The sequence below is a fragment of the Actinomadura sp. 9N407 genome (genome assembly GCF_044326315.1).
Classification (GTDB): domain Bacteria; phylum Actinomycetota; class Actinomycetes; order Streptosporangiales; family Streptosporangiaceae; genus Spirillospora.
Genome location: NZ_JBIRAW010000006.1, coordinates 113,207 through 169,014 on the forward strand (window position 1 = coordinate 113,207; position 55,808 = coordinate 169,014).

Annotated in this window: 51 protein-coding genes (2 of these 51 running past the window's edge); 29 read left to right on the forward strand and 22 right to left on the reverse strand. The window is 70.8% G+C overall.

All coding sequences use genetic code 11. From position 1 onward, the window contains the following. Window positions 1-673, forward strand: partial view of a DNA polymerase III subunit delta' gene (locus tag ACH34Q_RS11735; protein WP_395982862.1) — the 3' portion only. 515 nt of this gene lie to the left of the window's left edge; the window shows 673 of its 1,188 coding nt (coding positions 516-1,188); its start codon lies beyond the left edge, outside the window; it ends in the stop codon at window positions 671-673. A 10-nt stretch (window positions 674-683) separates the two neighbouring features. Next, window positions 684-1,247, forward strand: a complete 564-nt coding sequence (locus ACH34Q_RS11740; RefSeq protein WP_395982863.1) for a hypothetical protein — start codon at window positions 684-686, stop codon at window positions 1,245-1,247. 69 nt (window positions 1,248-1,316) lie between these two features. Here ACH34Q_RS11740 and ACH34Q_RS11745 read toward each other — a convergent pair whose 3' ends face one another. Then, window positions 1,317-1,973, reverse strand: coding sequence for a hypothetical protein (locus ACH34Q_RS11745; protein WP_395982864.1), 657 nt, complete (start codon window positions 1,971-1,973; stop codon window positions 1,317-1,319). Window positions 1,974-2,176: 203 nt separating this feature from the next. On the opposite strand from ACH34Q_RS11745, the gene ACH34Q_RS11750 reads away from it, so the two are divergent. Beyond that, complete coding sequence (locus ACH34Q_RS11750; RefSeq protein WP_395982865.1) at window positions 2,177-2,995, forward strand: DUF429 domain-containing protein; 819 nt, start codon at window positions 2,177-2,179, stop codon at window positions 2,993-2,995. Window positions 2,996-3,546: 551 nt separating this feature from the next. Here ACH34Q_RS11750 and ACH34Q_RS11755 read toward each other — a convergent pair. Next, window positions 3,547-3,783, reverse strand: a complete 237-nt coding sequence (locus tag ACH34Q_RS11755) for a hypothetical protein (RefSeq protein WP_395982866.1) — start codon at window positions 3,781-3,783, stop codon at window positions 3,547-3,549. Between the two features lie 26 nt (window positions 3,784-3,809). Here ACH34Q_RS11755 and ACH34Q_RS11760 point away from each other — a divergent pair, with 26 nt between their 5' ends. The 6 genes from ACH34Q_RS11760 (at window position 3,810) to ACH34Q_RS11785 (ending at window position 13,281) form a co-directional block, all read left to right on the forward strand. After that, entirely contained in the window at window positions 3,810-4,007 is a 198-nt protein-coding gene (locus ACH34Q_RS11760; protein ID WP_395982867.1) for a ferredoxin, read from the forward strand. Continuing rightward, window positions 4,004-5,374 (forward strand): cytochrome P450, encoded by a 1,371-nt coding sequence (locus ACH34Q_RS11765; protein WP_395982868.1) that lies wholly within the window; start codon window positions 4,004-4,006, stop codon window positions 5,372-5,374. Before ACH34Q_RS11760 ends, ACH34Q_RS11765 begins: the two co-directional genes overlap by 4 nt. Before the next feature lie 134 nt (window positions 5,375-5,508). Next, window positions 5,509-6,276, forward strand: a complete 768-nt coding sequence (locus tag ACH34Q_RS11770; protein WP_395982869.1) for a hypothetical protein — start codon at window positions 5,509-5,511, stop codon at window positions 6,274-6,276. Between the two features lie 380 nt (window positions 6,277-6,656). Continuing rightward, a complete protein-coding gene (locus ACH34Q_RS11775) occupies window positions 6,657-7,784 on the forward strand; it encodes a hypothetical protein (protein WP_395982870.1) in 1,128 nt (375 codons plus the stop codon). Between the two features lie 20 nt (window positions 7,785-7,804). Continuing rightward, window positions 7,805-11,038, forward strand: a complete 3,234-nt coding sequence (locus ACH34Q_RS11780; RefSeq protein WP_395982871.1) for a DUF4132 domain-containing protein — start codon at window positions 7,805-7,807, stop codon at window positions 11,036-11,038. A 38-nt stretch (window positions 11,039-11,076) separates the two neighbouring features. Further along, the gene (locus tag ACH34Q_RS11785; RefSeq protein ID WP_395982872.1) at window positions 11,077-13,281 is read left to right on the forward strand and encodes a DUF4132 domain-containing protein; all 2,205 of its coding nucleotides are present in this window, start codon (window positions 11,077-11,079) and stop codon (window positions 13,279-13,281) included. A 147-nt stretch (window positions 13,282-13,428) separates the two neighbouring features. On the opposite strand, the gene ACH34Q_RS11790 is transcribed toward ACH34Q_RS11785, so the two are convergent. Together ACH34Q_RS11790 and ACH34Q_RS11795 are read right to left on the reverse strand one after the other, a co-directional pair. Further along, on the reverse strand, window positions 13,429-14,226 hold the full coding sequence (locus tag ACH34Q_RS11790) for an ATP-grasp domain-containing protein (RefSeq protein WP_395982873.1): 798 nt from the start codon (window positions 14,224-14,226) through the stop codon (window positions 13,429-13,431). Between the two features lie 51 nt (window positions 14,227-14,277). Next, the gene (locus ACH34Q_RS11795; RefSeq protein WP_395982874.1) at window positions 14,278-14,871 is read right to left on the reverse strand and encodes a TetR/AcrR family transcriptional regulator; all 594 of its coding nucleotides are present in this window, start codon (window positions 14,869-14,871) and stop codon (window positions 14,278-14,280) included. 78 nt (window positions 14,872-14,949) lie between these two features. Here ACH34Q_RS11795 and ACH34Q_RS11800 point away from each other — a divergent pair, with 78 nt between their 5' ends. Continuing rightward, window positions 14,950-15,795, forward strand: coding sequence for an alpha/beta fold hydrolase (locus tag ACH34Q_RS11800; protein WP_395982875.1), 846 nt, complete (start codon window positions 14,950-14,952; stop codon window positions 15,793-15,795). Between the two features lie 39 nt (window positions 15,796-15,834). Here the strand turns inward: ACH34Q_RS11800 and ACH34Q_RS11805 are convergent, their stop codons facing one another. The 3 genes from ACH34Q_RS11805 to ACH34Q_RS11815 form a co-directional block, all read right to left on the reverse strand. Then, entirely contained in the window at window positions 15,835-16,572 is a 738-nt protein-coding gene (locus tag ACH34Q_RS11805; RefSeq protein WP_395982876.1) for a glucose 1-dehydrogenase, read from the reverse strand. Window positions 16,573-16,626: 54 nt separating this feature from the next. After that, window positions 16,627-17,712, reverse strand: coding sequence for a hypothetical protein (locus ACH34Q_RS11810; RefSeq protein ID WP_395982877.1), 1,086 nt, complete (start codon window positions 17,710-17,712; stop codon window positions 16,627-16,629). 102 nt (window positions 17,713-17,814) lie between these two features. Continuing rightward, complete coding sequence (locus tag ACH34Q_RS11815; protein ID WP_395982878.1) at window positions 17,815-19,131, reverse strand: alpha/beta hydrolase family esterase; 1,317 nt, start codon at window positions 19,129-19,131, stop codon at window positions 17,815-17,817. 202 nt (window positions 19,132-19,333) lie between these two features. Here ACH34Q_RS11815 and ACH34Q_RS11820 point away from each other — a divergent pair, with 202 nt between their 5' ends. After that, entirely contained in the window at window positions 19,334-19,930 is a 597-nt protein-coding gene (locus ACH34Q_RS11820) for a class I SAM-dependent methyltransferase (protein WP_395982879.1), read from the forward strand. A 29-nt stretch (window positions 19,931-19,959) separates the two neighbouring features. On the opposite strand, the gene ACH34Q_RS11825 is transcribed toward ACH34Q_RS11820, so the two are convergent. Continuing rightward, a complete protein-coding gene (locus ACH34Q_RS11825) occupies window positions 19,960-20,400 on the reverse strand; it encodes an SMI1/KNR4 family protein (RefSeq protein WP_395982880.1) in 441 nt (146 codons plus the stop codon). Window positions 20,401-20,494: 94 nt separating this feature from the next. Here ACH34Q_RS11825 and ACH34Q_RS11830 point away from each other — a divergent pair, with 94 nt between their 5' ends. Then, complete coding sequence (locus ACH34Q_RS11830; protein ID WP_395982881.1) at window positions 20,495-21,082, forward strand: hypothetical protein; 588 nt, start codon at window positions 20,495-20,497, stop codon at window positions 21,080-21,082. A 42-nt stretch (window positions 21,083-21,124) separates the two neighbouring features. Here ACH34Q_RS11830 and ACH34Q_RS11835 read toward each other — a convergent pair whose 3' ends face one another. The 4 genes from ACH34Q_RS11835 to ACH34Q_RS11850 all read right to left on the reverse strand — a co-directional run bounded on the left by ACH34Q_RS11835 (window position 21,125) and on the right by ACH34Q_RS11850 (window position 25,318). After that, window positions 21,125-22,372, reverse strand: coding sequence for an alpha/beta hydrolase-fold protein (locus tag ACH34Q_RS11835; RefSeq protein WP_395982882.1), 1,248 nt, complete (start codon window positions 22,370-22,372; stop codon window positions 21,125-21,127). Further along, on the reverse strand, window positions 22,369-23,412 hold the full coding sequence (locus ACH34Q_RS11840) for a methyltransferase (protein ID WP_395982883.1): 1,044 nt from the start codon (window positions 23,410-23,412) through the stop codon (window positions 22,369-22,371). Before ACH34Q_RS11840 ends, ACH34Q_RS11835 begins: the two co-directional genes overlap by 4 nt. Window positions 23,413-23,663: 251 nt before the next feature. Further along, a complete protein-coding gene (locus tag ACH34Q_RS11845) occupies window positions 23,664-24,299 on the reverse strand; it encodes a TetR/AcrR family transcriptional regulator (RefSeq protein ID WP_395982884.1) in 636 nt (211 codons plus the stop codon). An 83-nt stretch (window positions 24,300-24,382) separates the two neighbouring features. Beyond that, complete coding sequence (locus tag ACH34Q_RS11850; RefSeq protein ID WP_395982885.1) at window positions 24,383-25,318, reverse strand: macro domain-containing protein; 936 nt, start codon at window positions 25,316-25,318, stop codon at window positions 24,383-24,385. 145 nt (window positions 25,319-25,463) lie between these two features. Between ACH34Q_RS11850 and ACH34Q_RS11855 the strand changes: the two genes are divergently transcribed. After that, window positions 25,464-26,474, forward strand: coding sequence for a nucleoside hydrolase (locus tag ACH34Q_RS11855; RefSeq protein WP_395982886.1), 1,011 nt, complete (start codon window positions 25,464-25,466; stop codon window positions 26,472-26,474). Window positions 26,475-26,619: 145 nt separating this feature from the next. Beyond that, window positions 26,620-28,179: an amino acid permease gene (locus tag ACH34Q_RS11860; protein ID WP_395982887.1), complete on the forward strand. Its 1,560-nt coding sequence runs from the start codon at window positions 26,620-26,622 to the stop codon at window positions 28,177-28,179. Window positions 28,180-28,233: 54 nt separating this feature from the next. Here ACH34Q_RS11860 and ACH34Q_RS11865 read toward each other — a convergent pair whose 3' ends face one another. After that, entirely contained in the window at window positions 28,234-28,920 is a 687-nt protein-coding gene (locus ACH34Q_RS11865; protein ID WP_395982888.1) for a TetR/AcrR family transcriptional regulator, read from the reverse strand. 142 nt (window positions 28,921-29,062) lie between these two features. On the opposite strand from ACH34Q_RS11865, the gene ACH34Q_RS11870 reads away from it, so the two are divergent. The 5 genes from ACH34Q_RS11870 (at window position 29,063) to ACH34Q_RS11890 (ending at window position 36,725) form a co-directional block, all read left to right on the forward strand. After that, window positions 29,063-29,887 carry an urea amidolyase associated protein UAAP1 gene (locus ACH34Q_RS11870; RefSeq protein WP_395982889.1) on the forward strand — a complete coding sequence of 275 codons (825 nt, stop codon included), beginning with the start codon at window positions 29,063-29,065 and terminating at the stop codon, window positions 29,885-29,887. Further along, complete coding sequence (locus tag ACH34Q_RS11875; protein WP_395982890.1) at window positions 29,884-30,510, forward strand: urea amidolyase associated protein UAAP2; 627 nt, start codon at window positions 29,884-29,886, stop codon at window positions 30,508-30,510. Before ACH34Q_RS11870 ends, ACH34Q_RS11875 begins: the two co-directional genes overlap by 4 nt. Then, complete coding sequence (gene uca, locus ACH34Q_RS11880) at window positions 30,507-34,055, forward strand: urea carboxylase (protein ID WP_395982891.1); 3,549 nt, start codon at window positions 30,507-30,509, stop codon at window positions 34,053-34,055. The genes ACH34Q_RS11875 and uca overlap by 4 nt, the downstream gene beginning before the upstream one ends. Before the next feature lie 20 nt (window positions 34,056-34,075). Further along, the gene (locus ACH34Q_RS11885) at window positions 34,076-35,743 is read left to right on the forward strand and encodes an allophanate hydrolase (RefSeq protein ID WP_395982892.1); all 1,668 of its coding nucleotides are present in this window, start codon (window positions 34,076-34,078) and stop codon (window positions 35,741-35,743) included. A 136-nt stretch (window positions 35,744-35,879) separates the two neighbouring features. After that, entirely contained in the window at window positions 35,880-36,725 is an 846-nt protein-coding gene (locus tag ACH34Q_RS11890) for a hypothetical protein (RefSeq protein WP_395982893.1), read from the forward strand. Here ACH34Q_RS11890 and ACH34Q_RS11895 read toward each other — a convergent pair. Then, the gene (locus tag ACH34Q_RS11895) at window positions 36,700-37,575 is read right to left on the reverse strand and encodes a hypothetical protein (protein WP_395982894.1); all 876 of its coding nucleotides are present in this window, start codon (window positions 37,573-37,575) and stop codon (window positions 36,700-36,702) included. The two genes, ACH34Q_RS11890 and ACH34Q_RS11895, sit on opposite strands and share 26 nt — an antisense overlap. Window positions 37,576-37,816: 241 nt before the next feature. Between ACH34Q_RS11895 and ACH34Q_RS11900 the strand changes: the two genes are divergently transcribed. The 5 genes from ACH34Q_RS11900 to ACH34Q_RS11920 all read left to right on the forward strand — a co-directional run bounded on the left by ACH34Q_RS11900 (window position 37,817) and on the right by ACH34Q_RS11920 (window position 42,805). After that, entirely contained in the window at window positions 37,817-40,117 is a 2,301-nt protein-coding gene (locus tag ACH34Q_RS11900; protein ID WP_395982895.1) for a molybdopterin cofactor-binding domain-containing protein, read from the forward strand. Between the two features lie 10 nt (window positions 40,118-40,127). Beyond that, entirely contained in the window at window positions 40,128-40,604 is a 477-nt protein-coding gene (locus tag ACH34Q_RS11905; RefSeq protein ID WP_395982896.1) for a (2Fe-2S)-binding protein, read from the forward strand. Window positions 40,605-40,649: 45 nt separating this feature from the next. Continuing rightward, window positions 40,650-41,033, forward strand: a complete 384-nt coding sequence (locus ACH34Q_RS11910) for a group 1 truncated hemoglobin (protein ID WP_395982897.1) — start codon at window positions 40,650-40,652, stop codon at window positions 41,031-41,033. A 67-nt stretch (window positions 41,034-41,100) separates the two neighbouring features. Continuing rightward, entirely contained in the window at window positions 41,101-42,267 is a 1,167-nt protein-coding gene (locus ACH34Q_RS11915; RefSeq protein ID WP_395982898.1) for an acyl-CoA dehydrogenase family protein, read from the forward strand. Between the two features lies 1 nt (window position 42,268). Beyond that, on the forward strand, window positions 42,269-42,805 hold the full coding sequence (locus ACH34Q_RS11920; RefSeq protein WP_395982899.1) for a TetR/AcrR family transcriptional regulator: 537 nt from the start codon (window positions 42,269-42,271) through the stop codon (window positions 42,803-42,805). Window positions 42,806-42,887: 82 nt separating this feature from the next. Here the strand turns inward: ACH34Q_RS11920 and ACH34Q_RS11925 are convergent, their stop codons facing one another. Then, complete coding sequence (locus ACH34Q_RS11925) at window positions 42,888-44,126, reverse strand: oxygenase MpaB family protein (protein ID WP_395982900.1); 1,239 nt, start codon at window positions 44,124-44,126, stop codon at window positions 42,888-42,890. Between the two features lie 216 nt (window positions 44,127-44,342). Here ACH34Q_RS11925 and ACH34Q_RS11930 point away from each other — a divergent pair, with 216 nt between their 5' ends. After that, window positions 44,343-44,999, forward strand: a complete 657-nt coding sequence (locus ACH34Q_RS11930; protein ID WP_395982901.1) for a TetR/AcrR family transcriptional regulator — start codon at window positions 44,343-44,345, stop codon at window positions 44,997-44,999. A gap of 13 nt (window positions 45,000-45,012) precedes the next feature. Here ACH34Q_RS11930 and ACH34Q_RS11935 read toward each other — a convergent pair whose 3' ends face one another. Further along, window positions 45,013-45,900 carry an NAD(P)-dependent oxidoreductase gene (locus tag ACH34Q_RS11935; RefSeq protein ID WP_395982902.1) on the reverse strand — a complete coding sequence of 296 codons (888 nt, stop codon included), beginning with the start codon at window positions 45,898-45,900 and terminating at the stop codon, window positions 45,013-45,015. Window positions 45,901-45,949: 49 nt separating this feature from the next. Between ACH34Q_RS11935 and ACH34Q_RS11940 the strand changes: the two genes are divergently transcribed. The 4 genes from ACH34Q_RS11940 to ACH34Q_RS11955 all read left to right on the forward strand — a co-directional run bounded on the left by ACH34Q_RS11940 (window position 45,950) and on the right by ACH34Q_RS11955 (window position 50,301). Continuing rightward, window positions 45,950-46,357 (forward strand): MerR family transcriptional regulator, encoded by a 408-nt coding sequence (locus tag ACH34Q_RS11940; RefSeq protein WP_395982903.1) that lies wholly within the window; start codon window positions 45,950-45,952, stop codon window positions 46,355-46,357. Between the two features lie 291 nt (window positions 46,358-46,648). Continuing rightward, window positions 46,649-47,518 carry an arpA protein gene (locus ACH34Q_RS11945; RefSeq protein WP_395982904.1) on the forward strand — a complete coding sequence of 290 codons (870 nt, stop codon included), beginning with the start codon at window positions 46,649-46,651 and terminating at the stop codon, window positions 47,516-47,518. 53 nt (window positions 47,519-47,571) lie between these two features. After that, window positions 47,572-48,393 (forward strand): class I SAM-dependent methyltransferase, encoded by an 822-nt coding sequence (locus ACH34Q_RS11950; RefSeq protein WP_395982905.1) that lies wholly within the window; start codon window positions 47,572-47,574, stop codon window positions 48,391-48,393. Between the two features lie 48 nt (window positions 48,394-48,441). Beyond that, complete coding sequence (locus ACH34Q_RS11955; protein ID WP_395982906.1) at window positions 48,442-50,301, forward strand: choline/carnitine O-acyltransferase; 1,860 nt, start codon at window positions 48,442-48,444, stop codon at window positions 50,299-50,301. A 27-nt stretch (window positions 50,302-50,328) separates the two neighbouring features. Here ACH34Q_RS11955 and ACH34Q_RS11960 read toward each other — a convergent pair whose 3' ends face one another. The 6 genes from ACH34Q_RS11960 to ACH34Q_RS11985 form a co-directional block, all read right to left on the reverse strand. Next, a complete protein-coding gene (locus tag ACH34Q_RS11960) occupies window positions 50,329-50,991 on the reverse strand; it encodes a nitroreductase family protein (protein WP_395982907.1) in 663 nt (220 codons plus the stop codon). Window positions 50,992-51,000: 9 nt separating this feature from the next. After that, window positions 51,001-52,260 (reverse strand): flavin-dependent oxidoreductase, encoded by a 1,260-nt coding sequence (locus tag ACH34Q_RS11965; RefSeq protein WP_395982908.1) that lies wholly within the window; start codon window positions 52,258-52,260, stop codon window positions 51,001-51,003. Between the two features lie 118 nt (window positions 52,261-52,378). Next, the gene (locus ACH34Q_RS11970; protein WP_395982909.1) at window positions 52,379-53,203 is read right to left on the reverse strand and encodes an ABC transporter permease; all 825 of its coding nucleotides are present in this window, start codon (window positions 53,201-53,203) and stop codon (window positions 52,379-52,381) included. Next, entirely contained in the window at window positions 53,203-54,006 is an 804-nt protein-coding gene (locus ACH34Q_RS11975) for an ABC transporter permease (RefSeq protein WP_395982910.1), read from the reverse strand. The genes ACH34Q_RS11970 and ACH34Q_RS11975 overlap by 1 nt, the downstream gene beginning before the upstream one ends. Then, on the reverse strand, window positions 53,996-54,823 hold the full coding sequence (locus tag ACH34Q_RS11980; RefSeq protein WP_395982911.1) for an ABC transporter ATP-binding protein: 828 nt from the start codon (window positions 54,821-54,823) through the stop codon (window positions 53,996-53,998). Before ACH34Q_RS11980 ends, ACH34Q_RS11975 begins: the two co-directional genes overlap by 11 nt. Window positions 54,824-54,842: 19 nt before the next feature. Further along, window positions 54,843-55,808: the 3' portion of an ABC transporter substrate-binding protein gene (locus ACH34Q_RS11985; protein WP_395982912.1), read on the reverse strand. 6 nt of this gene lie beyond the right edge of the window; 966 of the gene's 972 nt are visible here — the last part of the coding sequence; its start codon lies off the right edge, out of view; it ends in the stop codon at window positions 54,843-54,845.

Here is a 55,808-nt window from a genome sequence, read left to right on the forward strand (position 1 = left end):
ATCCCGATGCCGGCCGGCCACCTTGCGCACGCCTCCGGCCGCGGCGATCGCCGACGCGCTCGTCCAAAGAGACGGCACCGACCGTGAGCTCGCCATCAAGGCGGCAAGGGCTTCCCAGGGCGACATCCGCCGGGCACGGCAGATGACCATCGACCAGGAGGCTCGCAACCGGCGTGACGAGGTATTGGCGCTGCCCTGCCTGCTGACGGGAGTCGGTCCGGCCGTGACGGCCGCCGCCACGTTGATGGCCGCCGCCACCGCGGACGCCAGAGCCACTACCGAGGAACTCGATGCCATCGAGACCGCCGACCTCAGACGGGCACTCGGTGAGAACGGCGAGGGGCGGATGCCACCCGGCACGGCGGGTGCCCTCAGGGAGCTGAAAGAACGCCAGAGATCCCGCGCTATCAGGATCAGGCGCGATTCCCTTCATCGAGCGCTGCTGGATATGGCCTCCTACTACCGTGACGTCCTGGTCCTGCAGTTCGGCTCAACGACCGAGTTGGTCAACCCCGACCGGATCGCCGAACTGCTCACGGCGGCCTCATCAGGGACGCCAGAGGAGACCCTGCGACGACTCGACGCCATCATGGAATGCCGCAACCGAATCGACGCCAACGTCACGCCGCTCCTGGCGGTCGAAGCCATGAGCCTCGCACTACGCACACTCTGAACCTGCGGTGATGCGCCATGCCGCCGAGGTATCCGAGGAAGAACTCGCCGCCGCCGTGACCGCGGCGGGCTTCCCTCCGGACCCGCAACTCGACCGCCGCGCCACCGCCCGTCCCGCGACGCTGCGCGTAAGGACGCAGGTGGTCGCCGGCCAGCTCTACCTACTGGACCGCGGGCACACCGTGGCGAGCGTCCTTCCCCTCCCGAACGACGCCGCGAGTGCGGGGATCGTCGACGTGGTCCCCGGCGGCGCCGTCCTGTGGACGCCGCACCGGAGCGGACCATTGGACCTGACCGTCGTCCTCGCTCCGTACGGCCCGGAGCCCGTCCTCGACGACCATGACGACATCGTGGAGATCAGCTACCGCTCACCGACCGGCCAACTGTCGATCACCGAACTGGACGGCACCCGCCACGATCTTCCCTCTCTGCCCGGGCACGGCGACTACCGCCTGCGCTACCACGTACGCGCCGACGGCCCGGCCCACCTCCTGCAGATCTGGCGCGACGCCCGACGCAGACCCACCCTGCTGAAAGTGACCAGCCCATGGGCCGTCCCCCGCACAGGCACCTGATCTCGCCACCGCTCCCGCCTCGCTGGCGAGCTCATCACGGAAGGCGTCTTCGGTCGCCCAACCGAGCGGTCACGGCACCTCGGGGTTCTCGACGACACGCACCGTGACCACGTACTGGGCGTGGCCGGACGCGATCTGGCGATAGGTGACCTCCTTGATCTGGCGGTCGTTGCGGTACAGCCAGACATCTGCGAGTTCACCGAGATGGTCGAGCGTGCCGCGGCGTGACTTGTCCTCAAGTACGTCCGCGATACCCCCGAGATAGTTGGTGGCATCCCATGGATCGCGATCCGCCGGAGCGTGTAGCACGACGTCGAGGGCCACCCACCCGTTCTCGATCGGAACGAAGGCCTGCTCATCGCGGGCACGCCCTGCCGCTTCCAGAAGGCGGCGGACCCTCCCCGCATGAGAATGACCGGCGCCCATCATGGACAGGGCTTCGTTCTTGGCCGGTGGATATTTCGGCACCGTGAAAGAGACCACGTTCAGCCCTTCGCCCACGGTGGACGACTGCTCGCCCATCTCACGCCCCGGACGGAAGGCTCCCAGTGCGCGTCGGCACATGGCATGCCAGGCGTCCCCGCCCGCGTCCCGGGTCAGGATGCTGGCCACGACCTCGTCGTCGCACGTACCACCGTGCCAGGAGCATTTTCCTTCGGCCGCGCGATCACCGCCCGAGTGAAATCGTGAGTCGTAGGGGTGCTCTTCGACCAGTCGCGTCTTCACTCTGGACCACCCGCCGAAATCTCGAGGTCGCTGCTCGACCAACCGATTCGCCTGCCGGCATATCTACCAGTTATGCAAGATCACGGCAGTACGACGACGGCGATGATTCATATTGACGTGCCGTACGTAGCGCGGTGCTGCCTGAGATGGTCGTGACACGATGCTGGCCGGGCTGGTTGGAGGGCGGTACAAAAAGTATGGCGATGGAACGGTTCTTGGGTGTCGACCTGGCGTGGCGAGACAGCGACGGCGACCGGGTGGCGAACGAGAGCGGAGTCGCCGTCCTCGACGACCGAGGCAGGATCATCGACGCAGGCTGGACCCGCGGGCTGGACGCCACCGTCACCTGGATCGAGCGGGCCGCGGCGGACCGGCCGGCGTTGCTGTTCGTCGACGCGCCACTGGTGGTGACCAACGCCCGTGGCCAGCGGATCTGCGAGACACAGGTCGGGCAGCGCTACGGCCGCTGGAAGGTCAGCGCGAACACCACCAACGCCGCCTCGCCGCGACTGGCGGGCGTCGCCCTACGGGAAAGACTCGAAACACGTGGATGGGCCTACTCCGACGGGCATCATGGCCCCCCGCGAGCCGGTCAGATGGTCTCGGAGTGCTATCCGTACACAACCCTGGTAGGTACCACGGAGTTCGGTTACGACCAGGAACGCCCCCGCTACAAACGCAAACCGAAGGCTCTGCCGGTCTCGGCCTGGCGACCCCGACGCGCTGAGACCTGCGACGAGTTGATCAGCCGCCTCCATGGTCTGGCAACGGTCGTTCCGCCCCTGCTGCTGGACTCTCACCCCGTCGCCCGGCAGTTGACCGAGGAACCGTCCCCGGACACCGACCTCGCCTACAAGCATCGCGAGGACCTCATCGACGCCCTCATCTGCGCCTGGACGGCAACGCTGTGGGCCAGGCACGGGACCGCCCGCTGCCAAGTGCTCGGCCCCGCGGCCTCGCCGCACGGCCACCCGCCGGTGGCCACCATCATCGCGCCCGCGCGTCCCGAGCAACGCCGATGACCACCGCCACCCCGGTACGGCGAGAAATCCTGGCCGCGCCGAACCTGTAAATGCGGAGGTCAGAGCCTGTGGCACCGTTTCGGCACTGACAAGCCAACGCTGTTGGAGAAACTTCTCCAGCGAACCTTCAGGGCCTTGCAATTCCGATGTCTGCGCCGTGCGCGGCGGCGAGACACGTCATCCGCTGAGAATGTGGTCCATGGTCTCGACCGGCAGTGCCGGATTACTCGCGGCAGCTCACTCGGCGGGTCTGGATGGTTCTCGGCCAGGAAGAGCCGGACCAGGAAGTCATCGTCCACGGCGAGAGCCCGCACCAGATCGGCCGGCAGATGCGGACAGTGCGCCGCGCTGCGCCGCAGCGCGGGATGCGCGGAGGTCGCGCAGCGGCGCATGGCCGTCTCGTCGTCGCACGCATCGATCACCCAGTCGAGTGGAGCATGGTCCTGGTCCACCATGTCGCGACGAACGAGACATATTGTGTCGCCGCTCCGCGATGGCGTCCGCTCGCGCGGCTCATGCCGGCACGCACGTGGTTCGTACGCCAATCGAGATCAACGATACGCCTCGATATTCATCGGGTCTGGTGCGGGCAAACCGGTGAGAGTATCGTTCTCTTTGAACAGAGTAATGCTCTCGTACAGCGAGACTCCAATATGCACGCCCGGTAACGATTGGTCACTCTCGCTCGAACCGGTGGCACCCTGCTGTCGTTCGGCGCGGCTGCCCACATGATCGGAACGCCGTCCTGGGTCGATGCCGGTGGCCGCTTCACGTGGGCTGATTCCCATACCCGGACCACAAAGGAGACATCGTCGTGAAAGTCAAGGTCGATCCAGCGCGCTGCCAGGGCCACACGCTCTGCGCCATGCAGGCTCCGGATGTCTTCGAACTGGACGACGTCGACGGCCACTCGTCACCGACCAGCGAGACCGTCCGGGCCGGCTGGGAACCGCAAGTGATCAAAGCCGTCAGAAGCTGCCCCGAGCAGGCGATCTCTGTGGAGGACGCATGAGCACGGAAGATGTCGGTGGCGAGGACCGAAAGAAGATCAGTTTTCACTTCGACCGGCATGCCCCCGGCTACCGCGAACACTTCGAAGAGATCACCCGGGAGCTGCATTCCCGGTGCCCCGTCGCATGGTCCGAGACCTACGGCGGCCATTGGGTCGCCGCCGGCAACCGCGAGGTCTTCGAAATCGTCCGCGCCTCCGAATACGTCTCCAACGACCATGACGTCAAGGGAGAGCGGCGCGGCTACCAGGGGATATCCATTCCCGCCCCGCAACGTGGCCGGGGCCGTCGGGGCGGTTTCCTCGAAATGGACCCGCCCGAGCAGCGCCACTACCGCCAGGCGCTCAATCCGTACCTCTCCCCTGCCGCCATCGACCGCTGGATACCGTGGATCGACGAGCTGGTGTGCGCCTGCCTGGACGAGAGGATCGAGGAAGGCCGGATCGACTTCGTCGAGGATCTCGCCAACATCGTCCCGGCCGCCTTCACGCTGGCCATGATGGGCATCCCCGTCAAGGACTGGCGGATCTACAGCGAACCGGCCCACGCGGTCATGTACACCCCGCTGACCTCGCCTGACATCATGCGTGTCGGGGAACTGCACATGGCCATGCAGCGGGAGATCGCCCGGCGGCTCGCCGAGATCCGGGAGCATCCCCGCCCCGGCCTGGTGGACGGGCTGGTCAATGCCGAGATCAACGGCCACAAGCAGCCCGACGAGGAACTGCACGGCGTGCTCGGCCTGCTCATCGGCGGCGGCTTCGACACCACGACGGCGCTCACCGCGCACGCCGTCGAATGGCTCTCGCAGAACCCGGCCGAACGCGACCGGCTGAGTCGCGAGCGGGCCACCCTCCTGGACTCCGCCACCGAGGAGTTCTTGCGCTTCTACACCCCGGTGGTGGGCAACGGCCGGACGATCTCCGCCGACTGCGAGCTCGCCGGAACCCGGTTCAAGGAGGGCGAGCGCCTCTGGGTGTCCTTCGCGATGGCCAACCGGGACGCCGCCGCGTTCCCCGACCCCGACCGCATCGACCTGGCGCGCGAGGGCAACCGGCACAACAGCTTCGGCCTCGGCGTCCACCGCTGCATCGGCTCGAACGTCGCCCGCACGGTCTTCAAGCGCATGCTCATTCAGGTGCTCGACCGCATGCCCGACTACACCTGCGACCCCGAAGGCACCGCGCACTACGAAACGATCTCCGTCATCAACGGCATGCGCTACCTCCCGGCGACCTTCACCCCCGGCCCGCGACTCGGTGCCGGACTGGACGAGACCCTGGAGAGCCTCCAGAAGGCCTGCGATGAGCAGCGGCTCGCCGAGCCCGTCACCTCCCGCAAGGCAAAGGCGAAGGTCACCGGCTCATAGACCCGTTCCCGAGAGGGAGGCTGTCCGGTGGAGTGAGACGGAGCCGTGAACGGGTCCCCCGCCGACCGGCCACCACCCGTGCAATGCGGCTTACGGCACACTTTGGTGCGCGGTGGGGTCCTACCCTGATCGCCATGACGCAGGAAAAGCCGCTGAGGACGTTCGGCAACCGGTGGGCGGACGCGGTCGGGCCCGGGGGCGGGAGCGATCGTGATCGTTGCACCTGCTGCCACTGGGACGGCGAGCAGCAGGCGGAGCGCGTCCATTTCCACGGCGAGCGTCAGGACACCTCGGCCCCGGGCTGGCTGCGGCTGCTGGAGCTGATCGAGGAAGCGGCCGCCGACGGGCGGGAGGAGTTCAAACCGCTGGTGGAACTGGGGCCGGCGGAACGGCGGCAGATCGTGACGCTGCCGCCGACCATCGCCAAGCTCACCGCTGTCAGGCATCTGGTGCTGTACGGGAGCAACCTCGTCCGGATCCCGCCGGAGATCGGCGGGATGACCGGGCTGGAGGAGTTCAGCCCGTACACCTCGCACCGGCTGCACTGGTTCCCGTACGAGATCACTCGGTGCGCGAGACTGCGTGACAGCACGGTCAGCACCCGGGTGCTGTACGGGAACTTCAAGAACCGGCCGCCGTTCCCCGAGTTGCTGCCGGGTCGTGCCGATCCCGGTTCTCAGGGCGCCGACGCGGTCCGCGGCTGCAGCGTCTGCGCGGCACCGATCGATGACGGGTTCCGGCAGGTGTGGATCTCCCTGCGCGTCGCCACGGACGTCCTGCCGCTGCTGGTCAACGCCTGTTCGGCGGCGTGCGTCGAGGCGCTGCCTCCGCCCGCCGAGCGGTACGTTCCCATCCCGCACGAAGGTGGCCCGGGGGTGGCCCAGCCCGCCGCAAGGTGGTGATCGCCCCCGCGCCACCATGGTCGCCATCGACAAGATGACGAGGCCATGACCGCCCTGTACGGCCCCGGCCGTCCACGCCGTTCTGGGGGCTGCTTCCCGAGCGTGCCCGGTGGGCGTTGCGCGACATCGCCACGCAGATCCGGTACGGGGCCGGCGCGCATCACGAGCCGCTCCCGCCGGTGGGAGCGAGGCTAAGCGCCGGGGCCGGGCGGGATCGGCCTTCGGCCCTGCGAATTCCCCCATTCGCACTTATCCGGGCACGGATAGGCAGTCGGGTGACCGTTTTGAACCGATCCACGGGCCGAGGGAACCGGCGGGTGCCCGAGGTCGCCCAAGTGATCGATTCACCGCGCATTCATCACCGCTGAGGAGGTCGCATCGTGGCGGCGGAAATCGTGATCAGCTCGTTCCCGCGCAACCAGATCGTCGAGTTCGGCGGGCTGCCGGTGCTGGACGCGCTGCCCTCGCGCGGCAGCTGGGATCTGCGGGAGGGTGCCGCCGCCGCGTTGGAGCGGATGGACGCGCCCGTCCCGCCCGGCCTGGTGCCGGACGAGCAGGACGACGCGGAGCGCTTGGCCGTGGCGCTCGCCGATCCGGGGGCGGTGGCCTGGTGGCTGCCCCTGGTGTCCTGGGGCGACGGGTTCCGGCACACCGGCGACCACCTGCGCTGGCTCGCCGAGCGGACGCGCGGCGAGGCGATCAGCGCACTGGTGATCGGCGGTACCTTCGACCACGGCCGGGTGGAGTCCGACGCCCAGGAGCCGGTCGGTACGCCCCGTCCTCAGATCTTCGTCACGCCGATCGGCGGGGACCCGTACGTGGACGACGACGCCGTCGCGCTCTCCCAGGCCGTCGAGATGCTGGCGCGGCGGGCGGCGGACTTCCCGAATCTGCGGGCGCTGTTCGTCGGGGAGATCGACGACGACCAGGTCTTCAGCGGCGACGAGGTCGACGTGGCCGTCCTGCTGGAGGCCTTCCCGCGGCTCGAAGAGCTCGACATGTGCGCCCAGCTGGCGCTGCGGTTCCGCGTTCCCGGCCACACCGCGCTGCGGCGCCTGGCGTTGCACGGCGTGCTTGAGGTGGACGAGATCGAGCGCATCGCCGCCTGCCGGCTGCCCGCTCTGGAGCACCTGGAGCTGTGGTGGTCGGAGGATTTCAGCGACGCGCAGGATCCCGGCGAACGATCTGCCCTCGACGAGCTTTTCGGCGGCGGGACGATGCCGCGCCTCCGCCATCTGGGATTGCGCGAGTTCACCTTCATCGACCAGGTGGTCGAGCAACTGGCCACCTCGCAGGTGCTGCCCCGGCTGCACAGCCTCGACCTGTCCCGCAGCCTCCTCACCGATAAGGGGGCGCAGGTGCTGCTGAATTCCGCCGGCTTCCGCGGCCTCCAGCGGCTGGAGCTCGGCTACCACTTCATGTCCGAGGAAATGGTCGAGCGGATCACCCAGGCCTTCACTGCGGCGGGCGTGGAGATCGGCACCGGCCACGGCAGGCGTCGGCGGTGAACGAGAAGCGGAGTGACGCCATGCTCGAGTTCCCGGAATGGTTGCTGCGGGAACTGCACCCCCGTCGCGGCGGGCTCACCGTGCCCGTCGGGCCCCTTGACAGCGGGACGGCGAACGCTCTGTTCCTCGAGGTCGACCGCCACATCGAGGACGTGCTGTCCCGGTCGAAGGAGTCCGATCCGGCCGAACGGGCGCGGGCCTATCGCGAGGGCGTTCCGGATCCCCTGGGCGCGGCGGTGGTCACGCAGATCGTGGCCACCGCTCCGCGCATGCGGTGGGACGAACTCGAGCCCGGGTTCGTGGACGCCTGGGTGGCCGAGCACGGCCTGCCGTTCGCCGCCTGCGCGTTCGCCGAGCTCGTCGACGTGATGGTGGAGAAACACAGAAGGATCCGGTTCCGGCGGGATGGCGACGGGCCCATGCGGTGGTGGGTGTCGGGGCCGGGTCCGCTGCGTCTTCGCGCACTCCTCGCGAGCGCGGACGACGCCGCCTACGCCGAGACCGTACGGCGGCTGGCGGATCATCGCCGGAGCCCGCTCCAGCGCGTGGTGGCCGCCTACCTGGTGCCGACCCGGCAGGACTGGGTGGACGACGCGTGCGCGACCCCGCTCGCCGAGGGGGACGAGCAGCGGCTCGCCTGGCTGCTGCTGTGCTCGCTGAGCTCGGCACGCCAGCTCGATCAGGTCCGGGGATGGCTGCGGCTGGGCTGGTACGACCTGTCCGTGTCCGTCGTCGCCGCTCTGGTCGAGGGTGTCGGCTCCGCCGGCGTCCTGCCCCTGCTGACCGAGATCGTGGAGGGCGGCTGCCCCTACGACCTCCGGAGCGACCTGCTGAGGATGGTCGCCCTCCTGCCGGAAGACGAACCGTTCCAGTACCTGGTCGACCGCCTCGGCCGGCCGTCCGTGCGCGAGGCCGTGATCGAGGCGATGGAGCATTTCCCCGAGCGGGCGGTGAGCCTGCTGGCTCCTGCGGCCAAGGGGGGCTCCACGAAGGCCGCGCACGCCACCGACCTGCTGCGTGCCCACCTGGTGGCCCACCCCGAACTGCTGGTGGACGGCCTGCCCGAGTCGGTCACCTCATGCCTGGAACGGGTCGGGGACGTACCCGCCGGTACGCTGCCCGCGCTGCTGACCGAGCCGCCATGGACGCGTACTCGGAAGGCCGCCAAGCCGGTCGTGCTCGACGGCCTCGCCCCGCCGGCCGTCCAGGCCGTGCGATGGGCGCCGGGCGAGCGGGAGCGGTGGGCGGGCGACGCCGGCGAGTACTGGCGCCACCGGGCCGACACCGACTGGAAGGGCATGGCGAAGCGGTACTGGGCGGGCAGGCTGACCTGGTGGGATGTGCGCGGGCTCCTCGCCGACGGACCCGAGGACCTCGTCCGTCCCATCCTGGAGGAGTGGCGCCCGGACCACCTGTGGGGCGCGCAGCGCTGGGCGATGCCGATCGTGGCGCGCTTCGAGGGCGGCGCGCTCCCGTTCGTCCTGCGCATCGCACGGGCGAACCCGGCGAACGCGGGCCTGCTGATCCTGCCGTTCCTGGACGCGGAGGCCGCCTCCCTCGCGGCCGGATGGCTCGCCCGCCTCACCTCGGCCCGGGCCGCCGCGCGGGAGTGGTTCGACCGGCACGGTCTCGACGCCGTCCCGCCGCTGCTGCCCGCCGCGCTCGGCAAGCCCGGCGTGGAGCGCCGCAGCGCCGAGACGGCGCTGCGGTATCTCGCCACCGGGCACGGCGATGAGCCGATCGTCGAGGCCGCCCGGCACCACGGCGACCGGGCCGCGGACGCGGTCGCCACCATGCTGGCGACCGACCCCCTGGACGTCCTGCCGGCCAAGGTGCCCCGGCCCGGCGCGTGGGCCGATCCCGCGCTGCTCCCGCAGATCCTGATCGGCGGCCGGGCCCTGCCCGCCGCCGCCACCGGCCACTTCCTCACCATGCTCGCGATGTCCAAGCCCGGCGATCCCTACCCGGGCATCGAGATCGTCCGCGGGCTCTGCGACGCGGAATCGCTCGCGCGGTTCTCCTGGGCCGTCTTCCATCGGTGGGAGCTGAGCGGTGCGCCGGCCAAGGACGGGTGGGCGCTCACGCAACTGGGGTGGCTCGGGGACGACGAGGCCGTCCGGCGCCTATCTCCGCTGGTACGGGCATGGCCGGGAGAGGGCGGCCACAAGAAGGCGGTCGCCGGGCTGGACGTGCTCGCCGGGATCGGCTCGGACGTGGCGCTGATGCACCTGAACGGCATCGCGCAGAAGGTGAAGTTCAAGGGCCTCAAGGCGCGGGCCCAGGAGAGGATCGACGAGCTGGCGGCCGGACTCGGGCTCACCCCGGAGCGGCTCGCCGACCGGCTGGTGCCCGATCTCGGTCTCACCTCCGACGGCAGCCTGACCCTCGACTACGGCCCGCGCCGGTTCACCGTCGGGTTCGACGAGCAACTCACCCCCTATGTCAATGACGGGGACGGCAAGCACCGCAAGGCCCTCCCCAAGCCCGGCGCCAAGGACGACGAGGAACAGGCGCCCGCCGCGTACAAGCGGTTCACCGCACTCAAGAAGGACGTGCGGACCATCGCCGCCGACCAGATCCGGCGGCTGGAGACGGCCATGGTGACGGGCCGCCGGTGGACGGTCCAGGAGTTCGCCGACTTCTTCGTCGGGCATCCCCTCGTCCAGCACATCGCGCGGCGCCTGGTGTGGGCGACCGACGACGGGACGACGTTCCGGATCGCCGAGGACGGCACGTTCGCCGACATCGGCGACGAGGCGCTCGTCCTCCCGGACGCGGCGCGGGTCCGCATCCGCCACCCCGTGGACCTGGACGACGGCGAGCTGACCGGCTGGTCGGAGATGTTCGCCGACTACGAGATCCTCCAGCCGTTCCCGCAGCTCGCACGCGCCGTCCACGCCCTCACCGAGCAGGAGCGCGACGGCGCCCGCCTGGAGCGCTTCGAGGGCCGCGCCGTTCCGGTCGGCAAGGTGGTCGGGCTGGAACGGCGCGGCTGGCGGCGCGGAGACCCCCAGGACGCGGGCGTCGAGTCCTGGATATCCCGGCAGGTCGCCGACGACCGCTTCGTCGTCATCGGTCTCGACCCGGGCATCATCGCCGGAGCCTTCGACGAATTCCCCGAGCAGACCCTGTACGGGGTGCGGCTGACCGACGCCCCGCACGGGAGCCGGTCCTGCCGCTTCGGCGACCTCGACCGGGCGACCGCCTCGGAGATCCTCGCCGACCTCCTCGCCCTGACCGATCAGGCGACATGACGCGCGCGTCCGCGCCGCCCCCTCGAAAGGAAAGACAGATGAGCGATGCCCTGCCCGCGTTCCTGGTGGACCCCCCGTGGGAGCAGGACGCCCGCGAGTACCGCGCCGCGGTCAAGGCCGAACGCGCCAACGAGCCCCCGCTCGTCCCCGGCCTCGAGCCGCCCGCCGAGCAGTCCGTCGTATGGGAGCCCGGCGAACGGGAGGAGTGGCTGAGGGTCCGCCCCCAGTGGCGCTTCTCCTCCGACAAGGAGAACGGCCGTCTCGACGCGGAGGGATGGGAAGGAGTCGTCCAGGCGTACAAGGACGGGGACCTGACCTGGACGCCGAGCCAGGCGGTCATGTTCTGCGGCGCGCCCGAGGAACTGGTCCGGCCACTGCTTCCTGAGTGGCAGCCCCGCCTGGAGGGTTACTGCTCCTCCCAGCTCACAATGATCGCGGCGCGGTTCGAGCTCGACGCGCTCCACGTGGTGCTGCTCAACGCCCGGGCCAAGACGTACAGGTTCGGTGCCTCGCTCGGCCCGTACCTCGACGTCGAGGTCGCCCGGATGATGGCCGACTGGTTCGTACGGCTGAGCTCGGTGCGGCGGCTCGCCCGGGGCTGGCTCCTCCGGCACGGAACGGCGGCCGTGCCGTTCCTGGTACCGGACGCGCTGGCCAAGCGGCGGGTGCCTCGCGAGAAGGCCACGGCGGCGCTGTCCCTCATCGCGGCCGAGCACGGCACGGCGGAGGTGGTGGAGGCCGCCCGCCGGCACGGCGACCGCGCCGCCGAGGCCATCGAGGAGATCCTCACCGGCGCGCCTCCGGAGGTCGTGGCCGAGGGACCGGCGGCCAAACCCGACAAGCCCCTGCCGACGACATGGCTGGACCGGGACCGGCTGCCGGAGGTGCGGCTGCGGGACGGCCTGGTGCTCCCGCCCGAAGCCGTGGCGAACCTCATCGGCGCGCTCACCCTCTCCCCCGGCGTCCGCTGGAACGGCCCGGCGGAGATCTACCCCGGCCTGGACGAGGTCCTGGAGCTGTGCGACCGCGCGTCGCTGGCCGCGTTCAGCTGGGCCCTGTTCGAGAGCTGGATCGCCGCCGGCCGGCCGAAGCGCACCCGCTGGGTGGTCGACCAGTTCGTCTGGCTGGCCGACGACGAGGTCACCCTGAAGCTGGGCGCCCACATGCGCAAACGGCCGAACGACATCGGCAACCACGGCGCCGGCGCGCTCGGCGACATCGGTACCGACACCGCGCTGATCCAGCTGCACCGGATCGCCCGCCAGGCGACCCCGGGCCTGCGCCGCGCCGCCGAGGGCTGCCTGGCCACAGCCGCCAAGAGGCGCGGCCTGACGCCCGACGAGCTCGCCGACCGGCTCGTCCCCGACCTCGGCCTGGACGCCGCGGGCACGCTCGTCCTCGACTACGGACCCCGCCGCTTCACCGTCGGGTTCGGCGAGCAGCTCCAGCCCCATGTGATCGACGAGGCGGGCAAGCACCGCAAGACCCTCCCCAAACCGGGCGCCAGGGACGACGCCGATCTCGCGCCCGCCGCGTACCAGCGCTTCTCCGCGCTCAAGAAGGAGGTGCGCGCCGTCGCCGGCGACCAGGTCCAGCGGATGGAACGGGCGATGGTGACCGGACGCCGCTGGGAGCCCGAGGAGTTCCAGCGCTACTTCGTCGACCACCCGCTCCTGCGGCACATCGCCCGCAGGCTGGTGTGGACGACCCAGGACACCCCCTTCCGGATCGCCGAGGACCGCACGTTCGCCGACATCGGCGACAAGGCGGTGACGCTGCCGGAGACGGCCCGGATCGGGATCGCGCACCCCATGGAACTCGGCTACGAGGAGTTCGGCGACGCGGTCGCGGACTGGGCCGAGGTGTTCGCCGACTACGAGATCCTCCAGCCGTTCCCGCAGCTCGCACGCCCGATGCACGCACTGACCGACGACGAGCGCCGCACCGGCCGCCTCGACCGCTTCGCGGGCACCACCGTCCCGGTCGGTGCGCTGCTCGGCCTGACGCGGCGCGGCTGGGAACGCGGCGGCGCCGGCGACGGCGGCGTCCAGGGACAGCTGTTCCGTCCCGTCCTGAAGGGCCTCGACCTGGTGATCGACCTGGATCCGGGCATCGCGGTCGGTGCCCTCGACGTCTTCCCCGAACAGAAGCTCCGCGAGGTCCGCTTCACCCGTCCGCCCGCCGATGCCATCGCCCCCATCACCGCCTCCGAACTCCTCAACGACCTCACCGGCCTGGCCTGAGAGCGCCCAAGTGCGGTGACCACGACCCTTCACCGCGCCGCCGCCTACGTTGACTCGTGGCGTGTTCGCCTCTGGCCATGTCGTTTTAGGCGAACACGCCACGAGTCAACGCTCCAGGCGCGCCGGTGAACGTTGGTGGTCAGCGCGCTAGCCGTCGAGTTCCAGGGTTTCGACCGCCCAGGGGGCGTCGCCGTCGGTGAGGCGGTCGCGCGGTACGCAGGCCCGCGCCAGGACGTCGAGAACGCGCCGCGGATCGCAGCCGTACACGCCCGCGCCCCAGGCGCTGTTGGCCTCGACGACCGCCCAGCCGTGACCCGCTATCCGGCCGACGTCGATGACGATCCCCGCGGGGACGTCGATCTCGGCCAGGACTTGGGCCGCGTAATCCCGCGCCTGCGACGTCTCGTCCGGCGAGGAGTGCCACTGGCCGTCCTCACCCTGGGCGAGTTCTCCTTCCCGCAGGTACGGGGACAGCGTGACGACCCGGCCCTCGAGGACGAAGCATCGGAACTCGACTTCCCACGTCACCGGGTCCGCCACCAGCACGGGAGTGTCGTCGGGCTGGGCACCGGCGGGCGGGAGGCCCGTACCGTTCCGGTAAACGGCCCCTTCGAAGCCCTTGCGGCCGTCGGCGGGCTTGACGAAGACCGGTCCCGCCATGGCCCGGGCCTCGCCCAGCGTGCTGGTCGCGATCCGGCGTCCCAGATGGCGTTCGGGAAGGTCCGGCAGCCAGCCCGCCGGGGCGTCCAGCATCGCCAGCCCGAGCCGGGTGGCGATGATCTCGACGAACAGCGGCTCCCCATACAGGACGACATCGCGACCGCGCAACCGATCGGGGGCGCGCCAGCCGCCGAGCCGTTCCACGCCCCAGCCGGCGGTGACGGCGGCCGTACGAAGCGTGCGTGAGTCGGCGGTGTAGCGCGGGGACAGAACCAGCATCGGCATTGCCTTGAGACGATGCCACCCGCTGTTCGGATCCAGGTGGAGAGGGTCGGTTCAGGTGAAGATCAGGTCGAGGTGGGCGTCGAGGACGGCCAGTGCCTCCTGGTCGGTGTAGGCCCCGAACAGCAGCGGCCAGCGCAGCCCCTCGATGACGCTGACCAGGTGGCGGGCCGCCTGCGGAACGTCGAGTCCCTCGCGGGCGTGGTGGGCCTGGACGGCCTGGGCGAGCTGCCGGTCGACGAAGGCCGTGAGGTTGGTGTAGGCCTCGGTGGCGAGCCCGCGGGTGGGGTCGTCGACGCAGGCGCGGGAGATCATCCCCGCCCACAGCCGGGCTCCGGCGCGGCCGTCGTCATCGAACGGGAGCAGCAGGGAGAGCACCAGGCGGAACTGCTCGCGGAGCGTGGCCGGCTTCCGCTGGTCCAGCAGCTCCCGGACGCGGACCGTCAGCAGCTCGTTGCCCTGGCGCAGGGCGAACAGCAGCATCTCGTCGCGGGTCTTGAAGTAGTGCTGCACGGTACCCATCGCCATGCCCGCCTCGGCGGCGACCGAGCGGAGGCTGGCGGCCTCCACCCCCTTGGTCGCCACCAGCCGTACGACGGCTTGGGCGATCGTGGCGCGGCGTTCGGCGTGGTCCACCAGTCTCGGCATCCGGCCTCCGTTGGTCATGCGTTCGCATGACATAGGCTAGCGTTGTCATGCGAGTGCATGACAACACGGAGGTGCCCGATGGACAGCGCGACCGCCCGCAACGGGGACGTCGAGATCGCCTACGAGGTGTTCGGTACCTCGGAGGGATCACCGCTGCTGCTGGTCAGCGGCATGGACGGGCAGATGATCGGCTGGCCGGACGGCTTCTGCCTGGCCCTGGCCGCGGCCGGTTACCAGGTCGTCCGCTACGACCACCGGGACGCCGGGCTGTCGACCCACTTCACCGGCAGGAAACGGGCCTACGAGGTCACCGACATGCTCGACGACATGCTGGCCGTCCAGGACTCGATGGGCTGGACCTCGGCCCATCTGGTCGGGCTCTCGATGGGCGGTGGCCTGGCCCAGTTCGCCGCGCTGCTGCGGCCCGAGCGCGTGAAGACCCTGACGCTCATCGGGGCGGCGCCGCAGTACGGCAACCAGCTCCGGCTGTTCCGCCACATCCGCTTCCCCGGCCCGTTCAAGATGGCCTTCCACCGCTACGGCAAGAGCCGCGACGAGCAGAAGCGCATGCTCATGGACATCACCCGGTTCAGCGGGGGCAAGAGTCTGCCGCTGGAGGAGGACTGGATCGAGGAGATCGCCGAGGAGTGCCTGCGCCGCCGCCGGCCCGACCCCCACTCCCGGGCCCGGCAGCTGGCCGCCAGCCGTGCCGCGAAGATGCCCAAGGGCGGCATCGGCCAGATCACTCAGCCCGTCCTGGCGATCCACGGCGATGAGGATCCGATCGTCCGGCCGAGCGCGGGCCGAGCCATCGCCCGCACCGTCCAGGACGGCACGTTCGTCCTCGTTCACCGCATGGGGCACCTGTTCTCCCCGCCGCTGTGGCCCGAGCTCGTCGACCGGATCACCCGGCACGCCCGCTGAAGCGGCCAGGGGCGCCGAGCCGGACGGCCCGGCCCGCGGTCAGGTCTTGTGCGGGATCTGGTTGACGGCTCCTCCGTCCATGACGAATTCGGAACCGGTGGCGTAGGAGGACTCGTCGCTGGCGAGGAAGACCACGAAGGAGGCGACCTCCTCAGGCTGGCCGGGACGCCCGAGCGGGATCGGGATCATGTCGTCGGGGATGCCCTCGGTGATCGGGGTGCGGATCAGGCCCGGGTGCAGCGAGTTGGCCCGGATGCCGTGCGGGGCGAGCTCGATGGCGACCGACTTGGTCAGGCCCCGCAGGCCCCACTTGGCGGCCACGTAGCCGTGCGCCCAGGGCGTACCGCGCAGGCCCTCGATGGAGGAGTTGTTGATGATCGAGCCGCCGCCGGCCGCGATCATCGCGTCGGTGGCCGCGCGGATGCCGAGGAACGGGCCGGTGAGGTTGATGTCGATGATCTGCTGCCACTTCTCCAGCTTGAACCGGTTGATGGCCGCGCCGTTGGCGATCCCCGCGTTGTTGAAGAGCACGTTCAGCTTGCCGAACTCGGCGACGGTGGCCTCGACCGCGGCCGTCCAGTCCTCAGGGCTCGTCACGTCCAGGTGCACGTAGCGGCCCGCGCCCCCCAGCTCGTCCGCGACGGCCTTGCCCTCGTCGTCGAGGATGTCGCCGATCACGACCTTGGCGCCCTCGGCGGCCAGCGCCCGGGCGCTGGCCGCTCCGATGCCGCGCGCCCCTCCGCTGATCAGGGCGACCTTTCCGTCCACTCGTCCCATCGCTTGTGTCCCTTCTTGGTGAGCGGTCCCAGTGAGCGGTACCAGCCAGCGGTCTCAGTCGGCCAGGGCCGTCGCGAAGACGCCGCGGGCGGTGTTGAACGGCAGGTCGAGCGGCGTCCGGAGTCCCGGCGGCGCCGCGATGACATCGGGGATCGAGTTGACGATGCGCCCGGCTCCCGCGGCGATCGCGGCGTAGTTGTGGTCTCCCTTGGCGCTGGTCGGGCAGACGTCGACGCGGTAGGACGGTTCGCCGACGATCTCGACCCGGTAGGAGCCGCCGTCCTGGGCCGGCTGCGGCCAGTCGGGACGCAGGTCGCCGCGGAGCCGGGTGGTGTGGTCGACGACGAGGACCTCCTTGCCGCCGACGAGGCCGCGGATCTGGAACCGTACGGCGGCCACTCCGCCCTCGGGGATGTGCCCGGCGGCCACGTCGAACGCCTCCGGCGCCGGCTCCTGCTCGAACCACTCGGTGATCTCGTCGAGCTCGAAGCCGAAACCCTTGGCCAGCAGCCGGAGACTGACTCCCCAGGCCGCCGCCAGGATCCCGGGCTTGAACAGCATCGGCAGGTCCCCGACGGGCCGGCCGAAGCCCATCACGTCGAACATCACCGGGCCGCCGTCATAGGACGCGTAGTCGGCGATCTCCGAGCAGCGCACCTGCTCCACCCGCTGGCAGGTGCTGGCGATCGCGAAGGGCAGCAGGTCGTTGACCCATCCGGGGTCGACTCCGGTGACGAAGATGCTCACTCCGCTCGCGCGGCAGGCGTCCTCGATGGGGTCGATCATGCGGTCGGGCAGCAGGCCCCACGGATAGACCAGCGGCACCGGCGAGGAGGCGACGACGTTGCTGCCCGAGGCCAGGATCTTCTGGACGTCGTCGAGCGCCTCGAACAACCGGGTGTCCCCGAGCGCGCAGTAGACCGTGCACTCCGGCCTCGCGGCCAGTGCCCCGTCCAGGTCATCGGTGGCCGTCACTCCCGTGACCGCGTCGAGGCCGGCGAGCGCGCCGGCGTCCTTCCCGACCTTCTCGGGGTTCGAGACGACCAATCCGACCAGGTCGAAGCGGGGATCCTCGATCAGCTGCGACAGGGCGATGCGGCCGACATTGCCGGTCGCCACGTGCAGGACGCGGATGGCCATGGTGCTCCTCGGGGGGTGGAACGCAGCGCCGGACTGGTCACCTGACTGGACACGTGTCCACGTTAGGGCCGGCCGGGCGTCGCCGCAAGAGCGGCGAACGATCTAGAGGCGGAACCGGGAGACGAAGTCCCAGATGACGGCATTGGCGTCGATGTCGCGGGTCGTACCGCCCAGAACGGGGCCGAGGAAGGGGATGCCACCGGGCCAGTTATGCCCGCCGCCCTTGATCCGGTAGAGGATCACCGGAGCGTCGGCGGGACAGCCGCCGTAGGTGTGCCGGGTGACCGTCGTACCGTCCTTCGGGTCGATGTCGGGCAGGTCGACGTCGGTCGTGGTGGCGGCGCAGCCGTTGTTGCGCGCCCAGAACGGGGCGGCGGCCGTCGCCGTGCTGTACGGGACGAGCGGGTCCGCGTCGCCGTGGAGCATCACGATGGGGACGCGGCGCCCGGGACGGCAGGCGGCCTGGTCGCCCAGTTGCCCGGCGACCGGCGCGAAGGCGGCGAACCGCGTGTTCTCGCACGCCATCTTGCTCGTGAAGAAGCCACCGTTGCTCATACCCGAGGCGTACAGGCGGCGCGGATCGGCGTTGAAGCGCTCGACCAGGACGTCCTGGAGCGCGGCGACGAAGCCGGGATCGTCGACGTCCGGCTCGGCCGGCCCGCCGCCCACGCCCTGCCAGCCGATCCCGTGATGCTCCGGCGTGATCATGATGAAGCCGTGGCTCTGCGCGTGGTCGGCCATCCGGCCGAAGAACTCGGCCATCCACGGGGTCTCGATCAGGCCGGGGAAATGGAAGAGCGCCGGACGGGGCGAGCCGTCGTAGTCGTCGGGCAACCGCAGGATCGCCACCCGCTTCTGCCCCGCGTGGGTGAGGTGGATCGCGTGGTCGCCCGGGTCGGGCCGGCGGTCCTGAACGGTGAAGCCGACCGCTTGCGCCACCGACCGGCCGTCACGCCGGACGATGCCGTTCCCCTGCCACGTGACCGTTCCGTCCGACGGCGCCTGAACGTTTCCGAAGACCTTCGCGGAGATCTCCACCCCGGCGGACTCGTCCCGGACGCTGAAGGTCCCCGCCACCCCGATGATGGAACGCGCCAGCTTGAACGTGACCTGCGCGGAACCGCCCCGGGACCCGGGCATGGCGCCCTGCCCTTGGACCTTGTCGGTCTTGTAGTCGCCCACGGTGTCGGTCACGGCGATCCCGCCCGAGGTCAGATCGCCCTCCAGCCGATAGGCGGGCGTACCGGCGGCGGTGATCGTGATCCGGTCGGGCCGTACGGCATCCGCTCGCGTGTCCGCGGCGGCGGACGGAGAGGACGGCACCGGTACCACCAGCGCGACGGCGGCCATCGCGATCCCGGCGTACAGGCGCCGTGCACGGAACCGGTCGCGGAACGAGTCGATAGGGCGAGAAGTCATGGCCGACCTTCCTGCGAACCCCGCCCCCGCGAGCCGCGGCACCTGCCCGGGATCAGCCCGGTCGTCGGACCAAGACTAAACGCGCCTTTCTCCGCCGGCTGCTCACGAAAGTGACACAAGTGCCGACCGGACTTGAGCCGTTCATGACAGTGACGACCACCCCGGTGCGGCTCCTGGGACATGCCATGAGACGGTCAGTCATATGACGAACTACGCCCGGATGTACCGCTTTGGCGTCACTCCTTGGGAACGCTATGGAAAGGCCGCGGCGGCCAGCATCGCCGCACTGCTGGACCGTGAGGAGACCGAGCGTTCCCGCCCGCTCGGCCGGGCCATCGACCTCGGCTGCGGCCGCGGGCAATTCACCCCCGAGCTCGGCCGCCGGGGCTGGGAGGCGGTGGGCGTCGACTACGTACCGGCCGCGATCGAAGCGGCCGAGCGCGAGGAGGCGAAGGGGGTCACCTACGTCGTAGGCGACGTGACGGACCTGCCGTCGGCCGGCCTCGGGACGTTCGACTTCTTCCTCGACATCGGTTGTTTCCAGGGTTTCGACACCGAGCAGCGACGGGCCGAGGGAAAGGGCGTCTCCGCGCTCGCCAATCCCGGCTCGACGCTGCTGATGCTCGCCTTCGGCCCCACCCGGCTGCGCTCCCGGATCGGCGGGGTGACCCAAGCCGAGGTCGAGGCCGCGTTCCCGGACTGGGACCTGCTCGACGTCCAGGCCGCGGAGACCGCGGGCCTGGGCTGGCCGATGAACAAGTCCTCACCGCAGTGGTACCGGCTGCGCCGACAGACCTGACCGGCGACCTTCCAGGCATGCCTGCGTGCTCACTTGTACCAGTCGTCGCCGTCCGAGCCCGCCCGGCGTTCCAGGTAGTCCGCCAGTGACGTGGCGACCCGCTCGCGTTCGTCGGTCTCGTGATCCCACACGAACACATCGCCGGCCGGTACCTCAGGGGCTCGGACGTACGCGAACTGGTCCCCGCCGCCGTTGTCCCCCATGAACATCAGCTGGTCGAACGGCTTGTAGAGCTCGGCGAAATCGGCGCTCTGCCGGAACTCCGTGTTCTCCTTGATGATCTCCTGCACCGACCACACCAGCCCGGACCCGTACTCGGCCCGAACGCCGTTGCTCTGCAGCAGCAGTTCTCGCAGATCGGCCGCCACTTCCTGGCCGAGCGTCCGCTCGATCCGATCGATCTCCCCATCGGAAGCGGGTTCGGCGAACTCCGCGTCGCCGTACAGCCGTCCGATCAATTCTCTCCACATGGCGTCTCCTCTCACCGTCGGACCAGTCTGTCCTGGTACGGTGCCGCATCTGCGGATCATGGCGATATTCCGTGCCGCTGAGGAGGCCATCGCAATGCCGCACTCGTTCGAAGGCCCGGCCGAGGCGCCGGACGCGGACCCCGGACCCACCCACTGGGTGAACATGCGCTGGCAGAGCGCACTGGGGTGGGCGGTCACCACGGTCTTCTGCCTCTACATCGCGGTCGGCATGACCGTGGCGACGATCGTGTCGGTGATCGCCGTGGCACCGATCGCGGGGACCATGATGCTGCTGGCCCTGGCAGTGATCTTCGGACTGCTGAGCTGGCCGCTGGTACGGATGACACCGCGCTACTCCACCCGCCAGGGGGTGTCGGTGGACGGAACGGGCATCACGCTGGCGCAGGAGCCCAAGCGCTGGTTCCCCGGTCGTAGCGCTCATATCCCCTGGCCGCAGATCCGCGGTATCAGCCGGGACCGGATCGTCACCAGCAGCGGGGACAGCCGCACCGTCCGGTACGTCGTCGACATCGAACTGAACGAGCCTCTCCGCGATCCGCAACCGCCGGGCTGGGCCGCCGTGGACGGCGGCAGGGTGCGCGTCCAGGCGAGGAAGGCACGGCAGGAAGAGATCCTCCAGGCGCTGCGGGCGACCCGCCCCGACCTGTTCGCGGACGGGTGAGCCTTCGGTCGCTGGACTTCGAGGCTCGGCCGGGAAACGGGGTCACCCTCCAGAACCCGAGGAACCTGCTCGGAGTGCAAGGAGGTCGTTGAGGCCTTCCGCGAGCCCGTGAGCCCAGCAGACGTAGTCGTGGCCGCCGTTGTACTCGGCGTAGGTGACGGAGCGGCCCTGCGCGTTGAGCGTGTCGCGAAGGTCCCGGTGCAGTTGGAGCACCGCCCACTCATGCACGCCGACCCGAAGGTGGACGCGAGGCGTACGGGCGTACTGCGTGGCCCACAAAGCGGCCGTGTCCGGTGCGTCGGACGGCTTCCACCACAGGGAGGCCGATTGTGCCAGAACGCCGTCGAAGCAGCCTGCCTCCAGGCCGACCTTCAGAGCAGTGAGGCCGCCGAGACTCTCGCCCGCCAGGAGCGCATTGCCCGGGGGTAGCGGCAGGCGTTCCCGTGCCCAGGGCAGGAGTTCGGCGGCCAGAAAGGTTGCGAAGCCTTCGTGCCCGGCCAGTTCGCTCGTCCGCGTCGCGTTGGAGAGGGCGTGCGGGGACAGCACGGCCAGCGGCGGGATCGTTCCGTCGGCGATGAGCCGGTCGAACAGCGCCTGCACGCCGAGTCTCCCGAACCACATGTCCCCGTCCAGCAGAACGAGCGTGGCCGCTGCCCGGCCTTGCGGTACGTACACCCAGGTCTCGCGCTCGGAGCCGAGTGCGGCGCTCGGTACCTGTTCGCGCGTCACCGTTCCGTGCGGCGTCACCGGGTCGACGTCCCAGGGGCGCCACGGCGGTACGGGCGCGTCAGGCAACGCGAAGACGGAAGCGCGTGCGTCGCCCCAGCGAGTCGGGATACTCCACGCGTTGAACGGGTCGTGAACGCCCCGCTCTTGCAAGGCCCGTGGGTCGAGGCCGGTCTCGTCATCGGCCAGGACGACCATCCGGTAGGAGCCGCTGTGGTCGGTACGGAGCCGGTAGGAGATGTACCAGGCGTCGGTTCCGTCCACCCGCCGCATCCGCGACGCGGCCGGGTCCGTCGGGTCGAACATCCGATTGACCATCGCGATGACGCCGCGCGTCTCGGGCGTTCCCCGCCACAGAAAGGTGACGGCGCGATGCCCGGGGTCGTCCGGGATCGGCTCGACGAGCGGGGTACCGGTGGCCGCGACCTCGTCCCAGAACGCGGCCTCGGCCCGCTCCGCAGCGCCCTGGCCGACGCTTGCGGCAGCGGCCAGGTCGGTGATCCGCGGGCCGGCGGCCGTCTCCGGTGCCGCCGGGCGCGGCGGCCGGGGCGGCCCGGAGATCATCCGGAGCGGTCCGCGGCGCGCAGCTCGATCGCGTGCATGCCGCCGTGCAGCCGGGTGATCGATTCCAGCCGGAGCCCGGCGCGCGCGGCCAGTGCGGCGTACTCGTCCCGGGTGCGCTCGCCGCTGCCGAACACGGCGTACATCTTCAGGTCGAAGGCCAGGTCATGGTGGTGCGGCTCGTCCTCGGGCAGCCGCTCGAACACCAGGACGCGCCCGCCGGAGCCGGCGGCCGCGGCGACGCGGCCCAGGATGGCGGCCGCCTCCTCGTCGGGCCAGTCGTGCAGTACCTGCGCCAGCAGGTAGACGTCCCCGCCCTCGGGGAGCTTCTCGAAGAAGCTCTGCCGGGCGAAGGCCGTCCGGTCGCCCAGGCCGAGGCCGGTCAGGTGGGCCTCCGCGCGCGCGGCCGTGGTGGGCAGCTCGACCAGCGTCCCCCTGGTCCCGGGGAACGCGGACAGCACGTTCCCGAGGAGCGCGCCGGAACCTCCGCCGACGTCGATCACGTGCTCGCCCGTCAGGTCCAGGGCCTCGACGGCCTTGGGTGCCCAGACGCTGGACCATTCGGCCAGGGTCCGGTCGAACGTCTCGTTGAGGCCCTCCTCGGACGCCAGCTCGTCCCAGAAGGAGTGCCCCTTGGCGTGCTCGAAGCCCGCCCGTCCCGTCCGGACGGCGTGCAGCAGGCCCGGCCAGGCGTCGTCGAGGCGGCCATGCCCGGAACGGCGGTCGAGCATCGCGTGGACGCGCTCCTCCAGCAGGAGGTGGCCTTTCGGCCCGAGCCCGATGATGCCGTCACCGGCGACGGTGAACAGCCCCTCGAAGACCAGCAGCCCGATCAGCCTGCGGACGCCTCCCGGCCGGGCGCCGGTCGCCTCGGCCAGCGCGTCCACCGTGGTACGACCCTCGGACACGTGCTCGGCGAGGCCGAGGGTGATCGCCGCGCGGATGGCGTAGGGGACGCTGAGGTCGACGGTGCGCCGCAGCTCGTCGAGCTGCCGGGCGTGCCCGTCCTCGGTGGTGGTCGTCGCGGGTGCCCCACGTGTCATCGGCTGTCTCTCTCATGGTCGGACCAAAGGGCCTGGTCGAACCCACAGGGCAGGGCCGGTACCGGTTCGATCCGGCAGCCGACCCGGCACAGGGTTAGGCAAGGCTAACCTAGCCGAGATCGCCCGCGCCATGATCAGCTCGGCGGCCGGTGATCATGGGACGGTACGGGCGGGGCTTCCGTACCGCGGGCCAGCCGGGCCTGGTGGGGACGGACGGCCAAAGGCCGCTTCCCGATCGCTGACGCCCGGATTCAGTCCAGACCGGGGAGGCGGGGTGAGATGACCGCCTTGAGCTCCTCGTCTCTCGGGGGGCCTTCGAGGCGTTCGATCTGCCGTTCCATGTATTCCAGGGCCTCGGCGTGGCCGACGGAGAACCCCAGATGCCGTTCCAGCATGATGACGCGCGAGACGCTGGTCATGAGCATGCTCATGACGACGGGCGAAGGAGTCTCCGGCGTGGTCTCGTAGCGCGCCATCAGGCCCGGCAGGGCTTCGATCTGCGTGCGGCGAAAATGTTCCGCATAGCGCGCGATCTCCGCCCGGATCTCTTTGCGGTGATTGGCCAGGCCGGTGAACTCCATCGTCAGCGCGGCGCCCGTGGGCTCGGTACCGAATTTCCACAGCGCCCACAAGGGCTGGGGGGATTCCAGGGCCTCGGCGTGGCGTTTGACGCCCTCTTCGGCGCGCCGCCGGAAGACCTCCAGGAACAGGTCGTTCATCGTCCGGAAGTAGTAGTGCACGAGTTGCGGCTTCAGGCCGGCCTGCTGGGCGACGCGCCGCGACGTCACTGCGGCGTACCCCTCTTCCAGCATGAGCCGTTCGGCCGCGTCGAGCAGGACGGTGCGGTTCTTCGCGTCGGGCGCACCGATCCTGCGGGTTGATGCCATGCCCTCGCCTCCGCGAATTCTCGGTCGACCGCCGTTGAACCGCTGCACATCGTAACCCTCCGCGACCAGGGCCGGCCGCGGGATCAGGTCCGGTACCAGGCGGCCAGGGAGGCCAGCGCCGCTTGCAGGGTGCCGCGTTCCAGTGCCGTACCGATGGTGCCGTCGCAGAATCGTTCGCCGCGTACGGTGGCCGTGGCGAGGCGGATCGCGTCGGCGGGAGTCGGCAGCACGCCGTCGGGGGGCGGCTCCGGCTGCTGGTGTTGCATCCAGTGATATTTCGGGGTGACCGCGCCGACGCCGGACAAGGCGTCGCAGGCCCGCCGTACCCGTTCGCCGTAGACCGGATAGCCCACCACGATGGCGCCGTCCGGCCGCTTCTCCGCAGGCTCCCAGCGGACGTCGCCCTCGGCCTGCGGTAGAGCCGCGAAGTCGTCGGCGACGGCCAGCAGGCGTTCCCAGGCATCGGGGGCGGTGTTCAGCGCCGCCAGCAGAACGGCGTCGTCATCGGCGGCCGGGTGTCGAGCGACCTCGGCCGCCAGCAGATCATGAGCCGTCCGGTCGAAGGCGATGAGCCGGATCCGCTGGACGGAGGTCGGAGTGGAGGCGATGGTCGCGACCGCTATCCGTGCCGCCTCCTCGGCGGGGAAGCCGTAGACGCCGGTGGCGATGGCGGGGAGCGCGACGCTGCGAGCCCCGATCTCGTCGGCGACCTCGAGGCACCGGCGGTAACACGAGGCCAGCAGTTCGACCTCGCCGCGATCGCCGCCTTCCCAGACCGGACCCACGGTGTGGATGACGTGCCGCACGGGCGGGTCGAGGTCGAAGGCCGGCGTCGCCTTCGCGTCGCCCGGATCGCAGGGGGCGATCGCCGCGCCCGCGGCGGCCAGCCGCGGCCCGGCCGCCCGGTGGATCGCGCCGTCCACTCCCCCGCCGCCCATGAGCGACTCGTTCGCCGCGGTGACGATGGCATCGGTCCGCTCGGAGGTGATGTCGCCCAGCACGACCTCGATTGTCGCCATGTCACGATCATGCCCGATCCCCGGGATCCGTGCAGTGGGAACCCCGGCCGGCCGGATTTCGGCCTGCTCGATATTTCCCTCGTCTCCGGGACGGACGGGTAACGGCTCTATACGGCGCACCGCACCATTGATAGGGAATGGGCTTATGAGAAGAGTGCTGGGTGCCGTGCTCCTCGTATTGCCGCTGCTGGTTCCGGTGAGCGCGCACGCGCAGGGCGGGAAACCGCCGCCTGCGATCATCTTCGACACCGATATGGACTATGACGACGCGGCCGCGCTGGCCTACCTCGCCGAGGAACACCGGCTGGGCAGGATCCGGCTGCGCGCGGTGACGGTCGTCAACAACGGCGGAGGGCTGCCGGGCCGGGCGATCCGCAACGCCCGCTGCCTGGTCGAACGACTCGGGCTGCACGGCGTCCCCGTGGCCGACGGATCCGATACCGCGCCCAACGCGTTTCCCGACGAGATCCTGCAGACCGTCGACAGGGTGGTCACGTCACTGACTCCGGGATGCACCGCGACGGAGACGCCGTCGCGGGTGCGTGCTCCGCAGTTGATCCGGCGCGTGCTGAGGCAGCAGCCCGCAGCCCAGATCATCACCACCGGACCGCTGAGCAATGTGGCCGCCGCGCTGCCCGAAGCAGCGGGACGGGTCACGTCGATGGGTGGCGCCATCGGCCTGCCGGGCAATCTCTGCTGCGGTACGCCGCCGCATTTCGACGGGACGCAGGAATTCAACTACTGGATCGACCCGGCCGCCTCACGTACCGTCATCAGGCACAATCCCCGGCCGGTACGGCTGGTCCCGCTCAACGCCACCAACGACGTCCCCATCACCCTGGAGTTCATCGACCGGCTCCGAGCGGATCACCACACGCCGGCGGCCGACATCGTGGTCGAGGCCTATACCCATCCCGATATCAAACCGCTGATCGAAGCGGACCTGCTGTTCTGGTGGGATCCGCTGGCCGCGATGAGCACCGTCCACCCCGAGATCGTCCGGTCCACCAGCGGACGGGTCGATGTCGTTCCCGACGGCCCGGCGGCCGGACGCACCTTCCTCTCCGCGACGGGACGCCGGATCGACTACGGCATCGCCGCCGACCGGGCGGGCTTCGAGGAGCGCTTCCTCGACACCCTCAACGGCCGGGGATGACCGGTCGGCTCTGACCGACGGCACGTCTTGGGCGGCTCGCCGGTGAGGACTTGGACCCGGTGCGGATACGGGCATGACATGCCGCTGAAACACCCCCTGCCTAATTTCTGTCGCCTGACAGGAATTAGGGATTGGGGCTGCTGCCATGACCGCCACCGCTCCACCATCGGAAACGGCCGGTACCAGGCCGGCCGACGAGTCCGCATCGCTCGCCGGGTTCGGCTACCGGCAGGAACTGCACCGCAGCATGGGGCGCTACGCCTCCTTCGCCGCCGGGTTCTCCTTCATCTCGGTGCTCACCACGGTCTTCCAGTTCTTCGCCTTCGGGTACGCGTTCGGCGGCGGGGCCTTCTTCTGGACGTGGCCCGCCGTGCTCCTCGGCCAGTTGCTGGTGGCCGCCTGCTTCGCCGAACTCGCGGCCCGGTACCCGATCTCGGGCGCCATCTACCAGTGGTCGACCCGGCTGAGCCGCCCGACGTTCGGCTGGTTCGCGGGCTGGATCATGGTCATCGGGCAGATCGTAGTGGTCGCCGCGGCGGCGCTGGCGCTCCAGGTGGTGCTGCCCGCGGTCTGGAGCGGCTTCCATCTCGTCGGGGGCGATCCCGCGCCGACCACGGCGACCGGAGCGGCCAACGCGGCCGTCCTCGCCGGACTGCTGCTGGCCCTCACCACGATCGTGAACGTGCTGGACAACAGGGTGCTGTCGACGGTCAACCGGATCGGGGTCACCGCCGAGATCATCGGCGCGGTACTGATCATCGTGCTGCTGTTCACCCACTCCGAGCGCGGCGGGGGCGTCACGCTGCACACCGGAGGCGAGGGCGGGGCGATCGGCGCCCTGCTGGTGGGCGCGTTCGCCGCCGCGTACGTGCTGATCGGCTTCGACAGCGCGGGCGAGATGAGCGAGGAGACCCGGCATCCGCGCCGTACCGCGCCCCGGACGATCCTCATCGCCCTCACAGCCGCCGGTGTCCTGGCCACCCTCATGGTGCTCGGCGGGCTGCTCGCCGCGCCCAGTCTCACCGACGGGCGGCTGGCCTCCGAGGGCTTGGCGTACGTCCTGACCAGCAGCCTGGGTGACGGGGTCGGCAAGGCACTGCTGCTGGACGTGGCCGTCGCCATCGCGGTCGCCACGCTGGCGATCCAGACCTCCGCGACCCGGATGCTGTTCTCGATGGCCCGCGACGGAGTGCTGCCCGCATCGGGCGTCCTGGCCAAGGTGTCCTCGCGCACCGGCATGCCGGTCGCTCCCGCGCTGGTGGTGGGCGTCGCCGCGGCCGGGCTCTGCCTGCTCAACCTGGCTTCGCCGGAGGCCTTCCTCGCGATCGGGACCACCTGCATCGCCATGCTGTACCTCGCGTACGCGATGGTCACCGGGCCGATGCTGCTGCACCGGCTGCGCGGCGGCTGGTCCGCCGGCGGCGGCGGTACGGACGAGACCGGCCGGCCGCTGTTCTCGCTGGGACGGTGGGGCCTGCCGATCAACGCGCTCGCCCTGGTCTACGGGCTGTTCATGACCGTCAACCTGGCCTGGCCGCGGGCCGCCGTGTACGACCCGGAGGGCGGGCACTGGTACTTCCAGTGGTTCACCGTGCTCTTCCTCGGCGCGACCGTACTGCTCGGCGCCACGTACCGGATCCTGCGGCGACGGCGCCCGGCGGACGTGCCGGCGACCGTGCGGCCCGCACCGGCGGTGGTGCCGTAGAACGTCCATCTCGAACCCGGAGCCCTGCCCTGCGCAGGGCTCCGGGTTTTTCGTTCACTGGAGGGAGGCTGCCAGTTCCCGGGCGGCCTCGCGGGTCGCCGCCAGGTCGTCCGCGTCTACGCCCGCCACCCGCAGTGCCGCGTCCGCCGTCGCCGACGCGAAGGCCTGCACGGGACGGTCCGGGTCCGAGCGGTGGATCAGGATGACGCTCTCGATGAGCCCGAAGACGAGGTCGTTGCGGAGCACGAGTTCGCTCTTGCCCAGGCCGCCGCAGCTCTCGGTCGCCGCGAGGAGTCGTCCGTAGGCCTCCTTCAGTTCGAGCCGCACCCGGTGGAATCCGGCGAACCGTTCGGTACGGACCTCGGGCAGCAGGTAGAGGGCACCCAGGTTGTGCGGGCCGGTGCAGAGCAGCTCCACGTCCGAACGGCACAGGCACCACAGGCGGGCCTCCGCTGAGGCGGGGCCATCGTCGGCGAGCAGGCGGCGGGCGAGGCTCAGGGACGGTGTGACGGTGCCTTCGAGGAGCGCGGCGAGCAGGTCCTCCTTGCCGCCGAAGTAGTGGTACATCGTGGCCTGCCGCATCCCGGCGCGCTCGGCGATGGCCCTGGTCGACGTGGCCCCGTACCCGCGCTCGGTGAACATCCCGGCCGCCGCCGCCAGCAGTTCGTCCCGCGCGGGCAGGCCGCTGTCGGGCCGCCGCGCCGCGCGCGGCCTGCCGACCCGCCGTCCCGTGGTGCTCATGGACCGATCGTCGCACGGCCACCACCGCCGCCGATCACGGTGAGGAGTCGGTAACGCCGCCGCAACGCCCGGGAAACGGCGCCGAATCGGCCGCCACCTAATTTCTGTCGAGCGACAGAAACACGTCTCGGGAGGTCGGACCATGGAGACGACGACGGCGTACGGCGCGCGGGACCACGCCCGCGCCCAGGACGGGGCGCAGGCCGAGGCCATGCCGGTGGTACCCGCCACCGGCTGGCCCGATCCGCCCCGCGAGGCAGGCCGGCTGGTGTGGGCGGAGACCGTGGCGGGCGGCGGCTACACGCACAAGGTGCTCGCGCGCGGTACCGAACTCCGCCTCACGGACCTGCGCGGTGATGCGTGCGCCCACCTGCTGCTGTTCGTCGCGGACCGGCCGTGGGAACGGCTCAACACGGCCGACACGGTGAAGGTGCAGTGGAACGCCTATCTGGGCGAGGGGCGGCTGCTCCTGTCCGACCAGGGCCGGGTGCTGGCCTCGGTGGTCGCCGACTCCTCTGGACGGCACGACGCGCTGTGCGGCACGTCCACCCTCGTACGCAACACCGAGCGGTACGGCGACGGGACGCCGCAGTCCGCGTCCCCCGCAGGCCGGGAGTTGTTCAAGCTGGCCGCTCTCAAGAACGGGCTGGAGCCCCGCGACCTGGGGCCCTCGCTCTCCTTCTTCCAAGGCGTGGAGGTACGCGAGGACGGCGCGCTCGACTTCACCGGCTCGGCAGGTCCCGGCGCCTCCGTCACCCTCCGCGCTGAGCAGGACCTCACCGTGCTGATCGCCAACGTTCCGCATCCCGCCGACTCCCGGCCGGAGTACCTCAGTACCCCGCTGGAGGTGCTCGCCTGGCGGGCTCGCGCGACCGAACCGGGCGACGCGCTGTGGGACGCCTCGCCCGAGAGGCGCCGCGCATTCCTGAACACCGCCGAATTCCTCACCGCCAGGGGGCTCGCATGACCACTCGCACCATCGTGTCCGCGAGCACCGTCGTTCCCGCCAGGGCCGCTTGGTCCGCCGTCGTTCCGGCGGGCCGGACGCTCACCATCACCGATCTGCACGGCAACCAGGCGGTCGACTTCCTGGTGTACGACGCGCACGACACGACCGTCCGCTACAGCGCCGCCGACACCATCCACGCCCAGGGGAACATCTTCCTGACCACGGGATCGGTCCTGCTCTCCAACGAGCACACGCCGCTGATGACCGTCGTCGAGGACACCTGCGGCCTCCACGACACGGTCGGCGGGGCCTGCTCCAAGGAGTCCAACACCCTTCGCTACGGCCACCACACCTGGTCGCAGCACGCCTGCGTGGAGAACTTCCTCGCCGAGGGCTCCCGGCACGGCCTCGGCAAGCGCGACCTCGTACCGAACATCAACTGGTACATGAACGTCCCGGTCGAGAAGGACGGCACGCTCGGCATCGTGGACGGCATCTCCGCCCCCGGCCTCGAAGTCGTCCTGAGGGCGGAGACCGACGTCCTGGTCCTGGTCTCCAACTGCCCGCAGATCAACAACCCGTGCAACGGTTTCGAGCCGACCGCCGTCCGGATGACGATCGGTACCGAGGCGGCCGCATGACGCCCGCCTTCGACACGCTGCTGGTCGCCAACCGGGGCGAGATCGCCGCCCGCGTCATCCGTACCGCCAGGCGGCTCGGGCTGCGCACGGTCGCCGTGTTCTCCGACCCGGACCGGGCCAGCGAGCACGTACGACTCGCCGACACGGCGGTACGGCTCGGCCCGGCCCCCGCCAAGGAGTCGTACCTGAACGCGGAGCTCATCCTGAAGGCGGCCGTGGAGACCGGCGCCGGAGCGATCCACCCGGGGTACGGCTTCCTGTCCGAGGACGCGGGGTTCGCCCGCGCTTGCGAGGCCGCCGGGATCGTCTTCGTCGGCCCCTCCCCGGAGCATCTGGAGTTGTTCGGCGCCAAGCACACCGCCCGTGCCGCCGCCGAGGCCGCGGGCGTGCCCCTCGCTCCCGGCACCGGCCTGCTTCCCGACCTAGCCGCCGCTCTCGATGATGCCGGTCGCATCGGCTATCCGGTGATGCTGAAGGCCACCGGAGGCGGTGGCGGCATCGGAATGCGGGCCTGCCACGGGCCGGACGATCTAGCCGACGCCTGGGAACGGGTGCAGCGGGTCGCCGCCGCTTCGTTCGCCTCCACCGGTGTCTTCCTGGAACGGCTCGTCGAGCGGGCCCGCCATGTCGAGGTCCAGGTCTTCGGGGACGGCGCGGGCCGGGTCGTCACGTTCGGCGACCGCGACTGCTCCCTCCAGCGCCGCAACCAGAAGGTGGTCGAGGAGGCCCCCGCCCCCGGCCTGCCGGACCGGGTCCGCAAGGAACTGGCCGGCGCCGCCCGCGACCTGTGCGCCTCGGTGGGCTACCGCTCCGCCGGGACCGTGGAGTTCGTGTACGACGCCGCCCGCGAGGAGGCGTACTTCCTGGAGGTCAACACCCGTCTCCAGGTGGAGCACCCGGTCACCGAGGAGATCTACGGCGTCGATCTCGTCGAGTGGATGCTGCGGCTCGCCCAGGGCGACACGGCGGTCGTCCGCGAGCCCGATGCCCCGCGCGGCCACGCCGTGGAGGCCCGCGTCTACGCCGAGGACCCGTCCCGCGACCACCGCCCCAGCGCCGGCCTCCTGACACGCGTCGCGTTCCCCGCCGGCGTCCGCGTCGACTCGTGGGTGGCCACCGGGACGGAGGTCACGACGGCGTACGACCCCATGCTGGCCAAGGTGATCGCGTACGGCGGCGACCGCGCGGAGGCGCTGGAACGGCTGGACACCGCGCTCGCCGCGACCCGGATCGACGGCATCGAGACCAACCTGGGCCTGGTACGGGCCGCGCTCGTCCACCCGGACCTGCGGGAGGCCCGGCATTCCACCGCCACCCTGGCCACGGTCACCGACCCGACCCCGCGGATCGAGGTCGTCTCGGGCGGCACGCTCACCACCGTCCAGGACTGGCCCGGCCGTACCGGCCACTGGCGGGTCGGCGTCCCGCCCTCCGGCCCCATGGACGACCTGTCGTTCCGCCTCGGCAACCGGACTCTGGGCAACGCCGAGGGCGCGCCCGGCCTGGAGTGCACTCTCCAAGGCCCGGCCCTGCGATTCACCCACCCCACGACCGTGTGCGTCACCGGAGCCCCGGCCCTGGTGAGCGTGGAAGGCGACCCCGTTCCGCAGTGGGAGCCGGTGACCGTGCCCGCCGGCGCCACCCTCCGGATCGGTGCCCCCGACGAGCACGGCCTGCGCACGTACGTGCTGTTCGCAGGCGGCGGCCTGGACGTACCGGACTTCCTCGGCAGCGCCGCCACGTTCACCCTGGGCCGCTTCGGCGGGCACGGCGGCCGGGCCCTGCGCACCGGTGACGTCCTGCACGGCGGCACGGCCGAGCACGCGGGACGGCCGCTGCCGCCGGGTGAACGACCGGTGTTCGGCAACGCGTGGGAGGTCGGGGCGGTGGAGGGGCCGCATGCCGCGCCCGAGTTCTTCACCGAGGACGACATCCGCGACTTCTACGCAGCGGACTGGAAGGTGCACTTCAACTCCGCTCGTACGGGCGTGCGCCTGATCGGCCCCAAACCGCGCTGGGCCCGTACGGACGGCGGCGAGGCGGGGCTGCACCCGTCCAACATCCATGACACGCCGTACTCCGTCGGCGCGGTCGACTACACCGGCGACATGCCGGTGCTGCTCGGTCCCGACGGCCCCTCCCTGGGCGGCTTCGTCTGCCCGGCGACGATCGCCAAGGGCCAGCGCTGGAAGCTCGGCCAGCTCCGCCCCGGGGACACCGTGCGGTTCGTTCCCCTCACCGTGGAAGCGGCCGCCGGGCTGCGCCGTACGCCCCACGCGCGCCCGGTCGCGGACCGGCGGGAGATCGATGACGGCGGCGTGCTGGCCCGCCGGGAGGACGTCACGTACCGGCGAAGCGGGGACGACAACCTGCTGGTCGAGTTCGGCCCGATGGAACTGGACCTGGCGCTGCGGATGCGGGTACACGCGCTGATGGGCGCGGTCGCGGAGGCCGGGCTGCCGGGCGTCATCGACCTGACCCCCGGCATCCGCTCCCTCCAGATCCAGACCGACCCGGACGCGCTGCCTCAAGGGGAGCTGCTGGAACGCGTACGCGCCATCGAGGCCGGCCTTCCGCCGAGCGACGAGCTGGTCGTACCGTCCCGTACCGTTCACCTGCCGCTGTCCTGGGACGACCCGGCGACGCGCGAGGCCACCGCCCGGTACATGGCGGGCGTACGGGACGACGCCCCCTGGTGTCCCTGGAACATCGAGTTCATCCGCCGGGTCAACGGGCTCCCGTCCGTCGAGGACGTCCATCGCACCGTCTTCGACGCCGAATACCTCGTGCTCGGCCTCGGCGACGTCTACCTGGGCGCGCCCGTCGCCACCCCGCTCGACCCGCGCCACCGGCTGGTCACCACCAAGTACAACCCGGCGCGTACCTGGACGGCCGAGAACTCCGTCGGCATCGGCGGCGCCTACCTGTGCGTCTACGGCATGGAGGGGCCCGGCGGCTACCAGTTCGTCGGCCGTACGACGCAGGTCTGGTCACGCTGGGGCCAGGAGCCGGTGCCGTGGCTGCTCCGCTTCTTCGACCGCATCAAGTGGTACGAGGTCGGCGCGGACGAACTCCTCGAACTCCGCGCCGACATGGCCGCCGGGCGGTGGACGCCCGCGATCGAGGAGGGCACCTTCGCCCTCGCCGACCACCAGCGCTTCCTGGCCGAGAACGCCGAGTCCATCGCCGGGTTCCGCGCCCGGCAGGCCACGGCGTTCGCGGCGGAACGGGACTCCTGGGAGGCCGCGGGCGAGTTCGCGCGGGCCGAACAGGCCGCCGCACCGGCGCCCGCTCCCGCCGAGATCGACGTGCCGCCCGGCGGGCACCTCGTGGAGGCCGAGTTCGCCGCCTCCGTCTGGCAGGTCTCCGTCTCCCCCGGCGACACCGTCACGGCGGGTCAGCAGCTCCTCGTACTGGAAGCCATGAAGATGGAGGCACCGGTCCATGCACCGGAGGACGCCCGCGTCCTCGACGTCCTCACCGCACCCGGCGTCCAGGTGGAACCCGGCACTCCGCTGATCGTCCTGGCCCCACCCGCGCCATAGCCCGCCTGTTGACTCGTGGCGTGTTCGCACCGATGACCGACCGCTTCGCCGCCCGTGTCCGCGCCGCCTACGACCGCATCGCGGCGGTCGACCGTCCCGAGATCTGGATCGGCCTGCGCCCCCGGGCGGAGGTCGAGGCCGAAGCGGCGGCCACCGACCCCGCGCTCCCGCTCGCCGGCCGGCTGCTCGCCGTCAAGGGCAACATCGACGTCAGGGGCCTTCCGACCACCGCCGGCTGCCCCTCGTACGCGTACGAGCCCGCTCAGGACGCACCGGTCGTCGCGCGCCTCCGCGCGGCCGGGGCCGTGGTCATCGGCACCACCAACATGGACCAGTTCGCGACGGGCCTGGTCGGCACACGCTCGCCATACGGGGCGGTACGGAGCGCGGCCGACCCGTCCAGGATCAGCGGCGGGTCCAGCTCGGGCTCCGCCGTCGCCGTGGCGCTCGGGATCGCGGACCTGGCCCTCGGCACCGACACGGCGGGATCCGGACGCGTACCGGCGGCCTTCAACGGAATCGTCGGGCTGAAGCCGACGCGCGGTCTCGTCCCGGCCGACGGCGTCGTACCGGCCTGCGCGAGTCTCGACTGCGTGACCGTCTTCGCCCGCACGCTCGCCGAGGCCGAACGGGCGCTCGCGCACATGGTCACCGGCACCGGCGCCGCTCCCGTCCGCGCGCCCGGGCCGTGGCGTATCGCGGTCCCGGACATCGCTCAACTCGGCGAGCTGGACGAGGGCTGGGCCGAGGCGTTCCGGAGTGCCGCCGAACGTCTCGAAGCGGCCGGGGCCCGCCTCCGGCCCGTGGATCTCGCCCCGTTCGCCGAGGCGGCCGCGATGCTCTACGAAGGCGCCTTCGTCGCCGAGCGCTACACGGCGGTCGGGGACTTCATCGACAAGCACAGCACTTCGGATCTGGACCCGACCGTCGCCGGGATCATCCGGCGGGCCCGCGACATCCCCGCCCACCGGCTCTTCGCCGACCAGGCGGAACTGGATGCGCTCCGGTCCCGCGCCCGCACCGCGCTCGGTGACGCCGACGCACTGCTGCTGCCCACCACGCCCGGCCATCCCACCCTCGCGGAGGTCGCCGCCGACCCGCTGGGTTCGAACGCCCGCCTCGGCCGGTTCACCAACTCCACCAACCTCTTCGACCAGGCCGCGGTCGCCGCACCTGCCGGGACCGTGAACGGGCTGCCCTTCGGCGTGATGCTGATCGGACCGGCCCACACCGACGACCGCCTCGCCCGTATCGCCGCGCTCCTCACCCCGCCCGCCCGCGTCGCCGTCGTCGGGGCGCACCTGACCGGGCAGCCGTTGAACCTCCAGCTCCTCACCCTGGGCGCTCGCTTCGACCGTACGACCACCACCGCATCCATCTACCGCCTGTACGCACTGCCCACCGACCCGCCGAAGCCGGGCCTGGTACGGGTCTCCGAGGACGGCGCCGCCATCGAGGCCGAGGTGTGGGAACTGCCACCCGAGGGCTTGGGCGCCTTGCTCGCAGCCCTCCCTCGTCCGATGACCCTGGGCAGCGTCGAACTGGCGGACGGCAGCCGCGTACCGGGCTTCCTCTGCGAGCCCTCCGCACTGCACGGGGCCACGGACATCACCCCGTACGGAGGCTGGCGCGAGTACCTCGCCGCCCCCACGCACGGAGCCGCCGAGCCTTCTCACCCGTGGTGTTGACTCGTGGCGTGTTCGCCTGAAACGCCATGGCCGGAGGCGAACACGCCACGAGTCAACGGAAGACCGTAGCCCGTACGGCGGCCCAGTCGCCCTGAACGGCCGGCCCTTGTCAGTGGCGTGCGCTTGACTGCTCTCCATGGATGGCGAGCAGCTGGCAGCGACCGTATACCGCCTCGTCCGCACCGATTCGGGCGACTTGATCTGCGACGTGCCCGGGCATCCGGACGGCCACGCGTGCTTGCCGGTCTCCGGCGGCGTGGACGTGGACGGCCTGGTGACGACGCTCACCGAGCAGCGGTACGAGGGCCCGTTCACCGAAACCCATGGCCTGCCGCCATTGCCTCTCAGTGAGCAGGTCGGATGGACGCACGCCTGGGTGTGGGACGAGCGGGCGGTCGCGCTCGGGCAGGGCCCGGACGGACGGCCGGTCCTGGCCGTCACGGAGCGGAACATGCCGCGCCCGGACGAACTGCCGGCGGAGATGTCCTGGGTGGAACGGCTGGTCGCGATCACCGGAGGGCTACCGGCACCGGTGCCCGCGCCCGACTGGGCGGCGGTCGAGTCCCGGCTGGGCACGGCACTGCCCGGCGACTACAAGCGGCTCGTCGAAACGTTCGGCTGCGACGGCGCGTTCGACCTGTTCTTCGAGGTCTTCACCCCGGAGGCGCTGATCTGGCATGCCGATTTCTACGCCGGGGACGACCCCGCGCCGGGAGACGAGCATCCGGCCTTCCCGGCCCAGGACGGTGTGCTCGCCTGGTCGAGCAACGAGCACCAGGAGACGTTCTTCTGGATCACCGGAGGGCCCGATCCCGACCGGTGGCCCATCTACGGCGTGGACAGCCTCGGCGAGGGGAGCCGTTTCGAGAGCACGGCGACGGAGTTCCTGTTCCGCCAGATGACCGATCCGCGCCACCCCTTCTACACCACGGCGGATCTCCTCAACGGGCACTGGTTCATGAAGTTCGTCCGGACACCCTGATCGAGGATTTCCCCTCGAAGCGGGGCACCAGCACGAACGCCGTGATCAGCAGGATCGTCCCGGCGAGCAGCTGGGCCCTGGACGGCCAGGTCATGGGATCGGCCGGCGGCATGCCGGCCAGCAGCACGTAGATCTTGGCGACGACGGTCGCGACGAAGAGCAGCACCACCATCCGGCAGCGCTGCAGCGCGATCTGCAACTGGACGACCCCGACACCGACGGCGGCGACAAAGAGATACGGGTAGATGGTCGAGGTCAGGATCGTCCGGTCGAGCCCCCGGTGCACCGAGAGCGTCAGGGACAGCTCCCCCAGGCCGATGAGGATCCCCGCGCAGATGCCGTAGGCGATGCCACTGAGACGCCGGGCGTGCACTCCGGCAGGCTGCCGGTCACCGAACGCGAACAGGCCCACGGGCAGCACGATCGACGCGGCCGCGAGAACCAGCAGCACTCTGAACGGCGGTGGCTCCCACACGGAGTTCGTCGCCCCCGTGAAACACACGCCGGCGGCGAACAGCAGGATGAAGACCAGCCATTCCAGTCCCGTCACCCGCTCCCTGAACACGCCCTGCGCCACGGCCAGGAGAACGATCAGCCCGGCCAGCAGCGCCGGAGTCATCGTCTCGGGGCCGGTGCGCGACAGTGCGGCGAGCTGGAAGACCGCGCCGACGAGCATGAACGCCACGCCGCGCCACCATGAGCCGCTGGCGAGGATCCGCGCGGCCAGGTGAAGCGGCCGCGTGCCGTCCAGTCTCTCCATCCTGGCGGCGGCGGCCTTGAAGAACGCGAAGCCCAGGAAGTAGAGCCCGCTGGCGACGAAGGCCAGTGCACAGCCCTGCCAGGTGTTCATCGACCGCACCGGCCGGTGGACCGTACCAACCACCCGGCGGTGCACGCCGGGTCCGCGACCGGCATAGGCGCCCGGGACTCGCCGGCGCCGCTGACAGCGATGCGCATGAGTGGACCCTAACCCGCTATTGGCGGTCTGCCAATAGCCTCTTTTCTGTGCCATACTGCGTCGTCCTTGGTAAGCGACGGGTTACTGAGGACGACCACCCCCGCAGCAGGACAAGGCCGCCAGGAGGACCGCAATGGAGCACGACCGTCCACCGAACGATCCCGGCGAGGGCCTGCGGCGCAGGCGGTTCCTCGGCTATCTGGTCACGGCTCCGACGCTGGCGGTGGCCGTGCAGCTGGCCGGGGACTCCGCCGTGGCGGAGATCCCCACCCTTCCCCAGCCGGAGGAGATCCTCGACGTCGGCGACCTGGTACGGCTCGCGTCGGCGCCGACGTCCGGGCTGGTCGCCGTCCAGGTACACGAGGACGGGACGGCATCGTTCGCGCTGCCCCGCGCCGAGGTCGGGCAGGGGATCACCACCACCGTCGCGATGCTGATCGCCGAGGAGCTGGACCTGCCGCTGGAGAAGGTCGCCGTCACCCTCTCCGACGCCCGGCCCGAACTGCTGTTCAACCAGTTCACCGGCGGTTCCACGTCCGTCCGCTCGCTCTACACGCCGGTACGGACGGCCGCGGCGATCGCGCGGCGCCGGCTCGTGGACACCGCCGCGCGCCAATGGCGGGTGCACGCCTCCAAGCTGACCACCGAGGCCGGTGTGGTGTCGTACGGCGGCAAGCGGGCCACCTACGGGTCACTGGCGAAGGCCGCCGCGGTCACCCGTACCACCAGGGTCTCCGCATCGCTGAAGGATCCGTCCGAGTTCACCGTCGTCGGCAAGCCGACCGGGCGCGTGGACGCTCTCGCCGCCGTGACGGGACGCAAGACGTTCGGCATGGACCTGAACGTCCCGGACGCCCTGCCGACGATGATGCGCCGCCCGCCCACCATCGACGGCACGGTGGCGTCCGTCGGCAACGCCGCAGCCGTACGGGCCATGCCCGGCATCACCGACGTCGCGGCGATGAAGCACGGGGTCGCCGTGCGCGGCCGGACGTTCGGCCAGTGCATCGACGCGCTCCGGGCCCTGGAGGTGACCTGGCGTCCCGGGCCGGTCGCCGGGGAGTCCGACGGCACCGTGCTGGCGAAGCTGCGGAAGTCCGTGCCGTCACTGACCGGGCCGCCGCTGTTCAGCAGGTCCGTCGACGCCGAGTTCACCTTCATGTTCGCCAGCAACTCCCCGCTGGAGCCGGACGTGGCGATCGCGGACGTGCGGTCCGGGAGCGCCGAGATCTGGTCCAGCCTGAAGGCACCGGGGGACGCGCAGACCGAGATCGCCAAGCGGCTGGGCCTCCCGGTGACCGCCGTGAAGGTGCACGTCGTGGAGGGCGGCGGCTCGTTCGGGCGGCGGCTGCACCCGGACGCGGCGGTGGAGGCCGCGGAGATCTCCAGGAAGATGGGCAAGCCGGTCAAGCTGTCGTGGTCGCGGACCGACAGCGTCCGGCAGGGCCGCGTCCACCCGATGTGCGTCTCGCGCGTCCGCGCCACCTACCGGGGCGGGAACGTGCTCTCGTACGAGCAGCGCCATGTCAGCACCGAGACCAGCTTCAGCCACGGGTTCGGCGACATGGTCAGCTCCAACGCGGCCAAGCTGCCGATCGTCGGGAACCAGGCCGTCGCGCAGGTGTTCTTCACGCTGAGCCAGTCGTCCCCGTACAGCTTCGGCACGACCAAGCAGACGCTGACCGAGATCCCGCTGAAGTTCAGGACCGGCAGCATGCGCAACGTCTACTCGCCGAACGTGGTGTGCGCGCGGGAGCTCGTCGTGGACCGGCTCGCCGCCGCGATGGACAAGGACCCGGTGGCGTTCCGCCGCGAGTTCCTGGACGACGCGCGGCTGCGCACCGTCCTGGACAAGGCGGCCTCGGAGGGCGGCTGGGGCCGTTCCCTGCCCGGGGGCGTCGCCCAGGGCATCGGCCTGGCCGCCGAATACCGCGCCGCCTGCGCGGTCCTCGTCGAGCTCGACTGCCGTCCCGAGACCGTGAACCGGCCCATCGAGCACGGCGTCGCGGGCCCCCGCGTCACCCGGGCGCTGATCGTGGTGGACGCGGGCCTGCCGGTCAACCCGCGCGGCCTGGAGGCGCAGATGATCGGCGGCCTGAGCGACGGCATCGCGATGGGGCTCACCGCCGGCCTGCACATCAAGGACGGGATCCCGCTCGAAGGAAGCTGGGACAACTACTTCTACACGCGGCAGTGGAACACCCCGCCGCAGACCCGCGTCATCGTCCTGCCTCCCACCAGCGACGACCCCAGTGGCGCCGGCGAACTCGCGGTCGCCCCGGCCCTGGCCGCCGTGGCGTGCGCGTACGCCCGCGCCACCGGGACGATGCCGACCCGCTTCCCCATCAACCACGCGACTTTGGGCTTCGAGCCCTTCCCGCTGCAGCCGTCCACCCCGCAGTCCCCCATCGATGGCCTGGACCGCGCGTTCTAGAGGAGCCCACGTGCCGAACCACTCGTTCAAACTCAACGGCGAGCAGATCACCGTGGAGGCCGAGGACGACGTCCGCCTCCTCTGGGTGCTGCGCGACCTGCTCGGAGTCACCGGCCCCAAGTACGGCTGCGGCATCGGCGTCTGCCAGGCCTGCACGTCCCATGTCAACGGCAAGGCCGTCAACATCTGCTCGGTGCCCGTCTCGCGGATCGGCCCGGACGACGAGGTCGTCACCATCGAGGGCCTCCCCGGCACCGTGGGCCGCGACCTGCACCCCATGCAGGAGGCCTGGCTGGAGTACGACGTCGCCCAGTGCGGCTACTGCCAGCCCGGCCAGATCATGTCCGCCGTGGCCAAGGTCCGCCGGGCCCGCGCCGAAGGCCGCCAGATCACCGACGGCGACCTGGACGAACTCCGGAACATCTGCCGCTGCGGCACCTACGCCCGCATCCGCGAGGCCATCAAGTCCGCCGCCACGAAGATGTGACCCCACCCGGTGTCCTCGCTCCGACCCGATCCAGAGGAGAACGAAATGAGCATCTACGAGTCCATCGGCGGCGAGCCCGCCCTGACGGCGGTGGTGGACGACCTCTACGAGCGGATCCTCTCCGACGACATGCTGAAGGCCTTCTTCGTCGGGATGAACCGCAACCGGCTGAAGGGCCGCCAGGTCGAGTTCTTCGGGCAGGCGCTCGGCGGGCCGATGGCCTACCGGGGCCGCGCGATGAAGCCGGTCCACCTCGGGCTCGGCATCGAGCAACGGCACTTCGACCGGGTCGCCGAGCACCTGGTGGCCGCGCTCGCCGCGGCGGGCGTCCCGGCGGAGACCATCGCCGAGATCGCCGCCCTGGTCCTGCCGCTGGCCGACGACATCGTGGCCGGCAGGAACGCCTCGGGGTCGATCGCCGCCGAGTGAGCGTGCCGGAATGTGAGAACCGGAGACCCTGGCGCTCTTCCATACTCATGAGTATGGTTTCCGTACCATGGAGTATGGAGACGAGATCGTGCAGCGGGTGCGGGAGCTGGCGCCGGTTCTGACGGAACGGGCCCGGGCGGCGGAGGACGCGCGGCGGCTGTCCGACGAGACCATCGCCGACCTGGCCGGTACGGGGCTGTTCAGCATGCTGGTGCCCAAGCGGTTCGGCGGTGCCGAGCTCGGGTTCGAGGATATGGCGGCGGCGTGCCGCGAGGTTGGTGCGGAGTGCGCGTCGACCGGCTGGCTGTCGGTCATCTACACGCTGCACAACTGGATGGTCGCGCTGTTCCCGGAGCAGGCGCAGGCCGAGGTGTGGGAGCGGCGGCCGTACGCGCTGATCCCCTGCGTCCTCGCGCCGACCGGTACCGCGGAGCCGGTGGACGGCGGGTACCGGGTCACCGGCCGCTGGTCGTGGGGCAGCGGCGTGATGCACGCCGGGCACGTGATGGTGATGACGCTGGTCACCGTGGACGACACGATCGAGCCGAGGCTGTTCCTGCTGCCGCGCGAGGAGGTCACCGTCCACGATGTCTGGCAGACCAGCGGGATGCGCGGGACCGGCAGCAACGACATCGAGATCGCGGACGTGTTCGTGCCCGGCCACCGCTCGGTTCCGCTGGCCGAGCTGACCGAGGGGCGCTCCCCCGGGTCGCACGTCCATCCGGCGGCGCTCTACCGGATCCCGCTCGTCCCGGTGTTCGCGCTGACCGGAGCGGCGCCGGTGCTCGGCGTGGCCGAGGGCGTGCTGGCGCGGTTCGCCGACCGGATGCGGGACCGGGTGATGGCCTACACCGGGCAGCGGCAGCGGGATCTGATCGGCAGCCAGGTCAGGCTGGCCGCGGCGACCGCGGACCTGTCCGCCGCCCGGCTGCTGCTGGAGGACGCGCTGCGGGAGGTGTGCCGGAGCGCCGCCGAAGGCAGGGGTCTCGAGATGCGCGAGCGGGCCCGGGCCCGGATGGTGGCCGCGCATGTGGCCGGCACCGCGCGCCGGGTCGTGAACGAGCTGTGCTCGGCGGCCGGGGCCGGTGCCCAGTTCACGGACTCGCCGTTCCAGCGCGCGCAGCGCGACGTGAACACGATCTGCGGGCACGTGATCTTCGACCCGGACGCGTCGTACGCCCTCTACGGCAAGGCCGAGCTCGGCATCGACCTCGGTCCGCTGGCCATGGTGTGACATGGGGATCGGCAGGCAGGACTGGATCGAGGCCGGCTACCAGGAGCTGGCCCGCGGCGGCGAGCGCGGGCTGGCGATCACCGCGCTGGCGGCCCGGCTGCGCGTCACCAAGGGCAGCTTCTACTGGCATTTCAAGGACCGCGGCGAGCTGACGCGGGCGCTGCTGGACCGGTGGGCGTACGAGCGGACCGACGAGATGCTGGGGCTCGCGCTCGGCAGTACGGCCGACCCGCGCGAACGGCTGCGCCGCATCCAGGCGCTCGGCCGTGAGGTCGCGCCGATCGACCGGGCGATGCGGCTGTGGGCGCAGCACGACCCGGCGGCCGAGGACGCCGTGCGGCACGCCGACCGAACCCTCCTCAAGCAGATCACCGCCTGCCTGGACGACCTCGGCTTCGCCCCGGACGACGCGCGCCTGCGCGCCCTCATGATGCTGCGTACCTGGGTGGGCGGCTACCTGGTCCCGGCCCCGTTCGACGAGCCTGGCCCGTCCGCCGAGCGCACCCTGGACATCCTGCTGAGCCGCACCGAACCCTGATCAATGTGGGCCGACGTCTCGAGCTCGGAATCCGCTGGATTCCGAGCTCGAGGTCTGCGGCGGGGTGGGGCCGCGGCTCAGGTCAGTAGTTCGGGTTGTTCATCACCGGGATCTCGATGTTGATCTTCTGGCCCTCGGACAGGACGAGCAGGATCGCCTTGCGGAGGAACTCGTCGAAGAGCCAGTAGGAGTCCCGGACGACCTTCGGCGCGTCCGTGATGTCCAGGATGCCTTCGCGGACGGCGATGAACGGCTCCCAGGCCACGTCGAGGAGCGAGTCCCAGAGCGGCTCCCGGCGGATCCGCAGCCAGCGGCAGATCTCGTCGCCGAGCAGGAAGCGGGTGAACGAGCCGAGGATCGGCTTGCTCAGGATGCCGAAGTCGATGAAGGACGCGAGGTTGAGGAGCATGTCGGCCAGCTTGATGCCCTCGGGCGTCGGGGCCAGGATCGGGTCCAGGACCTGCTTGGCCTGGGAGTTGGCCTCGGCCCAGGACTTGGGGATGTACTCGTCCCGGATGCCGAGCAGGTGCGCGGTCACCTGCCACGAGTGCAGGAAGGCCTGGGACTCGTCGTCGGGGATCGGCACCTTCCACTTGATCAGGTTCTGCATCACGGTGGTGGGCAGGCTGTGCCAGGTGACCATCATGTCCGCCTGGCTGATCGGGACCTCCTCGTCGGCGACCTTCTGCCAGTACGGGGACTTCGGCAGCAGGTGGCGCACCCCCGAGTGCGCGAGCCGGGTCTTGACGCAGGTCACGATCATTTCGCCGTCGTCGTCGAAGGCGTTCCTGGAGCCGACGTCGTACCCGAGCTTGGCGGTCTTGGTGATGCGGTCACGCATGTCCGCACCGCCCTTGGAGTAGTAGACCGCGCGCGCCTCCTTGGGGATGACCGTGCTCATCATCCCGCTGGCGAAGCCGTAGGTCACACCGAGGTACAGGCCCCGCTTCTCGTTGAACTCGACCGCGGTGGCGAGCTTGCCCCGGTCGGTCCAGGCGGGCATCTGGCGGACGCGTTCGATGTAGGCCTTCAGGTCGGCCGGCAGACCGCTCGGCAGCGCCTGGCCGTTCTTGGTCCAGGTCGCCATCAGCTTGTTGACCTGGGGCACGGCCCCCTTGTCGAGCAGCGAGGCGACGAGCTGGTCGCACTCGGGGTCCCAGACGCCCTTCGGGTCGGCGCCCGCGCCGGCGCCCGCGATCGACCCCGCGGGCGACCAGGTCCACAGCGAGCCCGCCTGGGCGGGGGTCGCGGCGCTGAGCGCACCGACCGCGCCCAGCGTTCCACCGGCCATCAACACGTTCCGCCTGCTGGGTTTCTCCATGCCTTCGCTCCTCCTCGGGGTTCGAGAGCACCGCCCTGATACGGTGATACTTGATCCGCATCTGTGTATCATCGGCGGCAGAACCCATGACAGCACACTGTGTCCTCCACCACAAGACCGAACTTCGTTCTGGTAGCCCGCCGGCACGGCGGCCGGGGATTCAGGCAGAATCAGTCGTCTCAGGAGGAGATCGTGGAAGCTGCACTATCCGCTCTCATGGCGACATCGAGCCAGGAGTCGGTGCTCGAACGCGCGTACACCGACGCCGTCGAACGGGTCGACGACGCCGACGAGACCCGGGCGGGCATCCTCGAGGCGGCGTACGAGCAGTTCTGCCGGATGGGCATCCAGCGGTCCACCATGGAGGACGTGGCCCGCCGGGCCGGAGTCTCGCGGATCACGGTCTACCGGCGGTTCGCCACCAAGGACGCGCTGGTCGAGCAGGTGGTACGCCGGGAGTTCCGCCGGTACTTCGACCGGTTCCTCATCGACATCGTGCGGGCCGAGACCGCCGCCGACCGGGTGGTGCTGGGCTTCGTGAGCTCGCTGCACGCCATCCGGAACAACCCCCTGATCGGCGGCCTGATCTCCGCGGAGCCGGACCTGCTCGTCTCGTCCCTGATCAGCGACGGGGGCCGGACCGTCGCCACCGTACGGCAGTTCGTCGCGGGCCAGCTCCGCCAGGAGCAGCGCGCGGGGAACGTGCCGGACGGCCTGGACATCGACTTCGTCGCCGAGATGATGGTCCGGGTCTCGGCCTCCTTCCTGGCGATCCCCAGCCACCTCATCGACCTCGACGACGACGAGCAGCTGGCCGAGGTGGCCCGGCGGTTCCTCGTCCCCATGCTGGAGCCGGCCCCCTCGCCGGAATGACCGGGGCCGGCGGTCAGCCGCCGCGGGGTCCGGCGAACTCCTCGATCAGCACGGGGTACTGCTCCCCGCCGTGCCCGGCGGCGATCGAACGGTCGGCCATGGCCTTGAACAACTTGGGCAGCTCGGCGTTGACCCCCACCGCCTCGCTCTCCTCGATCAGGTGCGCCATCGCCCGCACGTCGGTCTCCAGGGCCGACACCTCGGCGGGGAACGAGCCGCTGTCGATCTGCTCGGCATAGCCCGGCAGCCATTCGGCCACACCGGCGGCCATCTGCCGTGCGAACTGCGCGTACGTCGCGGCGTCCACGCCGGCCGTCCTGAGCATGGCGGTGCCCTGGAGCCAGGCGTTCAGGACGCTCCACATCATCGCCAGGCCGGCCACGTCGTACAGGGACGCCAGGCCGTGGTCCGCGCCGAGGTAGGTGACGGTGCCGAGGGCGTCGAGCTGGACCGGCCGGTGCGCCTCGAAGTCCGGCTGCGGCCCGCTGTGCAGGATCATCGCCTCGGCGGTCCCGATCGCCGGCGGTACGGCCATGATCGCGCCGTCCAGGTAGCGGGCGCCGCGCGCCTCGGCCCATCCGGCGGCCTCCCGCGCCTGGGCCGAGGAGCTCGAGGTCAGATTGATCAGCATCGTGCCGTCCAGCTCGACGCCGGTCCCGCCGAGCAGCTCGTACATCGCCGGGTAGTCGGTGACACAAATGATCGTCAGGGAGCCCGCCTTGACCGCGGCGCCGACCGTCGGCGCCAGGTCCGCGCCCTCGACCACGAGGCGGTCGGCCTTGGAGGGCGTACGGTTCCACACGGTCGTGGGATGCCCGGCCTTCAGGAACGCGCCGGCGAGCGCCTGGCCCATCAGGCCGAGTCCGATGACCGTCACGGGTGTGCTGGTGTTTTCGTTCATGGCAGCATCGTCAACGTTGATACCGGTGTGAAGGTCAAGTGAGGTGCGGATGCTGATCGGGGAACTGAGCCGCCGGACGGGCGTCAACGCCCACCAGTTGCGCTACTACGAGGCCCAGGGCCTGCTGGAGGCGGGCCGCGGCGCGAACGGCTACCGCGAGTACGGCGAGGACGCCGAGCTGCGGGTGCAGCAGATCAGGCATCTGCTCGGCGCCGGCCTGTCCTCCGAGGACATCGCGTACCTGCTGCCCTGTGCGGTCGGAGAGGCCCCCGAACTGCTCGGGTGTCCCGAACTGCTGGCCGCGATGCGGTCACGGATGCAGCGGCTGGACGATCAGATGGCCAGGCTCGCCCAGTCCCGCGACGCCCTCGCCGTCTACATCGACGCGGCCGAGCGGATGAGCGACGAGAGCTATCCGCCCTTTCACGATGCCGGCCAGGAGTCCGTCCCCGCCTGAGGCCGGCCGGGGTGATATGGACCACACTGACGGATGGAGATGCTCCGCGCGGCGGTGGCCGGACCGAATCCGAATGCACAGGTCACCGTCCGGCGCGGGGGCCTCCGATAGTCCGGGGCCGGGAATTGCGGCCATTACCGGCTGGTAATAACTGTGCTAGAAATCCGTCCTGGGTCCCGCCGATCATCGGAGGGGATCGCAGGACGCAGGCAGCGTGGCCTGTTCGCGGATCGAGGGTCTTGACGGCGGGCGGCTCCTGTGCCGGGACGCCCGCGAGTGGAGAGGGTCTTCATGGGCATGTCCGAGGCTCGGGACGTCGAACAGGTGATCAATACCGGCCGCTATCCCCTGGCGGAACCGGGCGGCGCCGCCTGGCGCGCGGTCGTGGGGCGCACCCGCCGGGAACTGCGGGAAACCGGATGCAGCGTGCTGCCGGATTTCGTCCGCCCGGCACTCGCGGACGCACTGCGGAACGAATGCGCCGCCATCGCGCCGCTGGCGCATTTCGAGGTCGAGACCGTCAACGCCTACAACATCGCGGTGGACGCGTCGCTGCCGGCCGACCATCCCGGGCGCATTCCGATCGAACGGGGCAACGCGTTCGTGGCGCGCGACCTCATTCCCGCCGGGCACATCATCCAGCGGCTCTATTCCAGCGTGCCGTTCCAGCGCTTCGTCGCCGACTGCTTCGGCCTGGAACGCGTGCACGAACTCGCCGATCCCTTGTCGGGGCTCTGCCTGAACGTCGTCAAGCCGGGAATGGAGCATCCATGGCATTTCGACACCAATGAGTTCACCGTCAGCATGCTCACCCAGCCGGCGGAGCAGGGCGGGATCTTCGAATACTGCCCGAACATCAGAACGGCGGGCGCGGAGAACTTCGACGACGTGCGCGCCGTTCTGGACGGCCGGGGCGACCGGCTGGTGCGGCGGCTGGAACTGCGCCCGGGCGACCTTCAGCTCTTCAAGGGCCGCTACTCGCTGCACCGGGTCAGCCCGGTCCGGGGCGGTACCCCCAGGCACACGGCGATCTTCGCCTACAGCGAGCGTCCCGGCGTGATCGGCAACGTGACGCGGACCAGGCAGTTGTTCGGCCGGGTCCGGCCCGAGCACCGCGCGGCCGAAGGACGCGCCGTACGGGTCGACGCCCTCCTCGACTGACACGGCCGACCACCTCGCCCTTCCCCCCGCAACGCCCCGAGAGGAACGCGACCGTGCGCGCCGACACCGGCAAGATCTCCCTGGACGACATCTACACCCGGCCCGATCCCCGCGCCTATTTCCGTACCCTCCGCGAACTCGACTACTTCATCCCGCAACTCGCCAAGCCGTATTTCCGCACCCTGATCCAGGAATACCGGGACGCCACCGGAGTGCGGAACCCGACCGTGCTCGACATCGGCTGCTCGTACGGGATCAACGCGGCCCTGCTGAGATGCGACGCGACCATGGACGAGCTGTACGAGCGTTACGACGGTCCCGGCGCCGACAAGCTCGGCATGGCCGAACTGCTCGAACGCGACCGGGAGATGGTCCTTCTGCGAGGTGCCGCCCTGGACGGTCCCGGAAGTGTCCGTTTCTTGGGCCTCGACTCCTCCCGACCGGCACTCACGTACGCGGCCGAAGCCGGATTCGTCGATGGCGCCGTCCACGCCGATCTGGAGGAGAACGAGCCGACCGAGCGGCAGCGCGAAACGCTCGCTTCCGCCGACCTGGTGATCTCCACCGGCTGCATCGGCTACGTCACCGAAAGGACCCTCGGCCGGATCGTCGCCGCCGCCCCGGAGGGCCGCAAGCCGTGGATGGCGCATTTCGTCCTGCGCATGTTCCCCTTCGATCCCGTCGAAAAGGTCCTGGACGCGGCCGGGTACGAGACCGTCCACGCCGAGGAGACGTTCAGGCAGCGCAGGTTCGCGACCGCCGGGGAGCAGTCGCAGGTACTCGACACGCTGGCCGCCGTCGGCGTGGACGCCGGCGGCCCGGAAAGCGAAGGCTGGCTTTCCGCTCGCCTCCATATATCCCGCCCCGCCGCGTAATGATGGACGTGGCAGCCGACCAGCCATCCTCACCAAGGAATCGACGCATTGAACATTAGCCATGAGCCGTCCACCCGTACCTTCGGCAACGAGGACGGCCTGCCTCGCGTGCCCCTTCCCGCGCTGGAGGACAGCTGCGCCCGGCTGCTCGATTGGTGCGCGCCGCTGCTGGACGGCACGCAGCTCGCCGAGACCCGGGCCGCGCTGGAGGAGTTCCAGCGTCCGGGCGGTCCCGGCCCCGTCCTGCACGCCGCGCTGGAGCGGTATGACGCGGAGGAGGGTGTGCACAGCTGGCTCGACACGTTCTGGCCGTACCGCTACCTGGGACGGCGCGACCGGATCGCGCTGAACGCCAACTTCTTCTTCCTCTTCAACGACGCGCCCGGCACCCGGACAGCGCCCGGCGGCTCCGGGACGGCGCAGGCGGAACGGGCCGCCGGCCTGATCGCGGGCGCGCTCGACCACAAGCTGCTGCTGGACGGCGAGCGCGTCCCGCCCGCCCTGCAGCGCGGCCGCCCGCTGTCGATGGTGCAGAACCGGTTCCTGTTCTCCACCACCCGGATCCCCGGCGAGGTGCTGGACACCGTCCGCGCCCCGTACTCCGACGACTGGCCCGGCCCGTCCCAGGCCCGGCACATCGTGGTGTTCTTCCGCGGGACGATGTTCCGGATGGACGTGCTGGGCTCGGGTGGGCGCCCGCACACGCTGGACGAACTCGCCGCCGGCCTCCGCACGATCATGAAGACCGAGGCCCGCCCGGACGCTCCCGTCGGGCACCTCACCACCATGGCCAGAGCGGAGTGGGCGCGGACCCGCCGGGAACTCGCCGACCACCATCCGGGCAACGCCGCCTCGCTCGACGAGGTGGAGACCGCGCTGTTCTGCGTCTGCCTGGAGGACTTCGTCCCCCGTGGCACCCAGGACGCCTGCGACCACCTGCTGCACGGCGACAGCGGCAACCGGTGGTTCGACAAGGCGGTCTCGCTGATCGTCTTCGCGGACGGTACGGCGGGCATCAACGTGGAGCACTGCGAGCTCGACGGCACCACGATCCTCGGCTTCGTGGACGCGCTGCTCGGCGAGCCCGCCGAGGTGCAGTCGGCCCGTTCCGGTGCCACCTCGCAGGGCGAACCGACCACCGAGCCGATCGAGTTCGTCCTGGACGACCGGCTCCGGGAGACCGTGCGCGGCGCCGGAGAGGCGTTCGCCGCTTACGGGGCGGCCACCGCGACGACCACGGTGTCGTTCGACGACTTCGGCGGCGACCGGGCCAAGAGCCTCGGGGTCTCCCCGGACGCGTTCGTGCAGATGGCCTACCAACTCGCGCACAAGCGGGCGAAGGGCTTCACCGGCGCCACGTACGAGTCGATCGCGACCCGCCACTTCCGGCACGGCCGTACCGAGGCGATGCGCGTGGTGACGCCCGAGGTGCTGCGCTTCGTCGGCGCCATGGACGACCCCGCCGCCGGTCCGGAGACCCGCCAAGCCGCGTTCAGGGCCGCCGCTGAGGCGCACGTGCGGCGGGCAAAGGACTGCCAGGCCGCGCGGGCACCCGAGCAGCACCTGTGGGAGCTGCAGCTCATCCAGAAGCGGCGCGGCGCGGAACTCGGCGTGACCGAGGAGCCGGCGCTGTACTCGACGCCGGGCTGGCTGGTGATGCGCGACGACCACCTGAGCACCAGCTCCGCGCCGTCCACCAGCATCCGGTACTTCGGCTTCGGCTCGACCAGCGGGCACTGCATCGGCGTCGCGTACGTGCTGCTGCCGGACCGGTTCAACGTCTACCTGAGCACGCCGCAGCCGGTCGCCGGCGCGATGCACGCGTTCGCCGACCGGCTGCGGGAGGCCGTCGCGGAGCTGCAAGAGCTGCTCGCCTCCGAGACCACGGCCGCCGCCGCATCCTCCTGACCGCGCCGCTTGCGGGGGACGTCGTCGTCAGAGGCGGATGACGACGTCCTCGGCCGGTTTGCGGGTGATGTCGGGGACCATGGCCTCCTCGGACGGATAGCCGACCGGGATCACCACGTAGGCGCGTTCCTCCTGGGGGCGCTCGCATACCTCGTTCAGGAACTTCATGGGGCTGGGCGTATGCGTGAGCGTGGCCAGGCCCGCCTGGTGCAATGCCGCCAGCAGGAAACCGACGGCGATGCCCACCGACTCCTTGACGTAGTACGGGCGGGGCGTGTGCGGGCCCTTGTGCACCTCGAACACGACGATGACGGCCGGAGCGTCCTCCAGGAACGGCTTGCGCCAGTCGGTGCCCAGCGGTGCCAGCGCCTCCAGCCATTCCGGTGCGGCGCGCCGCTCGTAGAACTCGCGCTCCTCGGCCTCGGCGGCCTCGCGGAGCCGCCGCTTGCGTTCGGGGGCGGTGACGACCACGAACCGCCACGGCTGGAGGTTGGCGCCGCTCGGCGCCGTCGCCGCCGCGCGGACGGCGTGGTCGATGACCTCGGGCGGCACCGGGCGCGTGGCGAAGTCGCGGACGGTACGGCGCAGCGCCATCGTGTCCGCGAACGTCCGGGCGCGGCCGACCGCCTCATCGGCGGGCACGTCGAAGCGGGGGGCGGGCACGACGGGGTACTCAAGGTGGGCGCTCATGCGACCGTCCTACCCTGTGCGGTCCCCGGCGTCACGGTTCACCTGCTCGCGGGACGATCCCGCGACGCGGGCGTAGCCGTTCACGATGGCCTCGAGCGTGGCGGTGTCGATCACGTCCTCGATGCGGGCGAACCCGTCGGGAGCGCGGCGCTCGACCTCGTCGATCGCGTTCTCCGGTCCGCCCTCGCGGTTGCGGAGCACCACCTCGCTGGTGCTCGGCAGGCGGTCGTGCTGGTACGCCTCCAGCGCGCCGGCGGGATCGGCATGCCCCGCCAGGTGGCCGCTGAGGCTGGTGGCGTCCAGGATGGCCTGGCCGGCGCCGTTCGATCCCATCGGGTACATCGGGTGGGCGGCGTCCCCGAGCAGGGTCACCCGTCCCCGCGTCCAGTAGGGCAGCGGGTCCCGGTCGCACATCGGGAACTCGAAGCAGTCCCCGGTGGCCCGGACGAGTCCGGCGTGGTCGAGGAGTGCCGTACGGAAACGGCCGGTGTGCCGGTCGAGCCCGGCCGGGTCGGCGTGCCGGGACCAGTCCTGGCGCTGCGGCGGAGGATCGCCCGGCCGGCCGGTCTGCTCGCAGATCGCCCAGTTGGTCAGCTTCGTTCCCGGCCGGCCGCCCGCCGCGATCGGATAGATCACCAGCTTGGCGCGGGTACCGCCGGCGATGATCATCGATCGGCCGGTACCGAACTCCGGCCAGTCGGTGGCCCCGCGCCACATCATCACGCCGTTCCACAAGGGCGGGCCCTCTCCAGGGAACAGGAGGGATCGTACGGTCGAGTGGATCCCGTCCGCGCCCACCAGCACGTCGCCCTGCGCGCGGGCCATGGTCTCGCCTCGGCGATCGGCGAACTCCGCGCGTACGCCCTTCGCGTCCTGCTCGAATCCGACCAGCCGGTGCCCGGTCCGCACCGCCTCCGGGCCGAGCCGTTCGTACACCGCCCGGAGCAGCAGCCCCTGGAGGCGGCCGCGATGGAGGCTGATCTGCGGGTAGCCGAAGCCGGCGTTCCGGCCGCACCGCCTGCGCATGATCTCGTGGCCCAGCCGGTGGGTGTAGATCAGCTCGTGGGTCTGGACGCCCATCTCCTCCAGCCGGTCGAGCAGCCCCAGCCCGGCCAGCTCCTTGACCGCGTTCGGCAGCACGTTGACCCCGACGCCCAGCTCGCGGATCCGCTCGCCCTGCTCATGGATCTCGCAGTCGATGCCTTCGCGGTGCAGCCTCAGGGCCGTGACCAGCCCGCCGATTCCCGCCCCTACGACGATGGCTCTCATGGCGGCGCTCACAGGGCGCGGTGGTCGAGGACAGGGCGGGTCTTCTTCTGCCGTGGGGTCGTCATGTCGTTTTACCGCCTTACCGGTAGCCGAATGGGATCGAGCGAGTCGAACGTCGTCAGTCGGCCGCGGCCCCTTCCGCGCTCCAGGCGAGCAACCGGCCGCGTACCAGCAGGAACAGGCGGTCGAGGACGAACCCGATGGCGCAGATCAGCACCACCGCCACGTACATGTCGGCCGTGGCGAGCGTGCGGTAGCCGATCGCCATCGCGTGGCCGAGCCCGTCGGCGGCCACGATCAGCTCCGCGACGAACACCCCGCTGATCGCCCCGACCAGGCCGATCCGGGCGCCGGTCAGGATGCCCGGCAGCGCCGCGGGCAGCACCACCCGCATCATGATCCCGAGCCGGGACGTGCCCAGCCCGGCCGCCGACCACACCAGCGCCGGCTCGACGCGCGAGGCGGCGGCGACGGTGGCCAGCAGGATCGGGAACACCGCCTCCGCGAACCCCATCGCCACCTTGGACGCCGTCCCGAGCCCGAACAGGATCACCAGCGCCGGATAGATCGCCACCTTGGGAGTGGGGAAGAGGAACGAGACGACGGGACGGAACATCAGGCGCACCGCGCGTACCCGTCCCATCAGCAGGCCCAGCGTCACACCGGCGACCAGGGCCAGGCCGAACGAGGCGAGGATCCGGCCGAGCGTGATCATGCTCGCGTCGAGCAGCGCGCCGGTCCCCCACATGATCCGGGCCCGGTCCCAGACGCGCTCGGGAGGCGGCAGCGTGAACGCGGTGAACAGCCCGGAGTTCGCGACCACCTGCCACCCGGCCAGCACCAGGACCACCGGGTAGGCGTACACGACCGCCTTCGTGGCGGCGCCGGCGAGCCCGCGGCGCGGCCGCACGTCCACCGGGGGAACCGGGGCCCGCGCCGCCATCAGATCTCCCCCTCGATCCACCGCAGCCCGCGCCGTACCGCCTGGACGTACGCCGCGTCCAGCAGGAACCCGATCACCGCGATGACCGCGGCCGTCGCCCAGACCCGCAGCGTGTCGCCGTGGTCGTAGAAGGTGAACAGGTAGGCCCCGATCCCGGACTGGCGGATCATCAGCTCGGCGGCCATCAGCGCGAAGATCGACACGCCGATCGCCATCCGCACGCCGGACAGCACCTGGGGCAGCGCGGCGGGCAGCACCACCCGCGCCAGCGCCCCGATCCGCCCGGAGCCGAGCCCGCGCGCCGACCAGACGAGCCAGGGCTCGACCGCGGCCGCGCCGTGGAAGCTCGCGATGACGATCGGGATCAGGCAGGCCAGCACCACGATGATCACGCGGGACGCGGTGCCGGCCCCGAACAGCAGCACCAGGATCAGGGTCAGCGCCACCTTCGGTACCGGGTAGCTCATGGTCAGCACCGGTTCCACGGCGTGCCGGACGATCCTCGACCGCGCCATCACGATGCCGAGCGGTACCCCGATCAGCACGGCGAGGGCGAAGCCGAGGCCCCACCGGTACGCCGAGCCAGCGACCTCGGAGCCGAAGGACGGGTCGGTCAGCACCGCGCCGATCTCGACCAGCACCTCGCTGAACGGCGGGACGCTGGTGGCGCGGACCAGCCCGATCCGGGGCGCGATCTCCCAGGCCAGCAGCAGGAGCGCCACGCCCGCCGGAGGTAGCAGCAAGGTGGATGGAAGGCCGCCCGTCCCGGCCTCGGGCTCGTCCTTGACCGTCTCAGCCGCCATCGCCCTCTCCGTCATCGCGGAGCAGGTCCCAGATCTTGCGATGCAGCACCGGGTAGGCGGGGTCGGCGAGCATCCGCTCCCGGTCGCGGGGCCGGTCCAGCCCGACGTCGAGGACGGCCTTGATCCGCGCCGGCCGGTGCGAGAACACGTAGATCCGGTCCGACAGGTAGACGGCCTCCTCCACCGAGTGCGTCACGAACAGGACGGTCTTGCGGGTGCGCTCCCAGATCTTCAGCAGCTCGTCCTGCAGCACCGTGCGGGTCTGCGCGTCCAGCGCGCCGAACGGCTCGTCCATCAGCAGCAGGTCCGGATCGGTGGCGAGGGTACGGGCGATGGCGACGCGCTGCTTCATCCCGCCGGACAGCTCCTTGGGATAGAGCCTGTCCATGCCCTCCAGGTTCACCATCGCCAGGTGGTGGCGGGCCCGTTCGAGCCGTTCCGCCCGTCCCATCCCCTGGCGGGCCAAGCCGTACGCGACGTTGCCCAGCACCGTCTTCCAGGGGAACAGGGCGAACTCCTGGAAGACGATGCCGCGCTCGGGGCCGGGGCCGCGCACCGGTTCGCCGTCGTAGCGGACCGTTCCGCGGGACGCGCCGACGAAGCCCCCGACGATGTAGAGGAGGGTCGACTTGCCGCACCCGGACGGCCCGACGATGGAGACGAACTCGCCGGGACGTACGGTCAGGTCGATCGACTCCAGTGCCTCGACCGGCTCGCGGCCACGCCGCGCGAACACCTTGCCGACGCCCTCCACCCGTACCTTCGGCGTACCGGCCTCCTCGGCGGCCGTGCCCGGCTCCTGGGATGCGGCGGCCATGGCCGGGCGCCCGCCGCGCTCAGCCACCGGACCCGTCGGTGATCGAGACGTCGACCAGGTGGTCCTTCACCTTGAGGCTCTTTCCGAACGCGCCCTGCTCGTGGAAGAAGTCCCACTGCCGCTGCACGGCCGCGACGTTGATGGCCGCGCCCGGCGGGCGGTAGAAGTCGTCCTTGGTGAGCAGGTACTTCTTGAGCAGGTCCGGCGGCATCTTGGTGGCCTTGCTGCTCGCCGCGATGACGGCGTCGCGGTTGGCGGGGTCGTTGACGTACTTGGCGACGGCGGCGAAGTCGTCCATGAAGCACTTCACGGCGCGCGGGTTGTCCTTGACGTACTCACCGCGGAAGCCCTGCAGCAGCTGGACGAACGGGTCGATCACATCGACGATCCGGAACATCGGGCGGTACCGCCCGGTCGCGGTGATCTGCGAGTAGAACGGCTGCGGGAACGGGCCGAACACGAACCGCCCGGCCTCCATGCCCTCCACCGCCTGGCCGAACGGGACCTCGACCTTCTTGTAGTCCTTGTTCGGCTCCAGCCCTGCCTTCGCCTTGAGGTAGTAGTCCTGGACGTAGTCGGTGGAGGCGCTGACGGCGACCGTCGACAGCGTCTTGCCGGCCAGCTCGCCGGGCGTTCTGATGGCCTTCGGCACCATGTAGGCGGTGGAGAAGTGGGACCGGCGCTCCTCGATGAACTCGCCGGTGAGGACGATGTCCGCGCCTTTGTCGAGACCGTTCGCCGCCGACAGCCCGCCGACCGTGGCGCCGTCGAGCGTCCCGGCGGCCAGCCCCTGCACGCCGGGCGCGGTACCGGCGAACTGGCGCCACTCGATCTTGTAGCAGGTACCCAGGTTGGGAGCGGTCCCGGGATTCGCCTGCATGACGTACTTGATCTCCTCGGCGGGGATGCCCCAGCCCATCCTGATCGTGGGCGTCCCTTCGTCCGCATCGCCACCGCAGGCCGCCACCAGCAGTGTCAGACCGGC

What these genes read in the sequence shown, in the direction of transcription:
- ACH34Q_RS11910 (WP_395982897.1), top strand. Translation starts at nt 40,650, where the DNA reads ATGAGCATCTACGAGTCCATCGGCGGCGAGCCCGCCCTGACGGCGGTG.
- ACH34Q_RS11770 (WP_395982869.1), top strand. Translation starts at nt 5,509, where the DNA reads ATGACGCAGGAAAAGCCGCTGAGGACGTTCGGCAACCGGTGGGCGGAC.
- ACH34Q_RS11825 (WP_395982880.1), bottom strand. Translation starts at nt 20,400, where the DNA reads ATGTGGAGAGAATTGATCGGACGGCTGTACGGCGACGCGGAGTTCGCC.
- uca (WP_395982891.1), top strand. Translation starts at nt 30,507, where the DNA reads ATGACGCCCGCCTTCGACACGCTGCTGGTCGCCAACCGGGGCGAGATC.
- ACH34Q_RS11890 (WP_395982893.1), top strand. Translation starts at nt 35,880, where the DNA reads ATGGATGGCGAGCAGCTGGCAGCGACCGTATACCGCCTCGTCCGCACC.
- ACH34Q_RS11750 (WP_395982865.1), top strand. Translation starts at nt 2,177, where the DNA reads ATGGAACGGTTCTTGGGTGTCGACCTGGCGTGGCGAGACAGCGACGGC.
- ACH34Q_RS11940 (WP_395982903.1), top strand. Translation starts at nt 45,950, where the DNA reads ATGCTGATCGGGGAACTGAGCCGCCGGACGGGCGTCAACGCCCACCAG.
- ACH34Q_RS11965 (WP_395982908.1), bottom strand. Translation starts at nt 52,260, where the DNA reads ATGAGAGCCATCGTCGTAGGGGCGGGAATCGGCGGGCTGGTCACGGCC.
- ACH34Q_RS11795 (WP_395982874.1), bottom strand. Translation starts at nt 14,871, where the DNA reads ATGCCGAGACTGGTGGACCACGCCGAACGCCGCGCCACGATCGCCCAA.
- ACH34Q_RS11855 (WP_395982886.1), top strand. Translation starts at nt 25,464, where the DNA reads ATGAGAAGAGTGCTGGGTGCCGTGCTCCTCGTATTGCCGCTGCTGGTT.
- ACH34Q_RS11920 (WP_395982899.1), top strand. Translation starts at nt 42,269, where the DNA reads ATGGGGATCGGCAGGCAGGACTGGATCGAGGCCGGCTACCAGGAGCTG.
- ACH34Q_RS11805 (WP_395982876.1), bottom strand. Translation starts at nt 16,572, where the DNA reads ATGGGACGAGTGGACGGAAAGGTCGCCCTGATCAGCGGAGGGGCGCGC.
- ACH34Q_RS11840 (WP_395982883.1), bottom strand. Translation starts at nt 23,412, where the DNA reads ATGACACGTGGGGCACCCGCGACGACCACCACCGAGGACGGGCACGCC.
- ACH34Q_RS11870 (WP_395982889.1), top strand. Translation starts at nt 29,063, where the DNA reads ATGGAGACGACGACGGCGTACGGCGCGCGGGACCACGCCCGCGCCCAG.
- ACH34Q_RS11875 (WP_395982890.1), top strand. Translation starts at nt 29,884, where the DNA reads ATGACCACTCGCACCATCGTGTCCGCGAGCACCGTCGTTCCCGCCAGG.
- ACH34Q_RS11960 (WP_395982907.1), bottom strand. Translation starts at nt 50,991, where the DNA reads ATGAGCGCCCACCTTGAGTACCCCGTCGTGCCCGCCCCCCGCTTCGAC.
- ACH34Q_RS11900 (WP_395982895.1), top strand. Translation starts at nt 37,817, where the DNA reads ATGGAGCACGACCGTCCACCGAACGATCCCGGCGAGGGCCTGCGGCGC.
- ACH34Q_RS11930 (WP_395982901.1), top strand. Translation starts at nt 44,343, where the DNA reads ATGGCGACATCGAGCCAGGAGTCGGTGCTCGAACGCGCGTACACCGAC.
- ACH34Q_RS11980 (WP_395982911.1), bottom strand. Translation starts at nt 54,823, where the DNA reads ATGGCCGCCGCATCCCAGGAGCCGGGCACGGCCGCCGAGGAGGCCGGT.
- ACH34Q_RS11975 (WP_395982910.1), bottom strand. Translation starts at nt 54,006, where the DNA reads ATGGCGGCTGAGACGGTCAAGGACGAGCCCGAGGCCGGGACGGGCGGC.
- ACH34Q_RS11915 (WP_395982898.1), top strand. Translation starts at nt 41,101, where the DNA reads ATGGAGTATGGAGACGAGATCGTGCAGCGGGTGCGGGAGCTGGCGCCG.
- ACH34Q_RS11895 (WP_395982894.1), bottom strand. Translation starts at nt 37,575, where the DNA reads ATGAACACCTGGCAGGGCTGTGCACTGGCCTTCGTCGCCAGCGGGCTC.
- ACH34Q_RS11935 (WP_395982902.1), bottom strand. Translation starts at nt 45,900, where the DNA reads ATGAACGAAAACACCAGCACACCCGTGACGGTCATCGGACTCGGCCTG.
- ACH34Q_RS11790 (WP_395982873.1), bottom strand. Translation starts at nt 14,226, where the DNA reads ATGCCGATGCTGGTTCTGTCCCCGCGCTACACCGCCGACTCACGCACG.
- ACH34Q_RS11740 (WP_395982863.1), top strand. Translation starts at nt 684, where the DNA reads ATGCGCCATGCCGCCGAGGTATCCGAGGAAGAACTCGCCGCCGCCGTG.
- ACH34Q_RS11850 (WP_395982885.1), bottom strand. Translation starts at nt 25,318, where the DNA reads ATGGCGACAATCGAGGTCGTGCTGGGCGACATCACCTCCGAGCGGACC.
- ACH34Q_RS11780 (WP_395982871.1), top strand. Translation starts at nt 7,805, where the DNA reads ATGCTCGAGTTCCCGGAATGGTTGCTGCGGGAACTGCACCCCCGTCGC.
- ACH34Q_RS11860 (WP_395982887.1), top strand. Translation starts at nt 26,620, where the DNA reads ATGACCGCCACCGCTCCACCATCGGAAACGGCCGGTACCAGGCCGGCC.
- ACH34Q_RS11815 (WP_395982878.1), bottom strand. Translation starts at nt 19,131, where the DNA reads ATGACTTCTCGCCCTATCGACTCGTTCCGCGACCGGTTCCGTGCACGG.
- ACH34Q_RS11800 (WP_395982875.1), top strand. Translation starts at nt 14,950, where the DNA reads ATGGACAGCGCGACCGCCCGCAACGGGGACGTCGAGATCGCCTACGAG.
- ACH34Q_RS11810 (WP_395982877.1), bottom strand. Translation starts at nt 17,712, where the DNA reads ATGGCCATCCGCGTCCTGCACGTGGCGACCGGCAATGTCGGCCGCATC.
- ACH34Q_RS11755 (WP_395982866.1), bottom strand. Translation starts at nt 3,783, where the DNA reads ATGGGAATCAGCCCACGTGAAGCGGCCACCGGCATCGACCCAGGACGG.
- ACH34Q_RS11945 (WP_395982904.1), top strand. Translation starts at nt 46,649, where the DNA reads ATGGGCATGTCCGAGGCTCGGGACGTCGAACAGGTGATCAATACCGGC.
- ACH34Q_RS11830 (WP_395982881.1), top strand. Translation starts at nt 20,495, where the DNA reads ATGCCGCACTCGTTCGAAGGCCCGGCCGAGGCGCCGGACGCGGACCCC.
- ACH34Q_RS11785 (WP_395982872.1), top strand. Translation starts at nt 11,077, where the DNA reads ATGAGCGATGCCCTGCCCGCGTTCCTGGTGGACCCCCCGTGGGAGCAG.
- ACH34Q_RS11820 (WP_395982879.1), top strand. Translation starts at nt 19,334, where the DNA reads ATGACGAACTACGCCCGGATGTACCGCTTTGGCGTCACTCCTTGGGAA.
- ACH34Q_RS11925 (WP_395982900.1), bottom strand. Translation starts at nt 44,126, where the DNA reads ATGGAGAAACCCAGCAGGCGGAACGTGTTGATGGCCGGTGGAACGCTG.
- ACH34Q_RS11835 (WP_395982882.1), bottom strand. Translation starts at nt 22,372, where the DNA reads ATGATCTCCGGGCCGCCCCGGCCGCCGCGCCCGGCGGCACCGGAGACG.
- ACH34Q_RS11865 (WP_395982888.1), bottom strand. Translation starts at nt 28,920, where the DNA reads ATGAGCACCACGGGACGGCGGGTCGGCAGGCCGCGCGCGGCGCGGCGG.
- ACH34Q_RS11765 (WP_395982868.1), top strand. Translation starts at nt 4,004, where the DNA reads ATGAGCACGGAAGATGTCGGTGGCGAGGACCGAAAGAAGATCAGTTTT.
- ACH34Q_RS11845 (WP_395982884.1), bottom strand. Translation starts at nt 24,299, where the DNA reads ATGGCATCAACCCGCAGGATCGGTGCGCCCGACGCGAAGAACCGCACC.
- ACH34Q_RS11970 (WP_395982909.1), bottom strand. Translation starts at nt 53,203, where the DNA reads ATGGCGGCGCGGGCCCCGGTTCCCCCGGTGGACGTGCGGCCGCGCCGC.